The organism is Membranihabitans marinus, assembly GCF_019802045.1.
GTDB classification, from domain to species: Bacteria; Bacteroidota; Bacteroidia; order Chitinophagales; family Saprospiraceae; genus Membranihabitans; species Membranihabitans marinus_A.
Window position 1 is genome coordinate 57,672 of the sequence record NZ_JAHVHU010000001.1, and the last position, 57,671, is coordinate 115,342.

At 45.1% G+C, this 57,671-nt stretch carries 44 protein-coding genes and 1 pseudogene (2 of these 45 cut by a window edge); 21 read left to right on the plus strand and 24 right to left on the minus strand.

The features are described 5' to 3' along the window. Positions 1 to 1,338, minus strand: the 5' portion of a protein-coding gene (gene asnS, locus KUV50_RS00215; RefSeq protein WP_222578060.1) for an asparagine--tRNA ligase. Its footprint begins 99 nt before the window's first position; only the first 1,338 of its 1,437 coding nucleotides appear in the window; the start codon lies at positions 1,336 to 1,338; its stop codon lies beyond the left edge, outside the window. A 255-nt stretch (positions 1,339 to 1,593) separates the two neighbouring features. On the opposite strand from asnS, the gene KUV50_RS00220 reads away from it, so the two are divergent. Together KUV50_RS00220 and KUV50_RS19630 are read left to right on the plus strand one after the other, a co-directional pair. Continuing rightward, entirely contained in the window at positions 1,594 to 2,322 is a 729-nt protein-coding gene (locus tag KUV50_RS00220) for a DUF4197 domain-containing protein (protein WP_222578061.1), read from the plus strand. A gap of 86 nt (positions 2,323 to 2,408) precedes the next feature. Next, positions 2,409 to 2,594 (plus strand): annotated as a pseudogene (locus KUV50_RS19630) (DUF433 domain-containing protein); the annotation flags it as partial. 133 nt (positions 2,595 to 2,727) lie between these two features. Here the strand turns inward: KUV50_RS19630 and queG are convergent. Both queG and KUV50_RS00235 read right to left on the minus strand, forming a co-directional pair. Then, positions 2,728 to 3,675, minus strand: coding sequence for a tRNA epoxyqueuosine(34) reductase QueG (queG, locus tag KUV50_RS00230; RefSeq protein WP_222578063.1), 948 nt, complete (start codon positions 3,673 to 3,675; stop codon positions 2,728 to 2,730). Between the two features lie 174 nt (positions 3,676 to 3,849). Beyond that, entirely contained in the window at positions 3,850 to 4,611 is a 762-nt protein-coding gene (locus KUV50_RS00235; protein ID WP_261394941.1) for an enoyl-CoA hydratase/isomerase family protein, read from the minus strand. A 104-nt stretch (positions 4,612 to 4,715) separates the two neighbouring features. On the opposite strand from KUV50_RS00235, the gene KUV50_RS00240 reads away from it, so the two are divergent. Then, entirely contained in the window at positions 4,716 to 5,594 is an 879-nt protein-coding gene (locus tag KUV50_RS00240; protein ID WP_222578064.1) for a cation diffusion facilitator family transporter, read from the plus strand. A 261-nt stretch (positions 5,595 to 5,855) separates the two neighbouring features. Here KUV50_RS00240 and KUV50_RS00245 read toward each other — a convergent pair whose 3' ends face one another. Further along, positions 5,856 to 7,679, minus strand: a complete 1,824-nt coding sequence (locus tag KUV50_RS00245; RefSeq protein ID WP_222578065.1) for a M2 family metallopeptidase — start codon at positions 7,677 to 7,679, stop codon at positions 5,856 to 5,858. A gap of 66 nt (positions 7,680 to 7,745) precedes the next feature. Between KUV50_RS00245 and KUV50_RS00250 the strand changes: the two genes are divergently transcribed. Next, the gene (locus KUV50_RS00250; RefSeq protein ID WP_222578066.1) at positions 7,746 to 8,591 is read left to right on the plus strand and encodes an SDR family oxidoreductase; all 846 of its coding nucleotides are present in this window, start codon (positions 7,746 to 7,748) and stop codon (positions 8,589 to 8,591) included. Positions 8,592 to 8,750: 159 nt separating this feature from the next. On the opposite strand, the gene KUV50_RS00255 is transcribed toward KUV50_RS00250, so the two are convergent. Then, positions 8,751 to 9,395, minus strand: coding sequence for a hypothetical protein (locus KUV50_RS00255; protein WP_222578067.1), 645 nt, complete (start codon positions 9,393 to 9,395; stop codon positions 8,751 to 8,753). A gap of 177 nt (positions 9,396 to 9,572) precedes the next feature. Here KUV50_RS00255 and KUV50_RS00260 point away from each other — a divergent pair, with 177 nt between their 5' ends. From KUV50_RS00260 to priA, 8 genes are all read left to right on the plus strand, one after another. Further along, positions 9,573 to 10,532 carry an NAD(P)-dependent oxidoreductase gene (locus KUV50_RS00260; protein WP_222578068.1) on the plus strand — a complete coding sequence of 320 codons (960 nt, stop codon included), beginning with the start codon at positions 9,573 to 9,575 and terminating at the stop codon, positions 10,530 to 10,532. A 123-nt stretch (positions 10,533 to 10,655) separates the two neighbouring features. Then, entirely contained in the window at positions 10,656 to 14,258 is a 3,603-nt protein-coding gene (locus KUV50_RS00265; protein WP_222578069.1) for a TonB-dependent receptor, read from the plus strand. Positions 14,259 to 14,260: 2 nt separating this feature from the next. After that, positions 14,261 to 18,208 (plus strand): hypothetical protein, encoded by a 3,948-nt coding sequence (locus KUV50_RS00270; protein WP_222578070.1) that lies wholly within the window; start codon positions 14,261 to 14,263, stop codon positions 18,206 to 18,208. Positions 18,209 to 18,307: 99 nt separating this feature from the next. Further along, positions 18,308 to 19,522, plus strand: a complete 1,215-nt coding sequence (locus KUV50_RS00275) for a PorV/PorQ family protein (protein WP_261394942.1) — start codon at positions 18,308 to 18,310, stop codon at positions 19,520 to 19,522. A gap of 121 nt (positions 19,523 to 19,643) precedes the next feature. Beyond that, positions 19,644 to 20,117: a transcription elongation factor GreA gene (gene greA, locus KUV50_RS00280; RefSeq protein ID WP_222578071.1), complete on the plus strand. Its 474-nt coding sequence runs from the start codon at positions 19,644 to 19,646 to the stop codon at positions 20,115 to 20,117. A 77-nt stretch (positions 20,118 to 20,194) separates the two neighbouring features. Continuing rightward, the gene (locus KUV50_RS00285) at positions 20,195 to 20,587 is read left to right on the plus strand and encodes an HIT family protein (RefSeq protein ID WP_222578072.1); all 393 of its coding nucleotides are present in this window, start codon (positions 20,195 to 20,197) and stop codon (positions 20,585 to 20,587) included. 202 nt (positions 20,588 to 20,789) lie between these two features. Next, the gene (locus KUV50_RS00290) at positions 20,790 to 21,695 is read left to right on the plus strand and encodes a histone deacetylase (RefSeq protein WP_222578073.1); all 906 of its coding nucleotides are present in this window, start codon (positions 20,790 to 20,792) and stop codon (positions 21,693 to 21,695) included. A 353-nt stretch (positions 21,696 to 22,048) separates the two neighbouring features. Continuing rightward, complete coding sequence (gene priA, locus KUV50_RS00295; RefSeq protein ID WP_222578074.1) at positions 22,049 to 24,481, plus strand: primosomal protein N'; 2,433 nt, start codon at positions 22,049 to 22,051, stop codon at positions 24,479 to 24,481. Positions 24,482 to 24,601: 120 nt separating this feature from the next. Here priA and fbp read toward each other — a convergent pair whose 3' ends face one another. Beyond that, the gene (gene fbp / locus KUV50_RS00300) at positions 24,602 to 25,600 is read right to left on the minus strand and encodes a class 1 fructose-bisphosphatase (protein WP_222578075.1); all 999 of its coding nucleotides are present in this window, start codon (positions 25,598 to 25,600) and stop codon (positions 24,602 to 24,604) included. 187 nt (positions 25,601 to 25,787) lie between these two features. Between fbp and KUV50_RS00305 the strand changes: the two genes are divergently transcribed. Next, the gene (locus tag KUV50_RS00305; RefSeq protein WP_222578076.1) at positions 25,788 to 26,690 is read left to right on the plus strand and encodes an SMP-30/gluconolactonase/LRE family protein; all 903 of its coding nucleotides are present in this window, start codon (positions 25,788 to 25,790) and stop codon (positions 26,688 to 26,690) included. A 393-nt stretch (positions 26,691 to 27,083) separates the two neighbouring features. Here KUV50_RS00305 and KUV50_RS00310 read toward each other — a convergent pair whose 3' ends face one another. Then, positions 27,084 to 27,572, minus strand: coding sequence for a hypothetical protein (locus KUV50_RS00310; RefSeq protein ID WP_222578077.1), 489 nt, complete (start codon positions 27,570 to 27,572; stop codon positions 27,084 to 27,086). A gap of 438 nt (positions 27,573 to 28,010) precedes the next feature. Continuing rightward, a complete protein-coding gene (locus KUV50_RS00315) occupies positions 28,011 to 29,420 on the minus strand; it encodes a tetratricopeptide repeat protein (RefSeq protein ID WP_222578078.1) in 1,410 nt (469 codons plus the stop codon). Positions 29,421 to 31,014: 1,594 nt separating this feature from the next. Between KUV50_RS00315 and ltrA the strand changes: the two genes are divergently transcribed. Next, complete coding sequence (gene ltrA / locus KUV50_RS00320; RefSeq protein WP_222578079.1) at positions 31,015 to 32,304, plus strand: group II intron reverse transcriptase/maturase; 1,290 nt, start codon at positions 31,015 to 31,017, stop codon at positions 32,302 to 32,304. Positions 32,305 to 32,662: 358 nt separating this feature from the next. On the opposite strand, the gene KUV50_RS00325 is transcribed toward ltrA, so the two are convergent. The 3 genes from KUV50_RS00325 to KUV50_RS00335 are packed head-to-tail and all read right to left on the minus strand — an operon-like array spanning position 32,663 to position 34,086. Then, positions 32,663 to 33,064, minus strand: coding sequence for a hypothetical protein (locus tag KUV50_RS00325; protein WP_222578080.1), 402 nt, complete (start codon positions 33,062 to 33,064; stop codon positions 32,663 to 32,665). A gap of 30 nt (positions 33,065 to 33,094) precedes the next feature. Further along, on the minus strand, positions 33,095 to 33,538 hold the full coding sequence (locus KUV50_RS00330; protein WP_222578081.1) for a hypothetical protein: 444 nt from the start codon (positions 33,536 to 33,538) through the stop codon (positions 33,095 to 33,097). Beyond that, positions 33,535 to 34,086: an RNA polymerase sigma factor gene (locus KUV50_RS00335; protein ID WP_222578082.1), complete on the minus strand. Its 552-nt coding sequence runs from the start codon at positions 34,084 to 34,086 to the stop codon at positions 33,535 to 33,537. Before KUV50_RS00335 ends, KUV50_RS00330 begins: the two co-directional genes overlap by 4 nt. A gap of 167 nt (positions 34,087 to 34,253) precedes the next feature. Here KUV50_RS00335 and KUV50_RS00340 point away from each other — a divergent pair, with 167 nt between their 5' ends. The 7 genes from KUV50_RS00340 (at position 34,254) to KUV50_RS00370 (ending at position 42,604) form a co-directional block, all read left to right on the plus strand. Beyond that, positions 34,254 to 34,820, plus strand: coding sequence for a 1-acyl-sn-glycerol-3-phosphate acyltransferase (locus KUV50_RS00340; protein ID WP_222578083.1), 567 nt, complete (start codon positions 34,254 to 34,256; stop codon positions 34,818 to 34,820). 2 nt (positions 34,821 to 34,822) lie between these two features. Continuing rightward, positions 34,823 to 36,919 (plus strand): NAD-dependent DNA ligase LigA, encoded by a 2,097-nt coding sequence (gene ligA / locus KUV50_RS00345; RefSeq protein ID WP_261394943.1) that lies wholly within the window; start codon positions 34,823 to 34,825, stop codon positions 36,917 to 36,919. A gap of 121 nt (positions 36,920 to 37,040) precedes the next feature. After that, positions 37,041 to 37,694: a M15 family metallopeptidase gene (locus KUV50_RS00350; RefSeq protein WP_261394944.1), complete on the plus strand. Its 654-nt coding sequence runs from the start codon at positions 37,041 to 37,043 to the stop codon at positions 37,692 to 37,694. A gap of 53 nt (positions 37,695 to 37,747) precedes the next feature. Next, positions 37,748 to 38,719, plus strand: coding sequence for an AAA family ATPase (locus KUV50_RS00355; RefSeq protein ID WP_222578085.1), 972 nt, complete (start codon positions 37,748 to 37,750; stop codon positions 38,717 to 38,719). Positions 38,720 to 38,799: 80 nt separating this feature from the next. Then, positions 38,800 to 39,873, plus strand: a complete 1,074-nt coding sequence (locus tag KUV50_RS00360) for a DUF4837 family protein (protein WP_222578086.1) — start codon at positions 38,800 to 38,802, stop codon at positions 39,871 to 39,873. A 292-nt stretch (positions 39,874 to 40,165) separates the two neighbouring features. Then, positions 40,166 to 42,031, plus strand: coding sequence for a gliding motility-associated C-terminal domain-containing protein (locus KUV50_RS00365; protein WP_222578087.1), 1,866 nt, complete (start codon positions 40,166 to 40,168; stop codon positions 42,029 to 42,031). A 189-nt stretch (positions 42,032 to 42,220) separates the two neighbouring features. Beyond that, entirely contained in the window at positions 42,221 to 42,604 is a 384-nt protein-coding gene (locus KUV50_RS00370) for a GxxExxY protein (protein WP_222578088.1), read from the plus strand. Between the two features lie 373 nt (positions 42,605 to 42,977). Here KUV50_RS00370 and KUV50_RS00375 read toward each other — a convergent pair whose 3' ends face one another. The 13 genes from KUV50_RS00375 to KUV50_RS00435 form a co-directional block, all read right to left on the minus strand. Beyond that, entirely contained in the window at positions 42,978 to 43,541 is a 564-nt protein-coding gene (locus tag KUV50_RS00375) for a D-glycero-alpha-D-manno-heptose-1,7-bisphosphate 7-phosphatase (protein WP_222578089.1), read from the minus strand. After that, positions 43,534 to 44,127: an SIS domain-containing protein gene (locus KUV50_RS00380; RefSeq protein WP_222578090.1), complete on the minus strand. Its 594-nt coding sequence runs from the start codon at positions 44,125 to 44,127 to the stop codon at positions 43,534 to 43,536. Before KUV50_RS00380 ends, KUV50_RS00375 begins: the two co-directional genes overlap by 8 nt. 33 nt (positions 44,128 to 44,160) lie before the next feature. Further along, positions 44,161 to 45,222 (minus strand): glycosyltransferase family 2 protein, encoded by a 1,062-nt coding sequence (locus KUV50_RS00385; RefSeq protein WP_222578091.1) that lies wholly within the window; start codon positions 45,220 to 45,222, stop codon positions 44,161 to 44,163. Next, positions 45,212 to 45,757: a DUF4199 domain-containing protein gene (locus KUV50_RS00390; protein WP_222578092.1), complete on the minus strand. Its 546-nt coding sequence runs from the start codon at positions 45,755 to 45,757 to the stop codon at positions 45,212 to 45,214. The genes KUV50_RS00385 and KUV50_RS00390 overlap by 11 nt, the downstream gene beginning before the upstream one ends. 564 nt (positions 45,758 to 46,321) lie before the next feature. Next, the gene (locus tag KUV50_RS00395) at positions 46,322 to 47,578 is read right to left on the minus strand and encodes a dihydroorotase (protein ID WP_222578093.1); all 1,257 of its coding nucleotides are present in this window, start codon (positions 47,576 to 47,578) and stop codon (positions 46,322 to 46,324) included. Positions 47,579 to 47,586: 8 nt separating this feature from the next. After that, positions 47,587 to 49,611 (minus strand): BatA domain-containing protein, encoded by a 2,025-nt coding sequence (locus tag KUV50_RS00400; protein ID WP_222578094.1) that lies wholly within the window; start codon positions 49,609 to 49,611, stop codon positions 47,587 to 47,589. Between the two features lie 12 nt (positions 49,612 to 49,623). Further along, the gene (gene hemJ, locus KUV50_RS00405) at positions 49,624 to 50,175 is read right to left on the minus strand and encodes a protoporphyrinogen oxidase HemJ (RefSeq protein ID WP_222578095.1); all 552 of its coding nucleotides are present in this window, start codon (positions 50,173 to 50,175) and stop codon (positions 49,624 to 49,626) included. A gap of 13 nt (positions 50,176 to 50,188) precedes the next feature. Continuing rightward, complete coding sequence (locus KUV50_RS00410; protein ID WP_222578096.1) at positions 50,189 to 50,839, minus strand: DUF4159 domain-containing protein; 651 nt, start codon at positions 50,837 to 50,839, stop codon at positions 50,189 to 50,191. Then, positions 50,836 to 51,561: an RsmE family RNA methyltransferase gene (locus KUV50_RS00415; RefSeq protein WP_222578097.1), complete on the minus strand. Its 726-nt coding sequence runs from the start codon at positions 51,559 to 51,561 to the stop codon at positions 50,836 to 50,838. The genes KUV50_RS00410 and KUV50_RS00415 overlap by 4 nt, the downstream gene beginning before the upstream one ends. 343 nt (positions 51,562 to 51,904) lie before the next feature. Continuing rightward, the gene (locus KUV50_RS00420) at positions 51,905 to 52,297 is read right to left on the minus strand and encodes a M28 family peptidase (protein ID WP_222578098.1); all 393 of its coding nucleotides are present in this window, start codon (positions 52,295 to 52,297) and stop codon (positions 51,905 to 51,907) included. A gap of 108 nt (positions 52,298 to 52,405) precedes the next feature. Beyond that, positions 52,406 to 54,283: a monovalent cation:proton antiporter-2 (CPA2) family protein gene (locus KUV50_RS00425; protein WP_222578099.1), complete on the minus strand. Its 1,878-nt coding sequence runs from the start codon at positions 54,281 to 54,283 to the stop codon at positions 52,406 to 52,408. 9 nt (positions 54,284 to 54,292) lie between these two features. After that, positions 54,293 to 55,711 carry a sulfatase-like hydrolase/transferase gene (locus tag KUV50_RS00430; protein WP_222578100.1) on the minus strand — a complete coding sequence of 473 codons (1,419 nt, stop codon included), beginning with the start codon at positions 55,709 to 55,711 and terminating at the stop codon, positions 54,293 to 54,295. A 430-nt stretch (positions 55,712 to 56,141) separates the two neighbouring features. Next, positions 56,142 to 57,671, minus strand: partial view of a fibronectin type III domain-containing protein gene (locus KUV50_RS00435; protein ID WP_222578101.1) — the 3' portion only. The gene runs 192 nt beyond the window's last position; only the last 1,530 of its 1,722 coding nucleotides appear in the window; its start codon lies off the right edge, out of view; it ends in the stop codon at positions 56,142 to 56,144.

Genomic DNA, 57,671 nt, shown 5'->3' on the forward strand with positions numbered 1-57,671 from the left:
GTACCCGCTGTGTGGACACGAACCATACTTTCGGATGTCCAGATACCAGTACAGTTCCTCCATGGGTATATTCATTTCTTTCATCCGACTTTTCAGAACATCCAGGTTTTCCTCCCGCTCCGAGCCTCCGATGATTTCACCAATGCCGGGAAATAAAATGTCCATGGCACGAACTGTTTTATTATCGTCATTGACCTTCATGTAGAAAGATTTGATATCCTTAGGGTAGTTATAGAGTATGACGGGTTTCTTAAAGTGCTTTTCGACGAGGTACCGTTCATGCTCTGATTGAAGATCTGCGCCCCAACCTTCGATCACATAGTTGAATTTTTTCTTTTTGTTGGGCTTGGAATTCATGAGAATATCGATCGCTTCGGTATAGGTTATTCGCGCGAAGTCTTGTTCGAGACAAAATTCCAGTCGATCAATCAAACCCATGTCCGGTCGTTGGTTTTTGGGTTTTTGACTGTCTTCTTTTTCAGCGGCATTATGCAGGAATTGAAGATCCTTCCGGCAATGCTCCAGAACATAGTTGATCAGGTATTTGAGCATGTCTTCCGCAAGATCCATGTTGTCATTAATGTCGTTGAAAGCCACTTCTGGCTCAACCATCCAAAATTCGGCAAGGTGTCTACTGGTGTGACTGTTTTCTGCCCGAAACGTGGGACCAAAGGTATACACCTGTCCCAAAGCCAGTGCGGCAAGCTCTGCTTCCAATTGGCCAGATACCGTGAGATTGGTCTCTCGTCCGAAAAAATCTTTTTTCAGATCGACTTGACCGTCCGTGGTGAGCGGTGGATTGTTGGGGTCCAGAGTAGTCACGCGAAACATTTCTCCGGCTCCTTCAGCATCAGATGCTGTGATGATCGGTGAGTGGAGGTAGTAGAACTTACGTTCATGGAAGAATTTGTGAATGGCATACGATAGTTCGTGCCGGATCCGGAAAATCGCACCAAAGGTATTCGTCCGAAAACGCAGATGTGCGTTTTCTCTTAAAAATTCTTTGGTGTGTTTTTTGGGTTGAATGGGATAAGTCTCGGGGTCCGCTTCGCCATAAACAATCAATTCATCAGCTTTGAGTTCCACGGCCTGCCCCCGACCTTGTGATTCTGTCAGTGTCCCTTTTGCTCCCACTGCTGCGCCGGGGTGTATTTTTTTAAGGGTATCTGAGGATAAACTTTCCCGATTAATAACGATCTGCAGGCTGTCAAAATCACTTCCGTCGTTTACCGCAATAAATTGATTGTTGCGAAACGAACGTACCCACCCTTTTACTGTAATGATTTCACCGATGGGCTTTGTGGCCAAAACCTGATCAATGCGTGTTCTTTTTTCCATGGTTGCTCTGGTTGACTTAATTATTTTGTCAAACAAACCTGACAGATTTTATTCATTTTGCGGAGATACCGAACCTGGTATTCATCTCTAAGTCATGCCCCTAAAATCCAAGTCAGCGTTCTTAAATAGAAGACAAAAATACAGGTTCGTAAGAGAATCGGAACACAGATAGACTTTATTTAAAAAATTTAATGAAAAATTAAGTGCAATTTTCCTACTTCATTCGTATAATAACATGAAATCTAAACGAATACTATGAAAAAGATACTACTATTGCTGCTTGTGTTTCAATTGTCTTCTTGCGATGTACTCCAGGAGGTGATCGGAGATGGAGGATTGTCTAATGCTCAGATCGGAGAAGCGCTGAAACAAGCTCTTTATCAGGGGGCAGAAAAAGCGGTTCGTGAATTTTCTCAGGATCCCTCGTTCCTGACAGATGGAAGTGATGTGAAAATACCACCCGAAGCTTTGGAAGTGATCCGGACATTGAGCAGTGTGCCGGTCGTCAAGGAATATGCCAATCGATTCACCGAAAAGGTGACCACAGCGACCACGGATGCGGTTCAGGCTTCTCTGCCCATTTTTCGGCAGGCCATCAACGAACTGACCTTTGCCGATGCCTATGATATATTGATGCGGGGAGAAAACGATGCGGCCACGCAGTATCTCGAAGGTAAGACCTATCAACCGCTCTATCAGGAGTTTAGTGCGATCACCAAGGATAACCTGCAAAATGTAGGAGCGCTGGAAGAATGGGGTAAGATCGCTGACGTCTATAATAAATTGCCTTTTAAAGAAAAAGTCAATCCTGATTTTAATGGGTTTATCTCTGATTTGGCGCTTAAGTCGATTTTTCAGCGCATCGAACGAGAGGAGGAAGGTATTCGCAATAATGTAGCTATGCGGACGACAGATTTGATGAAAAAAGTCTTTGCCAAGCAGGACAAAGGCGGCCAGGGGGGTGGTTTGTTGGATCAGTTTTAGCAAGGTGAATAAGACGGCTGGATTGATAAGGCGAACTAAAATAGGACTCTGGTTGTTCATTCATTGCATCTGTTAAAATATGAAACATGGATAATTATCAAGACTATATAGAGGTTAATCCCGAAATTATGATGGGCAAACCGGTAATAAAGGGGACAAGGATCACCGTTGAATTAATATTAGAAAAGTTATCAGCAGGTGAAACAATAAAAGAGATATTAGATGCGCATCACCGGTTGTCAAGAGAAGCTGTTTTGGCTGCATTAGGTTTTTTAGGAATTATTTTAATTCGATTGATGGGATTGAAAGCTTCTATTAAAACCGAGATATTGAAAAAGGTAATTTTGAATCATGAAGATAATCTTCTTGGTTCACTTGTTGTGGTTCAGCCCGGAGCAATTCGTATCAGAAAGTTTCAGAGGTAGATTCTCTTTCTGCAATAAACTCAATATTCCTTTTCAACCCCTCATACTTTGTCCGCTTCACGGGCGATTTCCGGAACAGTTCCTGAAACCGTTCTCTACTCAGATTTTGCCATTCCTCCTTCGATAATGAGAGCAGGTCTGGATGGGGATCAAATGCCGGTTCATCATGCGGTGTCGAAAATCGGTTCCAGGGACAGACTTCTTGGCAGATATCACAGCCGAAGATCCAGTCCTCCATTTTTCCTTCGAAGGTTTCAGGAATAGGACCTTTCTTCTCAATGGTCGAAAAGGAAATGCACTTGCTCCCGTCCAGCAGATAACCGTTTTCATCTATGGCATCGGTCGGACAGGCATCGATACATCGCCGGCAAGTCCCGCAATAATCCTGGATGGGCTGATCATAGGCCAATTCAATATCGACAAGGACTTCACCGAGGAAAAAGTAGGAGCCGGCCTTGGGGTGAATGATCAGGGTGTTTTTTCCTTGCCAGCCTACACCGGCCCGTTGTGCCCATTCGCTTTCCATTACCGGTGCTGAATCCACAAATACCCGTCCACTGGTGGGTGCAATCTCCCGGTCGATATCTGCCAGCAAGGTTTTGAGTTTTTCTTTCATCACCCAATGGTAGTCTTTGCCATAAGCATATTGGGAGATCTTGTAGCTATCGGGGTGACGCGGTGCGGGGTTGTGGTAATTGTAGGTCAGCACAATAATTGATTTCGTGCCTTCGACCAGTAGGGTGGGATCGGTCCGCTTCTCAAAATAATTCTCCATATAACTCATCTCGCCGTGATAACCCCGGTTCAACCATTCCCTGAGTTGCTTCTTTTCTTCAGTTAGTTCTTCCGCTTTGGCAATGCCGATGCGGCTAAAGCCGAGTTCCCGGCTTCGCTGTTTGATCCATTTTGATGCGTGGTGTTTGTTCAATTGTTCGGGAATAAGATGCTGTAAATTATATTCTCAAGTTTCTGGAGTTCCTAAAAAAGATTACTCCCCTTCAGCTGGTGCACGAACTCATCAATATTATACACTACGTAAGATTTTGCACACTAGTTTTAAAAATGTTTTTTCCTATTTTTTTTCACCATCAACCATCACTTTTCACGCTTTCTTCTTCACTTTCCGAATAGCCTCCTGTGCCTGGTCCGTCAGTACCAGGTTCCCACTTTGGGCGGCCCGCTGCTCCATGACTGTGGGCCAATCTTCTGTCCCCTCCCAAAACATATTTTTGAATTGGGCTAAGGCCGCCGGGCTGTAGTCCAGAAATCGATCCAGAAATGTTTCCAAGTAAGCATCCAGCTGTTCGACGGTTTCAAAGACCTCTTGAAAGAGTCCTTTGGACCGAGCCCATTCTGCGGTCTGCCATTCGGTGGCATTCAGTGCCAGATGAGAAAATCCGGAAAGCCCGATCTTTCGCTCCACCGCCGGTCCGATAACGAAAGGACCAATGGCCAGACTTAGCTCGCTCAGTCGGATCGATGCCCACTTGCTCGCCATGGCATAATCCACCGCACTGCATAGTCCGACACCACCGCCTACGGCTTTACCGTGAACACGGGCGATGGTTATCTTACCGCAACTTCGAAGTGCGTTGATGACCCGGGCAAAGCCCATGAAAAATTCTTTTCCTTCTTTTTTGTCCTGGATTGATGCCAATCCGTCAAAGCTGGCGCCGGCACAAAACACCCGGTCGCCGGCACTTTGCAGCAGAATGACGCGGATGGCATCGTTGTCACCCATATCCAGGATGCTGGTTTCCAGATCAGCCAATAGATGAGCCGGGAGCGCATTGTGTGGCTGATTATCGATGGTTATAATACCGAGGTGATTTTTGTCGATCCGGTGGTGTATTTTTCCGCGCATAGGTGTTTTGTTGAATATTAGGGGGCTTCATGAAACCATACCTCAAGGTAAAACATTCTTGTTAATACACCAAGAAATGAAATTTATCGATTACATTACCGGTTATGATCCAGTCACGCATCAAAACCGCTATTCGGGCGGCCCAATATAGTATTGTAGGCAATCTGTTTTTGGCAGGGATCAAGATTGTAGTTGGTGTACTGGGCCATTCTTTTGCAATGATTGCTGACGGAATCGAATCGGTGTCTGATATATTATCTTCCATTCTGGTCTGGGTGGGGCTCCGCTATGCCGCACGACCACCGGACCGGAACCATCCGTACGGGCATGGGAAAGCCGAACCATTGGTCACTTTTGCAGTAGTCGGATTATTGATTGCTTCTTCTATTTTTATTATTATTCAGAGTATATATTACATCCGTCATCCCCATAGTGACCCGGAGCCTTACGTTTTGATCATACTGGGCCTTATTATTCTCATCAAAGAAGGGTTTTATCAATGGATGCGGCGAAAAGGGGAACAGACCAAAAGTCGGATGCTTGAAGCGGATGCATGGCACCATCGAAGTGATGCCATCACCTCCTTAGCTGCTTTTATCGGGATTAGTGTGGCGGTGGTGATGGGGGAGGGATATGAGGCGGCTGACGATTGGGCCGCCTTGGTGGCAGCGGGAATCATTCTGTACAATGCCTACCGCATATTCAGACCCGCCCTGAGTGAAGTCATGGACGAAAATACGCACCACGATCTGATTGAGAGCATTCGAATTCTGGCGATTGAAGTAGACGGAATCTTGGATACTGAAAAATGCTATATTCGCAAGAACGGAATGCTGTATCATGTGGATTTGCACGCCATTGTGAATGGCCGGATTACCGTTTATGAGGGGCATGAGCTGGCCCACCGGCTGAAAGATCACCTGAAAGACAGCCTGCCCGAAATAGCCGACGTTCATATCCATGTGGAACCGGCAAGCAAGTAAGCTCACAGATGCAAGCTGAAAGCAAAAATAGCTGAAAGTTCAAAGGGCCAAGCTGAAAGCAAAATAAGCTCAAAGGGCCAAGCTGAAAGCAAAATAAGCTCAAAGGGCCAAGCTGAAAGCAAAATAAGCTGAAAGACGCAAGCTCAAAGGGCCAAGCAGAAAGCTCAAAGTAAAAAGTGAAAGCGTGTAACACAGTAACTGAATAACTAATAACCCAATAACTAACCTAACTCCTAACAGCGCAGCGTCCTAACTCCTTTTTTAAAGAATCCGCACTGGCAAGGTATATGTTCTCCCCTCATTTTCCTTTTTCAGGTATTCCATCAGGGGTTGGAAATAATTCACTAAAGCTTTGGCGGACAATTCACTTCCCAGTTTTTCCTTGAGGAGTTGACGCCAGTCGTTATTCGCTCCACTATGCATGAGGCTTCGGATAAACTCCCCGGTTTTTTTACTTCCATAATAATTGGTAGCATGTGCATCCTGTTGAAGAATTTCCTGTGCAATGTGCTCATGCAACTGGAAAAGCAGGACATACGATAACGCATAATCATAGTATTGCGCTGCATCATCATTAATGTGTGTTTTGGTTGCTGCGTCATTGTATGGGCGTCCCCGTTCATACGGTGGTACGATTCCCTGGTACTGTTTCTTGAGGTTCCACCATTCACTGTTAAAGGTCGATGTGTCAATTGATGTATTGTATAAAGTGTGTTCAAAGTGAGACATAACGCCTGCTGAAAAAGGGATGAAAACCACATAATTTAAAGCTTCCTTCAGTAGTATTTTTTGTCGAAGGGAATCAGGATAGTCTTGTTGATCTATCAAGCCACGTCCGGCTAAGAAAGGGGGTTGCATGGCAGCCAGGCCCATTAGGCTTCCCACTGCTTCATGGAATGCCCTGTTTGCTCCCTTACGTAGTAAAAGCGGAACCCGCGGATTGGAATACGATAAATAGTAATATATATGGCCGAGTTCATGGTGAACCGTTTCATAATACGTGGGAGTAGATGTCACACTCATCAGGCATCGGACATCTTCTTGAAGATCCATATGCCAGGCAGAAGCATGGTTGTTTTTTTTGTGATCGGAGTCTGTAGGTAGGGGATACAGGTTTGAATTTTCATAGAAACTTTTTGGCAGGGCCGTAAATCCGAGGCTTTTATAAAATGCCTCTCCTTGTTCGATAATCCAGGAAGGGGGGTGCTTTTTGAGTTGTTCATCCAGATTAATGCCTTCTACCTCAACTAAAGCGCTCCAATCTTGTCCCCAGCGGTTGGGAAGCCAATGCGCAGGGATCATTTCTGGGACTTCGGGGGCATTGTATTTTTCTGCCAGTTCATAGCGGACCCAGGTATGAAGTTCCCGGTAAAGTGGCCAAACTTCTGAAATGAGCTGTTCCAGCAAAGTCATCATTTCATCGGAAGACATGCCGTAATCGGAGACCTGGTACTGAAAATAATTGGTATAATCGAGGCCCTGTACAGCGCTGTTTCGGAGATTGCGGAGCCGGAGCAAACCCGTATCCAGTTCTTTGCCGACCGCCTTGGATGCCTCCCACCACTTCAGGCGCATAGCGGGATCGGTTAATTCGCGGAGCGCTTGATCAATCTCCCCAGTGGTTACCAGGGCACTATCGACCCTATAGTCAAATCCGTAAAGCGTTTCCATTTGGTTGTTCTCAGCTGTAATGCGTTGTGCGACAACCTCTCCCATTGTGGCCGGATTGTTTCCCGCTTTGAAGAGAATCGTTTTTAGGATTCGCTCCTGTGTTTGCGTTATTTCAGTCGGATTTTGAAGGAGTTCTTTGGTTTTTTTGATATTATATGCATCGCCCGTGAATGCCGCCAAAGCGTTGTTTGCCCGTTCCAATTGACTTGAAATGGTGGTGTCACCCGGGATGATTCGAGTATTTGCTAACCATTCTGCTTCTGTACTGGCTGTATACAAATCGATGAAACTGTCCGTATATGTCTGAATAAACTCCACCGCATCGGGGCTGGTAACGGGCCGATCAGCGTTTTGACAACTTAGAATAACCAGAGTCAACATGGCCGATAAGCATTTAATGAATACTGCGCGCATAATGAAGTTTTGTATCGAAATTTAATAATTTTATTGGTACAGTTTACTTTAATAACGGTAAAGAATATGAAACAGATTGTAATTACGGGAGGAAATAGTGGAATAGGTCTGGAAACAGCTCGCATCCTGGCACGTAAGGGACATCGTGTTACCTTGACTGTCCGCAGTGAGGAAAAAGGCCAGAAAGCGTTGAAAGAAATTCACGATACCGAAACGGATCCCAAAGTAGATTATGTGCTGCTTGATCTATCGGACTTCAGGTCCATGAAAAATGCGGCGGCTGAACTACAGGCTGCGTGTCCATATCTGGATGTTCTGATTCACAATGCCGGTTACTTTCAAAGTGCTCCGCGAAAAAATGAAGCCGGTATTGAATTAACACTTATGGTGAACCACATTGCGCCCTTTTATCTTACACATCTGTTACTTCCAATCTTGGTGAAAAGTACGGAAAGCCGGGTTATTTGTGTTAATTCTGATTCCCATTTTCAGGCTTCTTTTGACGCTGACAATCTTAACCTTGATCGCAGATTCCACGGATTGCGCGCGTATGCCCGCTCCAAACTGGCCAATGTTCTGTTTACCTATGAATTTGAACGGCGGAATGTGTATGATCATCTGTCTGTTTATGCACTGCATCCAGGCCTGGTCAATACTGATATCGGAGCAAAACATACCAATTTTTTTCAGCGGCTGATTTGGAATCTTCGCAGCCGGAGTGGATTGACGCCCCGGGAAGGTGCGGATACCTCTGTATACCTGGCGACGGAAGACAAGGAGAACCTGACATCTGGTGCCTATTGGCACAACCGGCAGCGGAAACCTTCCTCGAAAGCATCATACCATACTGAATATGCCCGAATACTGTGGGAAAAGTCAAAGGAATGGTGCGATATTGATTCTTATTTTTAAAATCCAAGAGTCCGGATTGTAGTTTAAATTCCCATTTTATCCGTTCATTGATTCATTATTTCTGTTGTGAATTCACACGGCATGATTGGTACCACTGTTGTTGTGGTCCTTACAGCACGATCTTCCATTGGCCATTGGCGAACTTCCGCATCTTTTGGATCAATTATCCCATGACATAATTTTCACCGGTACATCATCTGAGTACACTTCAATCTCGTATTCAAAATCAACGCCATTGGTCTTTTTTCTTCGAATGGATTTGGAGATCAAGTAGTAAAATCCTGAACCTGGGGTCAAGTAACGGGTTTGAGTATAGGGAATAGTGATCTGTCCGGCTTGTCCAGAGGCATTGGTAAGAACTGTCTTTTTGGTAGAATCAGACAGAACTAGCCGGATCGAATCTCCCACATTGTAGGACAGGCTGTCCCAGGTAAAGGTCCAGTCCAGACCAACTTGAAGTAGCTCGGATTCGATGACAGGAATGTAGGGCATAGCAATAGATATTACCTGATTGGAAGGCTGAATTTGTACATTGAGATTGTGACTGATCAGGGTATCATTCATCAAATACATGTGGTAATTATTTTTGACCTTTTCAGATTTGACTTTTTGACCATTGATGATAAACTCATGAAGCCTGGCGTCGGGAACCAGACTGTCTACCTGGTTGCGTTGGTAAAAGCTCCATGTGCCACTAAGTTCTCCGCTCGACTCCAGATACCTGATATTGGCCGTAATTCGTGGATCACTGAATTTTGGGTTTTTACCTGAGGGCTGGCAGGAAGATAGCAGCCAACAAGACATTACGATGTATTTTGTAATGCTAAATATTTGATGAATATTCACTCAGCCAGATTTTGTTTTCTTGTTTTTAACGATGAATAGGGTAATTTACAAAGCTCCGGTTATATTTATGATGAATTGTGAAGAAATATTATAATTCAAGAGAAGAAATTTTAATATCGAAGATAAAAACGCACCATGAAAAGGATTTTGATCACAGATGGCGTTCATAAGATTCTGCCAGAGGAATTGAGAGCGCATGGGTATGAAGTAGATTATTACCCTAAAATTTCACTTGAAAAAGTCATCCAGATGGTTCGCCCTTATTCTGGCCTGGTGATAAACAGTAAGATCAGAGTGGATGCCCGGTTGCTTGATGAGGCGCCTCAGCTCGAGTTCGTGGCCCGGCTGGGTAGTGGCATGGAGATCATCGATCAGGAAGAAATGGCAAAGAGAGGGGTGGCTGTCTTCAATTCACCCGACGGGAATTGCAACGCGGTAGCCGAACATGCCATGGGGATGATTCTGGCATGGAACAATCATTTACTCCGTGCGAATGAGGAAGTCAAAAACTTCCAATGGAACCGGGAAAAGAACAGGGGCATCGAATTGGAAGGAAAGACCATTGGGATCATCGGATTTGGACATACAGGCAGTGCTCTGGCGCGTAAATTACAGGGTTTTTCGGTTCGGATTAAAGCCTATGACAAATACAAACCCTCGGGGTATGCAAAGGATTATCCGTGGGTGGAAGAATGTTCAGACCGGGAATCGGCCATCCGGCAGAGTGAGGTGGTCAGTCTACATTTGCCGCTTAACTACGAAACATTGAAACTGGCAAATCGGTCTTTTTTGAATCAATGCAAACCCGGAGCTTTGTTGGTCAACACAAGTCGGGGGCCGGTGGTCGATACGATCGCATTGATCGAAGCGTTGGAAAATAAACAAATTAGAGGCGCTTGTCTGGATGTGTTGGCGAACGAAAAACCAGCTACCTATACCCCGGAAGAGCAGGAAATGTACCGCCAGTTGTATGCCTTCCCTCAGGTTCTGGTGAGCCCGCATGTGGCCGGGTGGACCAAAGAAAGTAAATATAAGCTGGCAAAAATTCTTCTCGACAAGATTTTAACACATTGCGGCAGTTCAATGTCCGGTTAAATTCGTTTACATTTGTGAAGTATAGTGCGGTCAAGATTCGCCGGTTGCCATAGAATTAATATATTTAGCATGCCGATAGGAATGAATGTCCACTCATTGTTTATGAAATACGTCAAAATATAGATGCGATATTTACTGGTCTTTTTATTCATCTTCATAGGTTTTATAGTGGATGCACAGACATCCATCGAAGGAAAAGTTGTGGATCAGAGCGACGGAACACCGATCATATATGGGACAGTGGCTATCTTCAAGAATGGAGTACTTGTAACAGGGACAGAAACCGACGATAACGGGAATTATTCGATATCCAATTTAGATCCGGGGACCTACGATGTCAATGCGAGTTATGTCGGGTATCAACCCAAAACCATCGAAGGTGTTGTATTGCTGGCCGGTAAAAATACCCGGGTGGATATCGAAATTTCCAGTGGGACGGTCCTTGATCAAGTGGTTATCGTAGAGTACAAAGTACCGTTGGTGGAACAGGATAATACGACAACGGGGGGTATTGTGACAGGAGAGCAAATACGGAATCTTCCCATGAAAAACATTAATTCATTGGCTGCTACCGCCTCCGGAGTCTCTTCTTTCAGTGGAGAATCTGTGGCCATCCGTGGTTCCCGCTCCAATGCAACTGACTACTATGTAGATGGTATCCGCGTAAGCGCCAATCTGGTTCCTCAGTCTGAGATCGATCAGCTGCAAGTGATTACCGGTGGGGTGGAAGCGCGGTATGGGGATGTGACCGGGGGGATCATCTCAATCACCACAAAGGGACCTTCCCAGGAATTCCAACTGGGTGCAGAGGCAGAAACATCACAGTATCTGGACGCTTTCGGAACGAATGAACTGAATCTAAATGCCAGTGGTCCGATCTGGAAGAATAAGGAAACAGGGCGTTCTGTTTTGGGATTCCGACTGGCTGGAAGATATATTGATGTACAAGACGGCAATCCAGGTATTCTCCCCAATGTAGAGGTCAAACCCTCTATCCTCCAGGAAATAGAAGCAGACCCTCTGCGACAATTCAGACAGACACTGTTTTCCAGAGCAGAGTTTTTACATGATGAGGATGTTCATTTTGTTTCTGCCAATTCCAATGAAAATCGACAAAACTTTAGTTTTACGGGTAAATTGGATGCCCGGTTGACCAGTCAGATTGATATGACGCTGTCCGGGAATTATGGAGATTCCTACAGTCGAACTGCTCCAAGTCGGTCATTTGCAGTGATGAATTATATGAATAATCCAGTGGGTACAGGAAATAATTACCGGGTGAACGCCAGGTACAGACACCGTTTTCTACAGAATACCCAGAAAAACGGCTTCATACGAAATGCCACGCTTATCGTAAATGGGTCCGTAGAGCATGATCAAAGCCTAAGCCAGGACTATCGGCACCAGGATCGGTTTTTCGACTACGGCCATGTGGGGAATTTTGATTTTAGCTGGATTCCAGTGGAAGGCGAATCTGAATATTCCCAAGGCAATGACGGCGTGGCCCACGCCGGGTATCTTCGGGTGCTGGAGCGTCCTTTTACACCGTCTGCCCGCAATCCAGTTTTGGGTAATTACAACAATCATGTGGATCAAACCGATTTTGATAACTACGTAGCTTATAATGGCTTTTTATCCTCCAATTATACCACACCCTGGGGGTTTATTAATAATGTGGGTAGTGTGTACAACCGATATTCTAAAAGTAAGCTGGACAAGCAAAATGTAAATGCAAGCCTCCGGTTTGATCTATTCCCCGGGGGCTCAGACAAAGGACGACATGCCATCGAGATCGGATTTAACTATGAAAAAAGAACATCCCGATCGTGGACGGTGGCGCCCAGAAACTTGTGGTTGTTAGCCCGACAACAAGCGAATCGACACATCATTGGTGTAGACACTACGCAGATTATCGGACAGTTTCAGGGGCGGCTGGAACCTGGATTGTACGATGAGTTTGCCCGGTTGACGGTGGATTTGCCCGGCGCAAAGTTCTATAAAGCGATCCGGGAACGGACGGGTACTCCACTGGATGACTACATCAATGTAGATGCCATGAATCCGGATGATCTTGATTTGTCTTTGTTTTCGCCCCTGGAGCTTAATGACAATGGTTTGGTGGGGTACAACGGGTATGATTACCTGGGGAATGAAACTTCGGGTGTTCATTTCAACGATTTCTTTACCGGACGAGATGCAGCCGGGAACCGTACTTTTCTGAACCCGGCTTTCGAACCCATCTATGGCGCAGCCTACATTCAAGACAAATTTTCCTATAAAGACATTATTTTTCGACTGGGACTGCGGGTAGATTATTACGATGCTAATACCATGGTATTGCGGGATCCACTGTCACTGTATCCGATCATGACTGCGAGTGACTTTTATGCAAGAAATGAAGGGGAACGACCCGGAACGATCGGTGATGATTTCAAGGTATATGTCGAGCGACCGAATTCCACCAAGGTTAAAGCGTACCGGGATGGTGATCAGTGGTATTTTCCCAATGGAACGCCGGCTAATGACGGGAATGTTATTTTTGGCGGGGAAATCGTATACCCTCAGTACTACGAAGAAAATGTAAATGATATCAAATCCGATCAGTTTGATCCGGATAAAAGTTTCAAAGAATATGAACCCACTCTAAGCTGGATGCCCCGGTTTGCGGTGTCGTTTCCGATCTCCGAAAAATCCAACTTCTTTGCCAACTATGATGTGTTGGTGCAGCGCCCACCGAGCAACAGCTTTACCTCGCCATTGAGTTGGTATTATTTTGAAGACCGTAATTACGGTGCGGGAAATCCGATCAACAATGCGAATCTAAAGCCGGAAAAGACCATCAATTATGAAGTCGGGTTTCAACAATTGCTCACACCACTCTCCGCGGTCAAAATCAATGCTTTTTATAAAGAACTGCGCGATATGATCCAGCAGCAGACTTATCTGTATTTACCTTCGCCGATCGGGACCTATACCACGTACGGGAACCTTGACTTCGCCACCATCAAAGGATTGTCGCTGGAATATCATTTAAGACAAAGCCAAAATTTGTCCATGCAGGCTAATTATACCTTACAGATAGCCAATGGAACAGGATCGGATGCCAATTCGCAGGGTGGATTGACGACCCGTGGTAACATTAGAACTCTATCACCCATTGACCGGGATGAACGTCATGCGCTCAAAATGACCCTGGATTACCGCTACGGGGGTGGCCGGGCATACAATGGCCCGCGTCTTTTTGATTTGGATATACTAGCAAATACAGGTGTAAACCTTCAGGGGTTTGTGGTATCTGGTCGTCCTTATACCCAGCGGATACGAGCTACGCCTTTTGGAGGAACAGGGTTTGCCGGCTCTTTTAACGGTGCGCGGAAGCCATGGACCTATACGCTGGATATGCGTGTGGATAAGACCTTTGCGATTCCAACCAGTTTAAAAGAAAATCCATTGTTTGTTAATTTGTCACTTCGGGTACTTAATTTACTGAATACGGCGAATCCACGAGGTGTCTATCCTGTAACGGGATCGCCCTATGACAGTGGTTATTTGCAGTCCCAGGACGGCGAAGCGAGTTTGGCCAATATTGCGAATGCCGGTGAATTGGTGACGGAGGCTGGCCGAAACGTGGATGCGTACACAGACGCCTATCACTGGATGGTTCGTAATCCGGACATCTTTTATGCGCCGCGTCGTATTTTCTTGAGTTGTCGCATAAATTTTTGATGATGAAGCAACAATTTTTTGTCATAGTATCATTTTTGTTTTTTTTCCTTTACCTGGTTCCGGAAGGCCACACGCATCGTCCCGATTGGTTAAAAGAAAAACCTTCAAAATCGAATAAGAAAAGAAACATTGAGTTTAGCTACCGGGCGGATTGTGCTCCTGCGCGGTCTGAGATTGATATGAGCATCAATAATGTACGGGCACGCCTCCTCGGTGGTGGGGATGTATGGTGGGATCTGACCGACGGAAAATACATCGTGCCCAATGTAGAACCGGGGTCCGGATTGCCGGAGGTCTCTTCGATATTTGCTGGAGCGGTCTGGCTGGGCGGGTATGATCCGGTTGGTAATTTGAAATTAGCCGCGCAACAATACCGTGATGCCAATAAAAACGATTTTTGGCCGGGACCGCTGGAACCCAGAACCGGAACTGTCGACCGGGAAACCTGTGCAGATTGGGACCGGCATTTCCGGGTCCTGGGTGACAATATCCGGTTGTTTATCCGGGATTTTGAAATAGCTCAAGAAAAAGGAGAAAAACTAAAAACCAAAGACATTCCGGAAGATGTATTGGGGTGGCCGGCCCGGGGGAATCCCCACTTCAAACGAATACACGGGTTCGATCTGCCCAACACGACACAAGGGCTGGCGGCCTTTTTTGACCGAAACAATGATTTTGCTTATGATCCGCTGGACGGCGATTATCCCATCATCGAAATCCGGGGCTGTCCCGTTCCACAGTATCCCGATGAAATGATATTCTGGATCTATAATGATGCGGGATCCATCCACACCCAAACCCAGGGGAACCCCATTCAAATGGAAGTCCAGGTGCAGGCTTTTGCCTATGCGACCAACGATGAAATCAACAATATGACGTTTCAGCGGTATAAGTTGATCAACCGCGCTACTCAGAGCATTGACAGTACCTACTTTGCGATGTGGGTGGATCCAGACCTAGGCTGTCCTCAGGATGATTACATCGGGTCCGATACGGCCCGGAGTCTGGCGTATGTGTACAATGAGGATGCCATCGATGGAATCACCGGGTGTGAATGCAATGATATCAATACGTATTGTGAGCATGTTCCCATGTTGGGCATTGATTATTTTAGAGGTCCGTTGGATGAGAATTTTGAAGAGATCGGAATGTCTTCGTTTACCTATTACAATAATGGTGGGGTCGGTGAATGGCCGGATGCGCAGACAGATCCTGAGGTAGCTGTGGAATACTACCGGTATATGAGTGGATCCTGGAAGGATGGAACCCCTTTTACCTTTGGTGGAAGCGGATATGATATTGGTGGTGATCCGATCAAATATGCTTTTACCGAACCACCCAACGATCCTTCCGGCTGGTCGATGTGTTCTGCAAACCTGAACTTTGGTGATCGTCGGACTATCCAGGCCTCGGGGCCATTTCGTCTCGATCCGGGTGCCGTAAATGAATTGATTATCGGTGTCGTATGGGTGCCGGATATCGCCGATTATCCTTGTCCGAGTATTGAACCGCTTTTGCTTGCTGATGAAACGGCACAGGCATTGTTTGACAATTGTTTTGACATTACGGATGGTCCGGATGCACCAGATATGGATATCGTAGAGCTGGACCGGGAGTTGATTTTGATCCTGTCCAATGATCTTCATTCCAACAATTATAAAGAGCAGTATACAGAAATCGATTTACGTGCGCCAACCGATTTGCCGGAAGAGGACAAAAGTTATACCTTTGAAGGCTATAAAATTTACCAGTTGGCTGCAGAAGATGTATCACCTGCCGAACTAGATAATCCAGCCAAAGCACGGTTAATTTTTCAGACTGATATCAAAAATGACATTAGTCAGATCGTCAATTGGAATCCGATCCCGCACCCGACAGCCAGTGGTGAATTGATATATGAACCCAAAGTGGAAGTCATCGGGACCAATAAAGGCATCCGCCATACCTTCCAGGTGACCGAAGACCAATTTGCCCGGAATGACCGCGAATTGGTCAATCATAAAAAGTATTATTTTATGACGGTCGCCTATGCATACAATAATTTTGAAGAATTCGATTATAAAAGTGTGACCGGTCAGCGCAAACCTTATTTGGAAGGACGTCGGAATGTGAAAGTTTATACAGGCCTGCCACGGCCCATCACCTATTCCGAAACCTATACCGATTATGGTCAGGGCGTCCAGGTCACCCGGCTCGACGGGAAAGGTACCGGATCAAATTATCTGGTAATGACCCCCGAAACACGTCAGGCCATCATGAATGAATCATTTTCCGGAGAGATCGTGTATGAACCTGGCGCAGCACCGATCGAAGTGGTGATCTACAATCCGCTTGAAGTGGTTGATGGTTCGTTTATGCTTCGGTTCATAGATAGTGATCTGTCGGATGATGAACTCGACACGGATGCACGATGGGAATTAATTAATCTGGATGACCCCGATGAAGTGGTTCTGTCCGATCAAACTATTGCATCACTGAACGAACAAATCATCGGTCAATATGGGTTTTCCATCCTGATCGGAGATGTGGATGAACCGGGAACCATTGGTCTGGAAGATCGTGGATCCTTGGGGTCTAGTCTGAAATATGAGAACGGAAACAATCCTTGGTTGCGGTTTGTGCAAACCGGCGTGGCCCCCTTTTTGACCTTTGTCCAGAATGAACTCAACGAGGTCGACTTTGAGTTGGATCCCACTCAGATATTTAGTAAAGATTTTCAGGGTATTATTCCATTTTATCTGGCTGATTATCGCTTTGGTGATGATCCATTTATCTCACCAGCCTGGCGAAACAAGACCGGATCGATGAATATCGCCCGTCGAGCGATGTCTATGGGTGATCTGAACAATGTCGATATCATCCTTACCCCGGATAAGTCAAAATGGTCTCGTTGCGTGGTAGTGGAAACTGCGAATCCATTGCATTATTCACCCGATTTTGGTGGCGTATATAACACACTGGGAGATTCCAAAAACTTTGAGTTGAGAGGTTCGCCCTCGGTGGGTAAAGAGGATATGGATGGGGATGGCCGTCCGGATCCGGATGGAGATGGCATTGGCATGGGGTGGTTCCCGGGATATGCTATTGATGTGGAAACCGGTGAACGGCTCAATATCTTCTTTGGTGAAAACTCGGTATACAGCTCAGCAAACGAAAATATTCTTGAAAGCACGGGTGAAATTGGTGGGGATATGATGTGGAATCCGGATGAAGAACTGCTGTATTCCGGTAGCCCCGGAGATATTTCTTTGTTCAAGACCTTCGGTCAGCACTTTGTGTATGTAACGAAAACCCCCTACGATAGCTGCAAAGTATTCCGGAAGCGCTTTGTCCCGGGCGGGAGCTTTACCACAAAATTTTCATCGATCACCGAAGTGACCTGGACCGGTATCCCATTCACCAATGGTACGCTGTTGTCTTACGCTGATGGATTGATCCCGGATCCGGTGACCATAGAACTTCGGGTAACCAATCCATACGGGGTGGCCGAAGGAACCGGAACGAATCAGGGACATCCGGCATACCGCTTTGATCTAAACAATCTGGCAGCCAAGGATCTGGTGGAGGCTCAAGCAGATTCTACTTTGCGAGATATTCAGGCCGTGCCCAATCCATACCTGGCTTATTCTGGGTATGAGACCTCCCAGTTTACCAATACGGTGAAGATTACGAATCTTCCGCCCCGGTGTATCGTTACGATTTACAGTCTGGACGGGAAGTTTATTCGCCAATACAAGCGGGATGAAACCCCGCTAAGTAATAGTGGCCGAATCAATCCGGGAACCCGGTACAAACAGGTTTCACCGGATTTGGAGTGGGATCTGAAGAACAGCAAAGGCATTCCCATTGCCAGTGGGCTGTATATCATCCATGTAAATGCGTATGAATTGGGTGAACGTACTATTAAATGGTTTGGTGTGAATCGAAAATTTGACCCCAGTGGGTTGTAGTAAGAACAATAGAAGTGATACTTCGGATGATAATATTAAGCAGTATAGTAACCTGACAGCGTTTGATAGAATATGGATTTAGTAAAAAAAATATGGCTTTTGATACACTCTTCTTTAAAGGCACAGAAGGAACCTGTCAGCGTTTTTGAAACCAGCCGTCATACATTGACAAATTCCAAGTATATCTATATGTCCATGATGTTGGGTATAATCAACCCTCTTTATTCCATACGGTCATGTACAAACCGGTCTGGTTTTTTATGGATAAAAAAAGGAGTGGCTGCGCTGATATTGGTTTTTACACTCTCCACCCATGGATCCGCTGGTAATCCGGACCGGCAGGGTGAAGCAGGTGCCGGTGAACTGTTGCTGATTCCCTGGGCCAAGAGTGCAGGGATGAACAATATAGCGACTTCCATGATCAGGGGAATTGAGTCGATGCGTCTTAATGTGGCAGGATTATCAGGTATACAGGGCACGGATGTGGCATTGGGACATACCCGGTATCTTCAGGGCACGGATATTAATATTAATGCCCTGGGTGTAGGACAGCGAGTTGGAAAAAACAGTGTATTGGCTTTGTCTTTGGTGGCAATGGATTTTGGAGAAATTGATATTACAACCGTAGATCAGCCAGAGGGGATCGGGGCGACCTATTCACCTAATTTTTTCAATCTGGGTGTGGGGTATGCATACACGTATGAAAATAAGATTTCGGTGGGTTTTGCTTTGCGGTTGATCTCCCAATCCATTTCAGATTTGTCTGCAATGGGCGTAGCGTTGGATGCCGGGGTGCAATATGTGAACGGACCACAGGACAATTTTAAGTTTGGTGTGTCCATCCGGAACATCGGAACCCCGATGCGATTTGGCGGTGAAGGACTGGCAACTCGCAGTGACAATCCGACGGGTAGTCCTACCTATGAACTAACTTATGACCAGCGGGCAGCCAGCTTTGAACTGCCATCGCTTCTTAACATCGGCTTGTCATACGATTTTTATATGCAAACCATTCACCGGCTATCGTTGGTGGGAAATTTTACCTCGCATTCATTTTCGCGGGATGAAGTAGGAGCTGGTATGGAATACAGCTATCGGGACTTACTGTATGTCCGAGGTGGATATAAAGTCCAGGTAGGCAATACCGCGACCGGAAGTTCCGCTCAGAGTGTATATGAAGGGTTGAGTGTCGGGATGGGGATTTATATGCCCCTGGGTCGGGAAGTGGAGAAAAAACTTGGTATAGACTACGCCTACCGCACTACGCATCCCTGGAACGGAACACACAATCTAACTTTGACATTGCGGTTATAATAAAAATCGCTATTTTTGCATTGACATATTAAATTAATAATATCAGACCTCTATTTGTTTGCCGATAAGAGATGCGGCAAACGAGTAAGAGGTTTATCTGTTTATAAAAAAATATAATGAAATGAGTACGATTTATTTGACACAGGAAGGATATGATAAAATCAAAGCTGAGCTTCAGGATCTCAAATCCCGAGGCCGACGTGAAGCTGCGGAAGCCATTGCAGAAGCCCGTGATAAAGGAGATTTGTCAGAAAACGCAGAATATGATGCGGCCAAAGATGCGCAAGGTATGCTCGAAATGAAAATAAGTGAGATGGAGAGCCGTATAGCGTCTGCACGAATCGTAGATGCTTCACAGATATCGACGGACAAAGTCAATATCCTGACGACCGTCAAACTCACAAATATGAAAATCAACAAGAGTATAGAGTATACCCTGGTTGGCGAATCAGAAGCGGATTTAAAATCTAGAAAAATATCTGTGACTTCACCGATTGGTAAAGGGCTGTTGGGTAAAAAAGAAGGGGATATCGCAGAGATCAAAACGCCTGGTGGGGACATTAAGTTTAAGATTGAAAAGATATATATCAAGTAGGTGTGCGATGGTCGAATGGTCGAATGAGTGGAATGATCAACGACGAAAAAGATATATGATAATTAAATGAGACAGCTATGAGTACCCTATTCACGAAGATAGTTCAAGGTGAGATTCCATCCTATAAAATCGCTGAAGATGATCGGTTTTATGCTTTTTTGGATATTAATCCGGTTGCGATCGGCCACACGTTGGTCATTCCCAAAGAAGAAATTGACTATCTATTTGACCTTCCGGATGATTTACTGGGCGACTTGATGGCATTTTCAAAAAAAGTGGCCACAGCTATTGAGAAGGAGGTGGATTGCAAACGGATTGGAATAACCGTAGTTGGGTTGGAAGTTCCCCATGCGCATGTTCACTTAATTCCGATCGACAGCATTTATGATATGGAATTCAGTAAACCCCGGATAAATCTGACCGAGGAAGAATTCAGTGATTTAGCGACTCGTATTGCCGGACATGTCTGAACCCGTAATTTTTTTAGCTGATGCTCCTGCATACAATGCTGAAGAAAGTCAAAGATCTTCTGGGCGGAGAGCAGTGGTATTGTCTGCGCTATACCGGGAAATCTGACGAAGAAAATCGATGAATTTGCAATAGTATTTGCAGTGAACCCACAAATTAGGTTGGACTTGATTGACTTTTAACTATTTTGTATTTTGCGCGCTTATGCTAAAAATCGCTTTTTCACCTATTTACAAGTATGACCTTCCCGCCCGCCATCGATTCCCGATGGAGAAGTATGAGTTGATTCCGGAGCAGTTAGTTTATGAAGGAACGATTACCCCGGATCAATTATTTGAACCGGGGGAAATGAGTTACAAAGACCTGCTGACCACACATACATCAGAATATGTCGATAAAGTATTGAACCAGAAATTAACAGCCAAAGAAATCCGAAAAATTGGTTTTCCCATGAGTACGGAATTGGTAGAACGGGAGGTACACATCGTACAAGGGACCTGGGAATGCGTTGGTTGGGCCCGCGAATATGGAATAGCGATGAATGTGGCCGGGGGAACCCATCACGCCTATGCTGACAAGGGGGAAGGATTTTGCATTTTCAATGATGTGGCCCTGGCTTCCAATCTATTATTGCAAAAAGAACCGAACAGCAAAATTTTGATCATAGATTTGGATGTTCATCAAGGGAATGGGACAGCTAAGTTGTTGGAAAAGGAAGACCGGGTGTTTACATTATCGATTCATGGAGAACGGAATTACCCGATGCACAAAGAGACTTCAGATTGGGATGTAGAGCTGGAAGATGGTACACAAGATACTGCTTACCTGGAGGAGCTCCAAAAGGTTTTGGATCATCTGAAGCACCGGATTGATCCCGACCTCATCTTCTATATCAGCGGCGTGGATGTTCTAGATTCAGATAAACTTGGACGGCTCAGCTTGACCAGACGAGGATGTTACCGACGGGATGAAATGGTCATCAATTATGCATATGACCGTCAAATACCGATTGTCATTGCCATGGGAGGTGGCTATTCACATCGCCTGCCCGATATTGTGGAAGCACATGCCAATACATTTCGGATAGCAGCTGATAGATTGGATGGGTAGTCATGCAGAGTTTTTACAAAAAGAGTTTCACGAAGATCCACAGAGGAGTTTCATGGAGATTCACAGAGGAGTTTCACGGAGACTCACTGGGGGGGGTCACGGAGAATCAGTAAGATTTTTACAGCTTGCAAACTACAGTGTGGGAGAACCACTAAGTAATATCATAGTTTGTATCATTAACGAGAGAGACTTGCGTAGAGACTATACATTCAATTTTACTCTCTTTGTGTCCCTCCGTGACTTGTTGGTGCGTCTGTGTGAAAATATCTTTTAAGCTCCATTAGTTCAGGCAGTACTCTGTTCTTTTGGGACCAATTATTTTCAATAACTTAGCGGAATAGACAGAGATCACTATGAAAGCTGAAATTCTTTTGCCGTTGCCCGTTCCAGGGACCTACACTTACTTGATCCCACCGGATATGGAGGAAGAGGCGGTATTTGGTAAAAGAGTGGAAGTTCAGTTTGGTCGGAAAAAGCTTTACACCGGATTAATCGTGGGGATAGAATCTGGCACAGGCGACCAACTAAAAATGATCCGTGATATTCTCGATGATGAACCCGTCATTCGAGAGATTCATTACCGGTTTTGGAAATGGATGGCCGAATATTATTGTTCTTTTCTGGGGGACGTAATGAATGCGGCGCTTCCGGCTCCGCTAAAAATAGACAGTGAGACTGTATTGCAGCTTAATGTGGATCATGATTATGATGAGATGGACCTGGAGGATGATGCATTTCTCATCTCCGATGCCTTGTCCATCCAAAATGAATTGACCTGGGGAGATATTCAGGAAATCCTTCAAAAGAAAAGCATTAATAAAAATGTCAATGAGCTGATCGATGCGGGAATGGTTGATGTCAAGGAAAAAGCCCTTCGTAAAAACACGCATGAAACTGTAAAAACGTTGATGTGGGCAGCGGAATACCGGGATAATCAGAAAGCAGTGATGGAGCAAGTCAGCCGGTCCAAGAAGCAAACCAGAGCAGTCCTGGCTTTTACTACGCTTCGACGGGAAAAGAAACCGCCTATTTCTCGGTATGAAGTGATGACCAAATCGGATACCGACCATGCCACGATCCGCGCCTTGATAAAAAAAGGCATTCTACTGGAAACAAAAATCAAAAAAAATTTTCTTGGTGAGTTGATTTTTCGGAAAGGAATGCTGCCCCCGCTGGTAGATTTTCAAAAGAAAGCCCTGGCAGAGATGGAGCAAGCGTTTGAGTCCACACCCGTGGTTCTCTTGGAGGGAGTGACAGGAAGTGGGAAGACCAGGCTCTACCTGGAATGGATACGCCGGGTCAAAGAAGCAGGACAGCAAATCTTGTTTATGATTCCGGAGATCGCATTGACTACGCACATCATTCATAGATTGGAAGCTATTTTTGAATCGGATGTGATCGTTTATCACAGCCGGGTGTCTGAGAAAAGCCGGATGGAAGCTTATCACAGTGTACGATTCGGTGCGCCGTTGGTCATTGGTACCCGATCTGCCTTGTTGCTTCCTTTTCAAAATCTGGGATTGATAATAGTCGATGAAGAACATGACCGTTCCTATAAACAACTGAATCCTGCACCCCGCTATCATGGCCGGGACAGTGCCGTATACCTGGCACTTCTGTCTGACGCCCGGGTTATTCTCGGATCTGCAACGCCTTCCCTGGAATCGCTGGTAAATGTTCAGGAAGGAAAGTACGGTCATGTAATGATGAAGGAACGTTTTGGCTTAATGGAAATGCCCGAAATCCAGATTGTGGATATGCGACAGGTGCAGATGAGTGAAGAACAGGCAGAAATCGGTTTTTCTCCCCAATTATTACAAGCCATCCATCAGATGCTGGATGCGGGCCGGCAAGTCATGGTTTTTCAGAACAGACGGGGCTTTGCTCCGGTTTTTTTGTGTGATCATTGTGGACATGTGGTTCAGTGTGATTCGTGTGATGTAAGCATGACCTATCATAAATTTTCAGAAAAACTACAATGTCATTATTGCCGCAAGGAAAAACCAGTACCGAAGGAATGTCCTTCCTGTCATTTTTGGAGTATGAAAATGTATGGTATGGGAACTGAAAAGCTCGAGGAGCATCTTCAGTCTCTTTTGCCTGATGCCACCATCGACCGAATGGATTATGATACCGCTTCCGGCCGGAAACGGTTGGAACGGATCCTGACCCGGTTTTCTAATAATGAAACACAGATTCTGGTTGGCACTCAAATGATTGCGAAAGGCCTGGATTTTGAAAATGTGGGTCTCGTCGTGGTACCCCGGGCTGACCAATTGTTTTCTTTTCCTGATTTTCGTTCCGCTGAAAATGCGCTACAGATGCTTCGTCAGGTCAGTGGCCGGTCGGGTCGGAAAAAAGAAAAAGGTCAGGTCTTGATACAGACCTACAATCCGGATCATCCTGTCATACAGAGTTTGATGAGTGGAGATGACCGGGGGTTTTATCAGCAGGAATTAGAAGAGCGAAAGGTTTTTCGGTTTGCGCCTTATTACCGGATGGTGAAAGTGACTTTCCGAAATAAAAATCGCAAAAAGAACACGCAGGTTGCTTATGAACTGTATCATTATTTACAAGCCAGTTTTGGAGACCGGGTCAGCGTTCCTGTGGAACCCCTGGTGAGCTATATTAATCATTACTATCTGCTGGATGTGTTTGTCAAGCTTCACCGAAACCGGAAGGAAGGTACTTTTTTCAGAAAGCGGTTGAACCATTTCATCCGAGAGGTGAAAAGTCGGCCCGGATTTAGCAATTTTCGAATGATCGTGAATGTGGATCCAATTTAGTTTATAGTTCTTTGTACTTAGGATTTAGTCGAGTGATGCAAAAAAGCGTTCATAGGATGTTTAAATCTTGGTTTGGGAGTCAATGATAAATCTATCATTATTACAACTAAGCACTAAAAACTAAGTTCTTCCTAAAAATTCCTCCACCTTCTCCACCATGCGGGGACTTCCGCAAATAAATGGAATACGCTGGTGAAGTTCATCAGGCTGAATATCGAGGATTCGGCGTGATCCGTCGGTTGCTTTACCCTTCGCTTGTTCAGTGAGAAAAGCAATGGGGTTGGCTTCGTATTGGAGCCGGAGTTTACCCTGTTTGTATTTTGTGCTTTCCGGGTAGAGATAGATGCCACCCTGGATCAGATTACGGTGAAAATCAGAGACCAAAGAGCCGATATATCGGCTGGTATAAGGGCGATCACCTTCTTCTCTTTGGCAATACTTTATATAGTCCTTGATTCCGCGAGGAAAATCCCGGTAATATCCTTCGTTAACCGAATAGGTCGTTCCGGTCTCGGGAAAGGTCATGCCTGGATTGGATAAATAGAAAGTTCCAATAGCAGGATTCAAAGTAAATCCGTTCACTCCGTTTCCCATTGTGAGAACCATCATGGTAGAGGTCCCGTAAATAATATATCCGGCAGCTACTTGTTGGTTCCCGGGCTGCAAAAAGTCAGTTTTGTTGACGGGTGATCCGATCGGTGAAATACGCCGGTGGATGGAAAATATGGTCCCCACAGAAACACTGACATCGATATTGGAGGATCCGTCCAGCGGATCCATGGAGAGGATATAATTATTCTTGTTGCCACCATCCAGTCCGGTAACCGGAATGAAGTCTTCATCTTCTTCTGAAAGAATACCGCAAACAATGTCTCTGGAAACAAGGGCTTGTTTAAACGTTTCATTGGCAAACACATCCAGTTTCTTCTGATCTTCCCCCTGTACATTGGTGTCTCCGGCTTTGCCTAAAATGTCCACCAGTCCGGCGCGGTTGATTTCGTGATTGACAATTTTTGCCGCCAGTTTTATGGAGTTCAGTAATTGAGAGAATTCGCCCGTGGAGTAAGGGAATTGCTTTTCCCGTTCGATAATGAATTCGTCTAAAGTTAAAGTTTTCATGGTCTGAATTTATAATCGCTTGTTGTTCAAAGATAGTAAAAAATGCCTCGCGGTAATGGGACAATTCCGGACTTTGGTAGTAGGTCCCCTATTCTGGAAGTCTCATTTTTACACTTTTTAAGTCAATTAACTACGGAAGATTGGGAATGTAACGGGATCTTCTTATTTTGATCAAAAATGTAAGACTATGACAAATGCCAAATCCTTTTCATCTTTGACTGCTCAGAGCAAAGTCTCTTCACAGTGTGCACTGGGCGAAGGCCCGATATGGGATGATCAAAGGGAACAGATCTTTTGGGTGGATATTCTAGGCAATGCGGTTCATTGGTCAAACGAAGACGGAATGGATCATCAATCATTCCAGACACCGGATTATGTATCCAATATCTTTTTGACAAAAGAAGGAGATGATTTGATTTTATGCCTGCCGGACGCTTTCTACCTTTGGAATCCCGAATCAAAGAATCTCAAAAAATGGATAGAAATGCCCGATTATGATCCACATGTACGGACCAACGATGGATTTTGTGATATCCATGGCAACCTGTGGATCGGCACCATGGCCCTTAGTGAAAAACCCAAACTGGGAAAACTTTATCTATTGGATGCCGATCAAAACTGGCACACCATGCTGGATGAAACGTCCATATCCAACGGAATTCGGTGCAGTTCTGATGGAACGACGTACTACTATATTGATACTCCCACGCAGTTGATCAGGGAATTTCGGTTTGATTCAGATACCATCACCTGGGAATTTGTTCGGAATGTCATAGAAATTCCCGTGGAAGAAGGACACCCCGATGGTATGTCGATGGATGCAGAGGGCCGACTTTGGGTGTCGCTCTGGAATGGATATGGTGTGGTCTGTGTCGATCCCGAAAAAGGGGAAGTCGTCGATCGGGTCGAGGTGGCCGCACCGCAGGTATCCGCTAATATTTTTGGTGGGAAAAATCAAGATCGATTGTTTATCACCACAGCCCGGAAGGAACTTTCTGAAAGTAAATTGGATGTCTATCCCTTGACCGGTGATTTATTTTACGTTCCGATGAATGTGACCGGAAGCGAAACCTACCGGCGGGACGTGTAGAAGGTTTAGAAGTTGAGAAGAATTATATCTCTTGATTGTACCATAATAATACCGGAGGGAATAAAGGTCATAGTACCACCGGGAAAGCGGGGAACCGCCGGGGTTGAAAGACCCTGGATAGGTGTATGGCATCATTTGAGTCTCTTGGGTACGGCACTCTGATCACAAAGAATTGGCAAAACTACGGTATCTGTTGAATCTGTTTTCTCTTGGTTTGTGGACTTAGATGGTTGAGTTGTTGCGAAAGTGTCTGGTTTTTTTAATACCTCGGTAGTGACATGCTCACATCATTTGGGCATATCCAGTGTAAAAGATGCCCAAACCTCAAACGGAGTACCCCACCGTGGCATAAAGTAACCGATAAGAGAGTACCATGGTACGATGATAAGATTATCAATGATGAAATGCCTGAAATGAATAACCGATCTTGGTCAGGGTGTCGATCAATGGCCCTAAATGATCGTAAAACTTGTCTTTACGTCGGGGGTCGGTGCCCAGATGTACAAGAATAATTGCTCCGTTTAATGTATGTTTTTTTTCATAGTTCATCAGGTCTTCGAAGACCGTTTTTGAAGAAGTGTAACGATTTCCCATTTCGGGCCAGGTATAATCCCGGGCTGTGCCGATACCCGGTGTAAGATTGATCAAAGTCAGGTCCATATCCGCTGTCCAGCGAACAATGTCGTGGTTGTACCATTCGTAAGGTGGGAGAAATACGGTGGCTTCCGACTGCTGGATGCCTTGCGCTTGCATGGAGTGGTAATTCGCCCGAAGATCATGGGTGAACGCATCCCGGTCTACCAATGTGGAATCCCGTTGAGACCAGTCTGCATACAATAAATGCTTATCAGAATGGGCTCCCAAATAATGATCTCCGTTCATTAATGACTCAATAAAAGACTTATTTTCTGGGTTTCGGTAGAAGTCTCCCGTGAAAAAAAAAAGAAGCCGGGACATTTTTATCGGACAGGGTATGCAGCACTTTTAACCGACCCTCATTGTGATCATGCCCGGAAAATATCAGGTAGATATTTGGCTTAGTAGTGTCCATCCGCACCACCGCGCCATAAGAGTCCGTGATTACAGAGGACCGGTTTGTTCGAGAAGGTTGATTGAAGGAAGAATGGCAACCAGCTAATAATAGAAGGACTGTCAGGATAAGAGCCGATACTATAAAGTTAAGATCTTTGATTTATAAGAAGGTTTATGAAGTTTAGACGGTTGAGATGGTTTAGAATAGCTTTGGGCTACCAATGTACATCATGAATAAATTCCTTCATTAACCATTAACCATTAACCATTAACCATTAACCATTATTCTCATCCGCTTTGGGGCGCAAAAAACCTGAGCAACGATTGGATGTTGTGGTCCAAGTCTATACCATGCAGGATCTGATGAAAAGTTTCCTGGCCATCATACCGTTCTACCAGAGCCTCCTCCAGTGTATACATGGCTTCTTCGATGCGATCGGACTTGACCAGTAAAGCTGCTTTGCAATACATGAGTTCCGTATCCATGGTATTGTCAATGCCTTCATTCAGTACATTGAATGCTTCTTCATGCTCTCCAATGGAGTATAAGAAAAGACCATGTTTTTTCCAAATGTAGGTTTGTTCCGGACCGACTTCTTCAGCCTTTTGATAGTAATAATGAGATTTGGTGAATTCACCCAGTCGGCAATAAGCTGACCCCATGGCCGCATAATATTCTTCGCGGAGATTTTCAAGTCGAAGAGCCTTTTGATATTGGTGGATGGCACTGAGGTATTCCTCTTTTTCGTAATGGCACCGACCGATCAAATAATAAACTTCGTCGTTGTACGGGTCGAGTCGTTTAGCTTTTTTGAAAATGCGCCGGGCTTTGTCAAAATTGTTCAATTTTAGATGGCAATGCGCAATAAGTATCATAAGCTCTGCGTCCGGCCCTGTGAGTTCGTACCATTCTTTGTAGCATTCCAGTGCTTCTGCGTACCGTCCCAGTTCAAACAGTAAATCACCCCGATCCTGATACCCCAACTCAAAATCTGGCTCAATGAGATATGCGTATTCATAAGCATTCAGAGCCTTTTCGTAATCTCCGACGCAGGAATAAGCCTGACCAAGATTGTACCACGCCAGGTAAGAATAAGGTTCTTCATTGATGATTTTATTGTGTAGCACAATGGATTCATCAAATGCGTTGATCATTTCAGCAGCGACCCATATCTTGCGAAGAGATTTTTCATTAACGGGATAACACAGCAAAGAGAATCGCAGTGACTCAAACATCTCTTCGTAGTCCTCCAGCGCCTCATGAACGAGTCCTTCCAGAAAATAAATTTGGCTGAATTCTTCATTGTCGGCTCCGTTCTTGAGCGTCTCGAGGATGGTCATGGCTTCATTGATTTCTTTCTGCGCGATCAGTATGCGTACTTTAAGCAACTGAACCTCAAAATCAAAAGGTGCAATCAACAACGCACCTTCCACACCATTTAGTGCATGATCCAATTCACGCAACTGATAATAAAGCTCGATTTGCTGAACTCGGAAATTGAGATTGTAAGGGTATTGTCTGACGGCTTCACGAGCTACTTTACCTGCATTCGCATATTCATGCTCATCCACATAATAATCCATCAATTTCTGAAGTTGATGTTCTTCCAGGTAGATATCGATCCCGGATTGAATCATTTCTTCGAATTGACGGACAAGCTGGAAGATGTCAAAATTGTTATTAGGTTCACATTCCATGTCAATAGGGGGATTATTAAACTTGTCGATTGTAAATATACAGAAATTACATCCACAATAAATAATATTCACGGATACTTTTTCAGTCTTCCGTTGGTATTACTTTTAATTCTAATAACATTATAAAGTATTGATAATCAAAAATATACATGATGGCTTGTTTAGTTATTAAATTTAAGTGTATTATATAATGGTTTATAAATAATTCATGAATGAATGTGCAAGAAGGTCATATCAAAACTGTTAAATTTTCTGGAAGTTGCAGAAAAATGAGTTGCTATCCCTGATTTTTAAAAACCACTGGTTTTCAGACGGTTTTAAAATATAAATATATAGCGACGCGTAGCGGTTAAAAACGGATTGAGTTTTGTTGTTCAGACATGGATGTTTGGAAAATACAGAGGACGATGGGCTATCTTGATTAAGCATCCACGCATTTCGAATGACACCATTTTACCCCGGAAAATTCATGGCTTTTGATTTACCTACCTGGCGTTGATTATTCTTTTTATAGCAGTTAGACAGGTGCAGATATGAGTGAATGCAGTCTCGGCTCACCCGAGACCTAAGGAAGTCAATCTAGCTCTGATGAAGGAACCGAAACATCCCTGTTTCGGGCGAGCAAGCATGAATTGCATTTAAAAAACTATAGACATATAGCTTCAGGAATAGTATTCTATTTCAAGGAATTATTAACATGACCGAATTCACGGCTGAGCCGAGACAGAAAGTTCAGTATGACTGAGCAAAATCTCGCCAAGGGCGAGATCGAATGTTGGTATATACAACATTCCCCGCCTTGGCTGTGGGAGGGCTCTGTCCCGAGGATAATGTATGAATCAAAAGTCAAACGTCGTCCAAATTTGGGCGATGGAATATGCCCAATTTTGGAAATTATGCAATTAATGCGCTGCATATGATGCATCATACTAGATTGACGTGGGGAATAAAGCGGGCTATTGCGCCGTGCAAGTCCATGAGGTGAGGACTTTCACTCAGCGTATTAAAATGAGTGAGAACGAAACACCTCTTCGTATCTCTGCAGGTAACCAATCCTGTCTGATAAGGGTTAGCCCCCCATCAGAAGCGAGTCTTGCATAGTAAGTAGAGATGCTTGCATGAAGCGTAGACAGCGACTGCAAAAGGTGAGGAATTAGTCTCGCAAGATTATATAAAACCGGAGCTTTAGGCATTAGCCCACCTGGAGCTATATGGTGCAATCGAAATGGCGAGATTGTTACTGTCCGGTCGGGATCTTGGACCTGATCAAATGCAGAATAGGGATACATGGGAACACGGGAGAGCCTCCCGTCTCCACACGAGTAAGGAATGGGCATCCTAACGGAATGGTCCAGGAGCTGACGGTATTCAATGTCACCGTCAGTTACGTTAAGGAAGAAGACATTGACGTAGTGGTATCTGAGCCGAGGGAAACCGAAGGCAAGGAAATGGACGAAGGCAGTCTTAGCTACCTCATAGTACTGCATAAAGCCGGGAAATCAGTCCCATGAAAGCCGGTGAATAGGGAAGGAGTGTAGCCTTGAATCGGGACTGTGTAAAGGAAACATTAACTAAACCAGATTTGGTAAAAAGAATGTCAACAGAATTAACACAGATAGCAGAAAGAGCAAGGAAGCATCAGGGGCAGGCCCTGACGAACCTACATCAGTTCATTGATGCCAGGACGCTCGAAGATAGTTTACTCAGACTCAACCGGGTCAGTAGTCCTGGAGTTGATCAACAAGATTGGGCAAGCTATAACGAGGAGCGTTCGATGCGGATACCTGAGCTGCTGAGTAGATTCAAAAGTGGTACATATAAGGCACCCCCGATACGCAGGGTGTACATTCCGAAGGGGAAAGGAGGCCAGCGTCCGCTGGGTATACCTACCATTGAGGACAAGGTACTACAAGAGAGTGTGCGACGGATACTTGAGCCTATATATGAGGTGGACTTCAAGCCATTTTCATTTGGTTTCAGGAAAGGGTATTCTGCACATCAGGCAGTGGAATACATGTTTAACAAAGTAAGTTTTGAAGGGATGCACTATATAATAGATGCGGATATTAAGAACTATTTTGGGAGCATTAACCATGGCCAGCTTCGGGAATTTCTTGATCTACGGGTGAAAGATGGAGTGGTACGTAAGATGATAGATAAATGGCTGAAGGCAGGAATACTGGAAGAAGGACAGCTTAGCTATCCGAAAGAAGGTACGCCCCAAGGAGGAGTAATATCTCCATTGCTGAGCAATATCTACCTTCATTACGTACTGGATGCGTGGTTTTCAGAAGAGATACAGCCACGACTGAAAGGGAGAAGCTTTATCGTACGATATGCCGATGATTTTGTGCTGGGATTTGAAGAAGCGGGAGATGTATCCCGAGTGATGCGGGTTCTACCGAAGCGATTCAAGAAATTCAATCTTGAATTGCACCCTACCAAAACTCAGATAATTAATCTAGACAACAACCGAGGTGAAGGACAGAGATCATTTGACTTTCTTGGATTCACGCATTATCTTGGTAAGAGCCGTAAAGGCTACCTGGTATTGAAGCGTAAGACGAGTAAGACTAAGTTCACCCTGTCCCTTTCAAAGATTAGAGACTGGATTAGGCAAAATCGACACAGGCCGCTAAAAGAATTGATCGTACTACTGAACTCTAAGCTACGAGGTCACTATAGCTATTATGGGATCACGTTCAATAGTCGATGTATCGGCAAGTTCCACAAGGAAGTTGAGCGCACCCTGTTTAAGTGGCTCAACCGGCGAGGCGGGAAACGATCATGGCCTTGGGAAAGGTACGAGAAGCTGGTCAATGAATGGATACCATTACTACGACCTAGAATCTACCACTCTTTTCTTCCAGCGAATCCGAGTTAAGAGGAACCGTATGCGGGAAAGCTGCTCGTACGGATCTGTGAGGGAGCGGGGAGGTAACGAACCGCTCTACTCGGAAATGTAGATAAGCAGACCTACAGCGCAGGTCGAAGAATATAAGCACCGGTTATTGTCAAAATACCGACCTCAGAGCGGTCGTAATGTATACGTAGACATGACGACTCCTCCGAAATCCAAGAATATGCAAATCATGTGCTAACATAGTTATGAACCGCTCTGCGGTCTAGTGAATCATGCTCCAATAGAGCTTTTATTTGCACTTATTAGGTGCATGTCGGGAGGGAAGGCCTAGATACTACCTAAACATTCCAGTGGTGCACTAGTGGACCGATCACACGCGTTACCGCTTGCGCATGTTCTTATACCGCTCAAGTATGGTTAGTCTAAATTCACGCTCACCCTGTTCCATGAGATACAGCTTTTTATACGATAGAATCTGAGCTGCCTCCTTGTAAAACTCTCGTTTTAAGTCAATCTCTTTGGCATTGCTCTCGAGTGCATTAAACAGGATCTCTTTTGCTTGGTCATCGGAGGGGTTCTTAACCTGAGATCTTTTTTGACTTCGAATTTCCTGCTGTGCTTTCTCATATTCATTGTAGAGGGGCCAAAACTTCTCTGCTTCGGACACGCTGAGTTCCATTTTTTCGGTGAGATAGGCTACTTTGTGCGCCTTGATTTTTTCAAACCTTTGATTTTGTGCCGATGTTGTCAGCCATCCCGTCAGAAGGAGAAGAATAGTCATAGTGAGTGGTTTTAACATGATATTTATATTTTATTGAAGGTATAAGAGGTCATCGAAATCATCCAGGTTTTCCTGAATGTAGGATTGGTAATTCCCCGTTTCGATCGGTACGTCGGGGGAGGATAATTCCCTAACAAAGGACTGAGTCAGCATTTCGAGGTCAAAGTCCATAATATTCGATTGAATATAGTGTTCCAGGTCTGTCTCGCTGATCGTTGTCTGAGTAGAACCGGAGTGATCTGTCGAATACCACCATGCCACCGAAACCACGAGGGCTATGGTTGCTGCGATGCTCCAGATATAATGTGAACGGAAGGATCGTTTTTTCTGTGCAGAATGAATATATTTTCCGTTGGAATCAAAAAATTGTCCTTCCAGTTGATTGAAGTAATTCGGAGGGATGTCAAATATCCGTTCTGATTTGATGTCGGTCATTTTATTTGGTATTGGATCCATGGGTTTTTCCTGGTTCATTCGGAAATAGAATTTTGTTTTACGAAATCTTTGATTTTAGCAACCGCATGATGATACGAGGCTTTTAATGCACCTTCGGTCAACTGCAACATGGAGGCTATTTCTCCATATTTAAACTCTTCAAAATACTTTAGCTCAAACACTTGTTTTTGACGCTCCGGCAGACTCGCTACTGCGCGGAGCAGCAGTTGGTGAATTTTTTCCCCTTTAAAATAGGGGTCAGCAAAAAGGGTGTGGGGTATGATTTCCTCGGCGCGGACAGCAGCTTGTCGCTTATTTTTCTTGATCAACTGGAGGGATTCATTGTGTGCGATCCGGTACATCCAGCTTCTCAAACTGGATTCACCACGAAATTTGGATATGCTTTTATAGACTTTCATAAAAGTGTTTTGTAGAACATCATCAGTATTTTCATGCGTAATAACAATTTTTCGAATATAACCATAGAGCTCCCGATGGTATCGGTCAAAAATGATTTTGAAGCCGGTGTCCCTGGAATCAGGATGACGTATTAATCGTAAAAGCTCCTGGTCGTTGATTTCTTCCACATGTGTTGTATTAGATGAAAATAAATGATTACTTCATTATTTCCCCGGTAACTATAGCGTAGATGTCCGGAATCGGAAAAGGTTTAATCGGCAGTTCCACTATTTTGGTGCTATGCTTTGCCTTAAGTTTTATAAATTTGGACATAAAATATATATAAATCACCGCTATGCATATAAAACAGGTCATCGCAAAAAAAATCTTGGCACTATTTGGCTGGGAAGTGACCGGTGATGCACCCTGTACTGAAAAAGGGCTGTTTGTCGTGGCTCCTCATACCCACTGGCAAGATTTTCCGCTGGGGCTGCTGGTTCGTCAATACCTGGGACTGAATGTACGATTTATCGCTAAAAAATCACTTTTTTCCGGGGTAAAAGGCCGTGTTTTCCGTTTACTGGGTGGGTATCCGGTGGATCGCAGCCGCAGCCAGGGATATGTACAGTCTGTGGCCGCTATCTTTGATCAACACGAACGGTTTTATATAGCCATTGCACCGGAAGGTACACGAAGAAAAGTAGAGCGACTGAAAACTGGTTTTTATTATATAGCGCTGGAAGCACAAGTACCCATGTATCTGACAGCTTTTGATTACAGTAAGAAAAAGGTGCACATCACCGGACCAGTATGGCCTGATCCTTCGAATGAGAATCAGTTTGATGATATCAGTGCACATTTTAGTGGGGTTCAGGGACGTGTTCCTGCCTATAGTTTTACCAAAATAAACGAAAAAGAATGACCATGCCCGAAAAACATCCTTACCGAGAGAAGACTCGGTACTTTCTGGATCTGGAGAATGCTTCCGGTTTAACTCATAAGGAGTATGATGACTTGTTGGATGTGCTCCGATATCATGAACGAAAGTATTATGTCGATAATGACCCCCAATTGGCTGATTCGGAATATGATCAGTTGTTTAAAAAAGCAGAGGAGGCGGAGGCCTTGCATCCCGAATGGCTGACGGCGATGAGTCCCACACAACGGGTCGGTTCTGATCGGCCGGATGGTCAGAATACAATTCAGCACCTTAGTCCGATGTTATCCTTGGCCAATTCTTATAATGAAGCAGATCTAATGGATTTTGATAAGTCGGTGCGAAAACTCCTCGGAGACAAGGAGAATATAGAATATACGGTCGAGCCAAAGTTTGATGGTGGAAGCATTGTTGTGGTTTATGAGAATAACAAGTTGATTACTGCAGCAACACGGGGTGACGGGTACATTGGGGAGGATATCACGGGGAATATCCGGACGTTGCGCACGGTTCCTTTATCGGCAGACTTTGGTGCATCAGGTCTGGATCGCGTCGAACTGCGCGGAGAAGCATTGATTCCAAAAGATCGGTTTGAGGAAATTAATGCCCGTCGTGAAGAGGCTGGAGAAGATCTTTTCGCAAATCCACGAAATGCAGCCACGGGTGGCCTCCGCATGAAAGATCCCGCCGATACAGCAAAACGGGGAATCGAGGCTTTTTTTTATCAAATCGCACACATGGAAGGTAGTCCGGTGGACGAGGAGGTGACTAATAGTCATTTTGCCCGCATTCGATTGTTGAAGGAATTGGGGTTTAAAGTTCCCGTGGATGGCATTAAAAAGTGTCAAACCATAGAAGAAGTAGCACGTTTTTGTGAAGAATGGGAAGCACAGCGGGAGGCGTACGGTTATGAAATCGATGGGATGGTTGTCAAAGTGGATCGTCTGGATTATCAGGAGCAGCTCGGTAGTACCAGTCACCATCCGCGGTGGGCGATGGCTTACAAATTCAAAGCAAAACAAGCGACCAGTACGCTTGAGGAAGTCCAGTATCAAGTGGGTAAGATCGGAACGATCACACCTGTCGCAAAAATTACGCCGACCCAACTTGCCGGAGTGACAATATCTTCGGTTTCCCTGCACAACGAAGATTTTATAAAGAGTAAAGATATTCGTCTGGGTGATCAGGTTCTTCTGGAGCGTGCCGGTGATGTGATTCCGTATATTGTGAAATCATTTTCTGAGTTGAGGAATGGATCGGAAAAGGTGATTCAGTTTCCGGAAAATTGCCCGATCTGTGATACCGCATTAGTGCGGGAAGAAGAGGAGGCTGCCTGGCGATGTCCCAACATCAACTGCAAAGCACAGGTGCTTCAGCGCATCATTTATCATGTGTCCAAAGGGGCGATGGATATTGACGGGTTTGGCAAAGCACTGGTGGAGACATTCTACGAAAAGGGATGGCTGCGTAATATTAGTGACGTGTACAATCTGGATTATGATCAAATCCGGAATTTGGAAGGGTTTGGAGAGAAATCGGTTCAGAATCTTAGGAAAAGCATCGAAGCGGCCAAGAACAATTCATTGACCCGCATCATCACCAGTCTGAGTATACATCACGTGGGAAAGAAGGTGTCATCCATTATTGCTGCTGAAATAAGTTCATTATTTGAACTGCAAGAATGGACACAAGAGGATTTCATAGCCATCAAAGACATCGGCCCCGTAGTGGCAAAAAATATCCATGAATTCTTTTCTGTGCCTGAAAATGTCAAGATTCTTCGACGAATGGAAGAATTGGGCGTTGATATGAGTCAGAAAGATTCGGATAAACCACTGGATATCGCTGAAGACGCTCCCTTGACTGGAAAAACTATTCTTTTTACGGGTAGTTTACAATCTATGACCCGGGCGGAGGCCAAGAAAATGGCCGAGAAAAATGGCGGTAAAACGATTTCTGCGGTGAGCGGTAACCTGGATATTTTGGTGGTGGGGGCAAATGCAGGTTCCAAATTGAAAAAAGCAAAGGAAATGGGGACGGTCGATATATTGACGGAGGATGCATTCAGGGAATTGGTGGGGTAAACAAGTGGATCACTGACGACGGACGGTGATTGTAGTATATGATTGGGTAGAAGTCTGCGATAGCCCGTGGGTACCACCATAACGCTTAGTGTTTCAATGACAGGATGATAAAACGTGATTTATGAATTTTTCAAAGTGTGGGTTTGTATTGGTGTTTAGCTTTCTATATGCATGGGGAGCCGGCACCGCACTATTTGCCCAGCAATACCTGGAAGAAGCGGGTGATGGAGGGGTCCGACTGGTAGATGTGATGACGCTGGATTCCACTTTTTTACTCGATATCCGATATGCGACCACCAATAATTTCACGGGCGAACAGATGTATGACTGCGGGAAGTGTTACTTGCGGGAGCCGGTCGCTGAATTGCTGATTGAGGCTCACAAAGAGTTTAAAAAAGCAGGATACCGGATTAAACTGTTTGATTGTTACCGGCCCCGGCCCATTCAGTATAAGCTGTGGGAATCTGTTCCGGATCCGCGGTATGTAGCCCGTCCGTGGAAGGGTTCGGTGCACAATCGGGGTGGGGCGGTGGATCTTACTTTGGTGGATTCGACAGGCAAAGAACTGGAAATGGGTACCCCTTATGACTTTTTTGGTGAGCGAGCGCATCAGGATTTTAAGGATCTGCCGGCAGATATTCTTCAGCATAGATCACTGCTCACGGAAACCCTGCGCAAGTATCATTTCTCGCCCATTCGCACGGAATGGTGGCATTTTGATTACAACAAAAATAAATTGTATCCATTATCTGATTTGGTCTGGGATTGCAATTGAATCCTTGTATATTCGTTCTTTCCACCAGGGCTATTAAAAAACAACATAAATTTATGCAAGAAGTAAAACAATCATCTGGAAAAGAAGCGGTCGATGAACTATCCAGAAAATACACTTTACTCCGAAAAGAAATAGGAAAAATCATTGTCGGACAGGATAAAGTGGTCGAGACTGTGATTATTTCGTTATTTAGCAATGGGCACAGTTTGCTCGTAGGCGTGCCCGGACTAGCTAAAACCTTGTTGGTGAGTACCATTTCCGATGTGCTGGATCTGGATTTTAAACGGATTCAGTTTACACCGGACTTAATGCCTTCGGATATTACTGGGTCAGAAATATTAGGTGACAATCGCCAGTTCCAGTTTAACCAGGGGCCAATATTTTCCAATATTGTGTTGGCTGATGAGATTAACCGGACTCCGCCCAAGACGCAGGCTGCATTGCTGGAGGCCATGCAGGAGCGATCGGTCACGGTAGCTGGTGAAAACTTTCCATTGCCACAGCCCTTTTTTGTACTGGCCACCCAAAACCCTATTGAGCAGGAAGGAACCTATCCCTTGCCTGAAGCTCAGCTGGATCGATTTATGTTTAATATACCTTTGCAATATCCCAGCTATGAGGAGGAACTGCAGGTAGTGAAAGCGACCACCGGAACCCATGCCATGGACTTGGATCAGATTTTAAATGGCAAAGAAATTCAATTTTTTCAAAAATTGATCCGTCAAATACCTCTGGCAGATAATGTGCTGGAATATGCCGTTCGATTGGTTCATAAGACACGGCCGGAAGGCGAGCAAAGTCCGGATGTCGTCAAGGAGTATATCCAATGGGGGGCAGGTCCCCGGGCGTCGCAGTATTTGGTGTTGGGTGCAAAATGTCATGCGGCTATCCATGGAAAATACTCTCCCGATATCGAGGACGTACAGGCCATTGCGGATTACGTGTTGCGACATCGGATCGTAAAGAATTACAAGGCCGAAGCAGAAGGTCTGTCCGAAGAAGATATTATTCGGCAATTGTTGTAAATGCTCAGAGCAAGTAGATTTTCTGGGACATACACCAAAATGCTTCATTTGGGCATCTTAGAGGATGAAAGTTGAATTTTATGTGTATACCTAATGCTCCGTATTTATTTCCACTTTACTTTGTGATTTTCGTCTCTTCTATCCTGGTGGGATGTGGTGACAGTAGTGAGTATCGAGGAGATATCAAGCCATCCTCGATGGGTAAAATATATCAGGTGAACACGTTAGTCTCCCCCGAAGTGTTTAATTCTGATGTGATCGATACCTTTGATTACCGCTATGGCCGGGCCTATCCCATACTTCCTCAGCCAGAACCCTATTTTGAATTGCGTTATTATGAAGCCAGGGATCTGGATGAGCAACCGCTTCTAAGAAACTTGAAATGTTTTCTTGTATTGGCCGATATGAGTATCGATGATGAGCTCACCCGTATGGTTCGCAGAGATTTCCGGGAATCCATTGATTTTAAAGATCCCGGGGTCAAGATCGGTCAGGATAAATGGGCCAGAGACCAATTGATTATATACATTTATGCCCCGGATCAGGCATCTCTGATCAAAGAAATCAACCGGAGTTATCTGACTATTTCAAATCGGATTGAGCAGTTTTATCAGGGTATGATTCAATCGACGGTCTATGTTCAGGGCCAAAATAAGATGATTCAGGACACCTTGAAGCAAAAGTTTCAAATTGACATGAAAATTCCGGCAGATTACACGACAGCCCTTGTGGCGGATTCACTAATCTGGTTGCGGCAGGAAGTACCGGAAATCAGCCGCTCTATCATGGTTGCCCGGTTTCCATACAAGAGTCAGGATCAGTTCTCTAAGGAAGGAATCATACAGATGCGGAACAGGATGGGTGAATATATTTCTTCCACGGTATCGGGTACTTATATGCGGGTTAATGCGACCGATTTGCCCATGTTTACAGAATCCACAGAGATCAACGGACAATATGCGGTAAAAGCAGATGGGATCTGGGAAATCGTCGGGGATTTCCTGGGAGGTTCTTTTGTATCCTATCTTCTGCTGGATGAAGAACAACAGGAAGTTGTTTTTATAGACGGGTTTGTCTATTCACCGGAGAAAAAGAAAAAGCTGTCCATGGTTTATTTGGATTATATTCTCAGGCAGACGAAGCTAAGTGAGTAGATGCTGAGGGGTAGATCGCTCCGCTTTTAGGAACCATAGGCGTCAAACTCCTACCAGTTTTTAGTGCGGGTGGGAAACGGTGGAAGCGATCTGGTGATGGGAAGCTTAGAGGGGCTTGCAGCTGACCTTCCTAAGACTGTGCACGCACCCGCCTGAGGAAGGATTTTTCAGTTTTTCTTCCTGCAGGTTCATTGATACTTTTTTAACGGGATTTACACACATCCCCACCTGGCACCGTATCATCTTTTTGGACATGACGGAAATAATGCCAAATTTTGAATTACCTTGAAATATGAGCTGGAAGTGGTATTATTACATTAGTTGGTTTCCATTCATCTTGTTCACTTTTGCAATGGATGCACAAGTCACCTGCACCGGGACTTTCGGCGAGAATATATTCAGTGCGGGAGATTTTGGCAGTGGATATGAAAACATCGTCCCCAATGCCACAGGCATTGCGCCGGGATACATCTATACCACCCAGACTCCACCCAGCGATGGTTATTATACCATCACGAACAACATGGCCCGGTGGGAAAGAAACTACGGATCGTGGATTAATATCGGAGATAACAGCGATGATCCACAGGGGTATATGATGGTGGTCAATGCATCGTATCAACCCGGTATATTTTATGAACAGACTATTGATAGTTTATGCCCCAATACGACTTTTGAATTTTCCGCAGATATTATTAATGTGGTACGACGGGAGGTGGGAGGACATTCCTTGCCGGATCTTGACTTCATGATTGACGATTCGGTCAGATATTCTACCGGGAAAATACCCCAGGATGAACAATGGCACAAACATGGGTTTGTCTTTGCCTTGGAACCCGGTCAGATAAGCATTAAGTTAAGTCTGGTCAATAAAGCACCCGGCGGTACAGGAAATGATCTGGCCCTGGATAACATTACTTTTCGACCTTGTGGCCCTGATCCGGATCCTGATTTGGCGGCAGAAGTGTATTTTTGTGAAGACAATAGCGCACAAGCGACTGCTATCTCAACCAATATAGACACCAGTCAGTTCTACATTCAGTGGCAGACAACCCAGACCCCGGGTGAGGATTGGCAAAACACCGGAGGGCAAAATCAGACCACAATTGAGCAGGACGTGTCCATCCCTGGAACGTATTATTATCGGTATCAGGTCACGAACTCTGCTGAGAACCTAAATAATCCGCACTGCATTTCTCATTCGGAGGTGGTTCGGGCGGAGGTTCTTCCATTGCAATACGAAATTTGGGATACCATCTGTGTTGGAAATGAACGGTCATTTGATGGGGATCAGCTGACAGATCCAGGCAGTTACACGGCTTCATTCTTTTCTTCACACGGATGTGACTCCATCGTCACACTGCATCTCGAGGTGGTCGAAAAGGTGCCGGTGGCTTTTGATCTTCTGGTGGGTCATCCGTTGTGTCATAATTCTGAAGATGGGCAATTAGAAATTTTGAATACATCAGGCGGGTACGGCCCTTACGAGTATATCGTTGAATCAGATACCAACCGAACGGGTCGATTTTCGAATCTGTCCTCCGGAATCAAGCAGATCGGAATTCGGGATCATTTTGGTTGTGTATTCAACACGGAGGAACGACTAATCAACCCACCACTTTTTGATTTACATCCTTTTCGCGATACCCAGCTGGTACTTGGTCAACCACTCACGATCGATATCTCAGCGACGGAAGAAATTCATTCTGTGATTGCAATTCCCGATATCCTGGAAGATTGTACGGACTGCAGCAGGGTTACATTTATTCCGATCAGATCTGCAGAGGTGGTCATTGAAGCACTGAATCGGAATGGATGCCGCAGTAGCGAAACTTTTTTTATAGAGGTGGAAGATGACAATCTGCCCATCGCTTTTCCCAATGCTTTTTCACCCAATGGTGATGGTGTGAATGATGACTTTCGGATTATCGCACCGCCTCATCTTGTCCATCGGATCAGATCCGCCCGGATTCTGGATCGATGGGGAAACGTGGTGCACACTCCAGCTGATGCATTGGAGCCTGGTAGCCTGGTTTTATGGAAGGGGAACAGTGGTTCTGTATTTGCTGAACCGGGAATTTATGCTTTTGTCTGTGAATTGGAGCTGATCAATGGGGAAGTCAGGCTGTTCTCGGGGGAGGTGACGGTGGTAAGATAATTTTTCAGAACAGGATTTGTAAGATTTTAGGATGTGTCAGGATGGTTCTTCGAACAGGATTTTTAAGATTTTAAGATACTCAGGATTGTAGTTCGGTGTGTGGATAATGAATCGTGTGCATCGTGTAAATCCAGTCATCGTGTTCAAGACAAATGGAGTCGTTTTCAGAAAATTAATATAAAATAAAAGATGAAAAATGAAAAAATCGACGAATTAACCCACAAGATTATTGGATGTGCGATGGAGGTTCACAATCACTTAGGTAATGGTTTTCAAGAAGTTGTTTACCAAAGAGCTTTGGCTATCGAATTCAGATTACAGGGGCTGTCATTTGCCAGGGAATTGGAAATGGACCTAACTTACAAAGGAGAAAATGTTGGAACCAGACGAGTTGACTTTCTGGTAGAAGAAAAAGCAATGGTCGAAATTAAAGCTATTGAGAAATTAGAAGGGGTGCATAAAGCGCAGGCTATTAATTATTGTGAAGCCTACGAGATAGCCGATGGATTGTTAATTAATTTTGGGGGAAGTAGCCTTCAATTTAATCGAGTTTACAATAAGAAGCTAAAGTAGGATAAGGATTGATGTCAGAACAGGATTGGTAAGATTTCGGGATATGTCAGGATGGTAGTTTTGGGTGCGAATACGGAATCGTGAGTATCTTGTACATCCAGTCATCGTGTTCCAGGCGAGTCAGAAGAGGATTTATATGATTTTAGGATGTGACAGGATGGTGGTTTTGTATGGGAATCCTGAATCGTGAGTATCTTGTACATCCGGTCATCGTGTTCCAGGCACGAGTCAGAACAGGATTTGTAAGATTTTAGGATATGTCAGGATGGTTCTTCGAACAGGATTGTTAAGATTTTAAGATACTCAGGATTGTGGTTCTGTGTGTGGATAATGTATCGTGTGCATCTTGTAAATCCAGTCATCGTGTTCAAGATTACCTCCGTTCAGAAAGTAGTTCCTCCAACTCCACCAGATCTTTCAACACATAGTCCGGCTGCCATCTTCCTTCCGGATCGGGGTATCCCAGTTGCTCACCCACCAGAATCGTTTTCATGCCCAGGTTCTGGCCAAAACCTACATCTGCTATGGTATCACCCACCATGATGGACTTTTCAAAAATGATATCGTGAAAATCCTCCCGGGCCTGGTAGCCCATCACGGGCGACGGTTTGCGACAATTTCCGGACTGCAAGGCCAGGTCGCCGCAATAATAGATTCCGTCGATGCAACCGCCTTTCTTGATGATTTTATCCATCATGTGATTATGAACATCGTCGAGTTGTTGGGAAGTCATTAATCCCCGTCCGATGCCTTGTTGGTTGGTCACTATAATCAGGTGTAGAAATATTTTGGACAAGCTGGACAAGCTGTCAAGCACGCCAGGTAAAAATTCAAAATCGTCCGGCGTGCTGACATAAGCATCTGGTATGCGCCGGTTGATCACACCATCGCGGTCGAGGAACAAGGTCCATTCGGGTGTAATGGTTAGCTTATTCATCGGGAAACATCTCGGCTTCAACCAGTTCACAAATGAGGTGCCCGGCCAGGATATGTCCTTCCTGGATACGCGCCGTGTCATAGGACGGGATCCTTATTTCAATGTCACAGTATTCGGCCAGTGCTCCTCCGTCACCGCCAGTCAGTCCGACCACATTGATGTTCATTTCCCGGGCCTTTTTAGCCGCTTCAATAATGTTTTCTGATTGGCCGGAGGTTGAAATGGCAATGAGGACATCTCCTTCGGATCCCATGGCACCCAGCATGCGGGCATACACGTGAGCATAACTGTAATCATTGGCGACAGCAGTCATAAATGAGGTGTTCACGTGAAGCGCTTCTGCGAAAAGGGGTGGTCGGTCCTTGCGGAATCGTCCGGATAATTCAGCGGATAGATGTTGTGCGTCAGCTGCACTTCCGCCATTCCCACAAAACAAAACCTTCCCGCCCTTTTTATAATCTAAAATGATCAGGGATACGGTCTGGCCGATGGCCTCCAATAGTTCATCCGACTGGAGCATCTGTTCTTTGACGAGGATCGAAGCACGGATATTATCCGAAATAAAGCGAAAATGATCAATGGCCATACTGTACGATTTAATAAAATGATTCAGTGCAATTTAATTGCCTGAGAATCGCGAGTTTTTTATTTTGGTGGATTGACTTTTATTTTGGTCTAAAATCCGCGTGTCGCTTTTTTCGAATCCGGCTATCTCATCCAGTTGGTAGGCATTTCGTTCGGTGGCATTGCGGGTAATGAGTTCACCCAGAAATCCGGCAAGAAAAAGCTGAGAACCGATAATAATACTGACCAGGGAAATATAGAAATATGGATTGGAGGTCACCAATGGAGCTGAAATACCTTTATTCAGAAGGATGAGTTTGTTAATACCCAAATATAAGGCGGCCAGGAGTCCGATAAAAAATATAATGGAACCCAGTAGTCCGAAAAAGTGCATCGGTCGTTTGCCAAATTTGCCCATAAAAAATATGGAGACCAGATCCAAAAATCCATTCACAAACCGGGATACGCCAAATTTACTGGTGCCGTACTTTCGCGGCTGATGCTGTACGACCTTTTCACCGATTTTCATGAATCCAGCCCACTTGACAATGATGGGAATGTATCGATGCATCTCTCCATAGACTTCGATGGAATGGACGACCTTATGACGGTATGCTTTCAGCCCACAATTGAAGTCATGAAGTGGAATTTTAGACATCTTCCGGGCGACCCAATTAAATAGCTTGGAAGGCAGGTTTTTAGTCCACTTGTTGTCGTATCGTTTCTTTTTCCAACCCGAGACGACGTCGTAGCCCTCCCGTACGATCATATCATACATCTCCGGAATTTCTTCGGGACTGTCTTGTAAGTCTGCATCCATGGTGACGATCACTTCGCCTTTGGTGATATTGAAACCGGTATTCAGAGCTGCTGACTTGCCGTAGTTCCGACGGAATTTGATTCCACGGATTTTCGGACTTTCGTGGGTCAGCCGGGTAATGATGTCCCAGGAGTCATCTGTGCTGCCATCATCGATAAACACGATTTCATACCGAAGATTGTGTTGATTCATCGTTCTTCGAATCCAGGCTTCCAGTTCGGGCAGTGATTCGGCTTCGTTCAGCAGCGGCACCACGATCGATACATCGTAAGGGAATTCTGTTGGATTACTGTTCATCGGAGTCAGCTTCTGTGAAAGATGGCTTGGATCGCGTCCGGTAGATGGCAGCCAGTATCAGTGCCACCAATCCACCTGGAAGAATAAGCGAGAATAAATAGCCGGTAAAACTTTGTCCCAGCGTCGGGCGAAAAGTGTTCTCCCGGGTGGTTTCGATCATTAGTTCCCGTTGATCTGCCGTAAGGATGTTATCAAAAACGCCGTTATCAAATATTTCGAGTGCCTTTTCCCGGGCGATATCACCCAATTCCGGGTCAATAAAATTGTATAGAAAATAATTGAATATCATATAGATGCCATTCCCGACCATAAATGGAATAAATGCTTCCTTGAACGCATCCGAAAAAGCGAGATGATTGTAGTCTTTTTTGGCTTCTCTGGCTGAAAGAAACATGGCCACGATCAGTAACAACGTTGGAAAGTAGCTCATGGCAAAATGCACCATCATGTGATTGTCGATGATGTCCACGACAAACATAATGACCACGATAGCACCCCCAGCTATCAAACCCAGATTTACCGATTTTTTTTCCATGCCATATGGTCTTTCATTGTTTAATAAATACGGGCTGGAATCCTTTCAGCCAAACGTACGGTGCGAAGTTAAATTCAGACTCCAAAAATAGGACTTCGGATTCATTTATTTCAATATTCACTCCAAAATACCAAAAATCAAACAGGATCGTGTGTGGATGGCCATCCCCGGGGTTCCAATCGGGGCCATCTGTTTGGATTTGTCAGATAACCCCAAAACACTCAGCCAAGATTCTCAACAACTCAACTATACCCATAAACAATGGCACATCCCCGTCCGATTAAGTCACCCAACCGCTCAACCAAGGGTAATTGTAAATGGTGGATTGAATTCTGCTTTAAAACCACAGCTTGTTTTTCTCAACGCTCTATCAAGCCAACCGTAGAAATGTTCTAGACCGTACCTGACACGGAAGGGTGGTGGGGGAACCATTTATTCTACCCATGGATCGTCCCTACCGGGACGAAATTGATCATTCGGCTAAACCATCCAAGCCCACAAGCTTCCTGATCCCAGGATAAGACGGATTGAAAACCCCAATTAAAAATTAAAAATTCTATGATTTCAATACAATTCATAATTCTCCCGATAAAACACCCCTTTCACTGCCCCTTCCCACGGCTGGTCCAGCAAGGAACTGTTTTTTCCTTTTGATGGGAAGTCTCTGGTGGTGAACGTAGTTGTTTTGTCTGGATCAATCCAGACAAAATCAATATCAGAATCTTCTTCGGGAACCACCTGGTCTAATCCCATGACTGATCGAGGATTTATAGAGAGCCAGGTAATTAACTGGTCAATGCCAGCTTGCTTTTTTAAAAGATCATGCAATACCGGAAAAACGAGTGGCAGAGTGGATGCTCCAAAATGAGCCTGCGCAAATTCTATTTTTTTGTATTCCTCCTCGATGGGAAGGTGTCCTGAAACAATACAATCTACCACTCCGTTGATGAGTGATCGAATAAGAGCTTGACGGTCCTTTTCTTCCCGAAGTGGCGGAAGCACGAGGTAATTGGTGTCAAAATTGCCAACATGTTTCACCGTACGGATCAGGTTCAAAAAAGACACTGAGGCATGCAAATCAGACCGCTTTTTTCGTGCGTTTTTTAGAATGTCGGTGCTTTCTTCCGTTGATATCTGATGCACCAACAAGCGGGATTCTGTGTAGTCCAACAGGTCAATATCCCGTTTAAGCATGACCGTTTCCGCTATTTCAGGAATTCCCTTGAGACCCATTTCGGTGCTGATCCGACCTTCGTGGATCAACCCATCTGGTTCGATGGTGTGCTCATAGGGTGTATTAATCACCAGTCCGTTAAAGGTTTTTACATATTGGAGACTTCGCTTCATGAGACCTACATCGTGGATAGGGTGGAGACCATCAGTAAAGGATCGAACACCTGCCCGGTTCATGTCATAGATTTCTGCCAGGTCTACCCCTTTGATTCCTTTGGAAATAGCTCCCAGAGGGTGGATGTCGATGAGGCCCGATTCTTCTTTGAGGTATTGAACTGTCGAACGATTGTCCGTGACAGGATTAAGATTGGGAAGAACATACACGTGGGTGTATCCTCCGCGTGCTGCGGCACGACTCAGCGTTCGCAAGGTTTCTTGCTGTTCATAGCCCGGTTCTCCCGAAAATGCTCCGATGTCCACCAGTCCGGGAGCGAGGACCCCGCCTTCCAGAACTTTGGTCCTTGCTGGTTGCTCCAGATTGGTGCCGATGGCACCGATTTTATTGTAGTCAAGAAAAAGGTCGCGTTTCTGATCATGAAGTGGATGTCCCGGAAAACACAATTGGACATTTTTGAATAAAATACGCATGGGATTGATCAATTTTTGAAAAACCGCAACAACAGGCTTTCCAGGATTAAGAATACCAATGCAAATATAAGACAGTACTTCCAAAATACTTTGCCTCGATCAAATTCTTGAATAAATTGCCCCAATGATGCCATTTGCTCGGCATTCATAAAAATGGTGTGGCCGGTGATTTTTTCTCTTAACTCCTCCGGACTCCATAGATTGACATCACTTTCATACCGCGAAAAGTTCATAGCAAACCGCGCGATGGTCTTATTGGCTTCGACGACCTCGTAAAAACCGGCTTTGCCGATTTGGTCATGCAAAAATATTTCCACCTGATCACCGGTCCGCCGGTAGGACGGAATGAATTGTTGAGTTTCGTTTCGGATCTCGATGGTTTCTGCTTGAAGTTCTTGATCGGGGTTGATAAATATGGATTGATCGTCTCCGATAAAATAAGCCAGTTGATTGGTTTGAGACCTGGAAAGAGCCATCCGGTAAAGCATTGGAATGAAGATATCGGCATGATTTCCCAAAGTATTCCATTGGGCATCCAGAGGTGCTGTAGAGAGGTACATTAAACCATTCCTCGCATGAATTTTGGAAATAAATGGATCCCCGTTTCGGAGGCGAATGAGGTTCGTCTGTGGCGTCCGGCTCCCAGCATTTAAGGTATAATAGGCCTTTACCGAGGGCAGGGCAACTTGCGACTCTTGCTTTTCAAAGACATCCGAAAAAACAAAGTCTTCATAGTTGAGTCCCAGTGCTTCCTGTTCCGCTTGCATCCACGCACCCAGACTGATCTGTGCTGCGTTTTTCAGAAAATTATTGATTCCGGCAGATGCGATTCCAGGACCTGGAAACAGTAACACATTGCCTCCCTCATCCAGATAGCGCAGTAGATTGGACGACAGGCCGGTATTCATGGTCTCGAGGTCATCCAGAATAATGAGGTCTTGTTGGTCAAACTCCGAATACACGATTCTGTCCGGGGTGACAAACTTTTTCTCCACCATGGCCTGGTTTTGAAATGCGGATTGCAAATACCGATTGGGAATGCCCTCATTGATGATAAGCAGCCGCAGCTTGCGCTTTGCATTCAACTGCAGATAATACCGATTATCAAAGGTGACCGGATGATCAGTCACTTCCAGGGTCAATGCCCGTGACTCTGTACCCGACAACTGGATACCGATGGTGTCGATGATAGATTGGCCAGCATCGATCGCCACGGTACTCACGGGTTTTACTTCTTCATTTTCGCGCCATACAATCCGGCTTTCGGCGGCTGCTGTCCCATAATTGGTCAATTTGATGTACATCTGGTTTTCCTGGTTGGCTTCCGGAACCGGAGATTCAAACCAGCAGGAATCAATGCTGATGTTCCGGATCTCCAGCGGTTGAATGGGAACCGGAAAAACGGTTAATGAACTATCGACCTCTATGGGCTGTGTCAAGGCGTTCTGCTGAAAGTCGGAAAGCCAGTAGGCGTGACCGTTGCTTTTCTGTCGGACCGCCGTTTTTCGGATAAATTCATAGACCTGGTTAAAATTCGTGCTTTCGGAACTCAATTCTATTTCGTCGATAAATCCCAGAGCCAGATCCCGATCGACAACCCGATGGGCCGCAGGATTAAGTTGATTGGTCAAAATCTGAAACGAAGTTCCCTCCGGGTAGGACCGGATAATTTCTTTTGCTCTGTTCGCTGCCACCTGGAAGACTGGTGTTTCACTGCTCAGGCCTTCCATGCTAAAAGAATTATCGATAAAAATCGAGACAAAATCGGGCCGTCCCTGTTCGGATTTGGAACTGTCTTGTAGAAAAGGCTGAGCAAAGGCCAACACCAGAAAGACCAGAAAAAATATGCGTGCCAGGAGAACAAGGATGTTTTGTAGACGGGATCGGGTTTGCTTCTGCTCGACCACCTCCTTGAGAAAGCTGACGTTGGAAAAATACTCCGTTCGGTAGCGCTGAAAATAAAACAGGTGTATGATCAACGGAATGAGTATACTAGCCAGGGCAATCAGAAAAAGTGGAAAAGCAAATTGCATGTATATCGTTCTTTATTTTTTAAATGATTTTTGAGATTTTCGTCTGGTTTTATACCAGGAAGCTGCGGCGAAAAGTACGATCGCAAATACCATGAACCCGATCAATCCATACAACGCATTGAACGTATTTTTTAATACGACCAAAAAAACAATTGCAACCAACAAAATTGTGGCGACCTCATTAAAAAGCCGCAACCGAAATGGAGCCCACTTTATTTGTTGGTCGCTAAGTTGGCGAATAATTCGACCACAATACCAATGATACACCAACAAACCAGCTACCAGTAATAACTTAGCGAGCATCCAGGGCGTTTGCAATAATTCCGGTCGAAGCCCTAGCATCCCTATACCCGCAATCAACGTGATGACCATAGCGGGTGTGGTAATGATCTGATACAACCGACGGATCATGACCTTGTATTGGGCTTGTAAAATTTGTTGTTTTTGCGTGGTTTCATCTGCAGCCTCCCGGTAGTAGACGAACAGTCGAACCAGGTAGAACAAACCGGCGAACCAGCTGACAACACCGATTATATGAATGGATTTTGTGATCAGGTAGAACATACAGCCCCGGCTTTTAATGGATGAATACGTATTGGATCAGGTTCGCCCCCATTTGCAGGGCCTGCAACCGCTTTTCAGGCGGATCGTTATGGACCGATTCATCTTCCCATCCATTCCCCAGGTCGGTTTCATAACTATAGAAACAAACCAGCCGGCCTTCATAGATCAATCCAAATCCCTGCGGTGGCTTTCCATCGTGCTCATGTATTTTGGGCAGACCTTGTGGGAATTTATATTTTTGGTGATAGATGGGATGATCAAATGGCAGCTCGACAAAGTCTAGTTCAGGAAATACCTTCTTCATGGCTACTCGAACATACGGATCCATACCATAATTATCATCGATGTGTAAAAATCCACCAGCGAGCAGATACATTCTAAGATTGTTGGCTTCCTGATCATCAAACACGACGTTGCCATGACCGGTCATATGAACGAACGGAAGGTTAAATAACTCCGGACTGCCTACATCGACAGTGATATAATCATCATCGATATTGGTTCTCAGCGTTCGGTTAGAAAACTGAATCAGGTTGGGTAAAGAAGTGGGATTGGCGTACCAGTCACCTCCTCCCCGATACTTTAACAAGCCTATGGGTGTTTTTTGTGCGGCCACCGATAGGTGTAAAAAAGCCAGGAAAATCAGTGAAAAGAGATATTTCATTGGGTTGCTTGGGTTTTTATCTGATAACAACTTTTAATAATCTGCACAGCAGCTATCGCTGCCGTTTCTGTTCGTAGCCGGTTCATTCCCAGAGAAACGGGATTCCACCCCGCTTTTAGCGCAATTTCCGATTCTTCCGGAGTGAAATCACCTTCGGGTCCGATCAGTATGTGAACGGGATTTTTCCCACTGTATTGCTGCTCCAGGGTTCGGGTCTCTTCCCGTTCAACAGCCGTAGCTATATAGCGTTCGTGTGCCTTGTAGCCGGACTGACCAATGTATGTGCTGAACTCCATGGGTGAATCAAGAATAGGAACATGCGGATTAAAGGATTGTTGAACCGCTGATTGAATGATTTTCCGGGCGCGATCTACCCGAAGCTTAGGTTTTACAGTTCGTTCACATTGCAATGGTGTAATTCGGTGTACCCCGATCTCTGTGGCTTTTTCGAGGAATACTTCAAAACGACTTTCTTTCTTGATCAGTGAGCAGGCCACATGCACTTCCCAGTTTTTCTGAATGAATTCTTCGTCCAGGATGACTGCTTCGACATTTTGATTGGTTGCACTTTCAATAATTGCTGTGAAGATCAATCCCTTCCCGTCACTGGCATGAATCGAGTCTCCCGGTTTTTTGCGTAAACTGCGTACCATGTGGTGGGATACTTCGGTGCTGAAAAATATCCGGTTGTCTTTCTGATGATCGATGAGAAATAGTGCCATGATGCAATGATAATGATTTTTGCACTTCTCCGGTATCGAAATGATATTTTGACAGCTCTGTATTTTGATAACTGCTGCGCCAGCTCTAAAATGCATAAGGTATTCCGCCCCTGACAGCTCATCCGTTATCTTGTTATTTTCAAATCATACATAACATCCCCCTTTGATTTCAAATGAGATGTCTCGCCAGCCCATGCGTTCAATTCCAAAGCCTGGCCTCTTTTTTATTCCCCTTCGCGTACCCTATAGATGCAGTGGTGGCCGATGGCTCTGGATCACCGATGTTCATTTCATAAAATTAAATAATGCGTGGGCAAGACTGTTTACCGCATCGGTCATAATTTCAAAAGGGGGGTTCTTCCAGACAAAAGGAAATAAAATCAATGCCATAGGTCAACTTATCTCCATGCTCAGTCAGCATTCGCGCCAGTTCTAACAGACCGGCAACACTACTGGCATTATCATCTGCACCGGGCTGCTCTTTATACACATCATAATGGGCGCCAATAATAAAACGATTTGTTTTTTCGGGTTGGTAAGAAGCGATAATGTTTGCGTAGATATTTTCTTTAGCTTCCCACTGTTGCCGGGATGTGGGTAAACCGGTTTTCTTGAATTCATTTTCGATATAACAAGCTGCTTTGTTGAGACTTTCGATGTTTTTATAGTTTCTATACGGGTAAATGGATGTCAGAAATTTCACATGCTGAAACAAGCTTTCTTTGTTTGCCTTCATTTTATTTCGTTACATACTTCGTTTGCTTGGGTACAAAAATAAAGGCTGATTGTTTATGTGCCTATGCGTCCGCATAGGTGCAGTACCCAAACCGGATTATAATTCTATTCATGATTTGGCCTGCGATTCAGCGGTCTTTCTGTGGGCATCGATCTTGCTTTTACCAATATTGAGGTCTTCGGCCATCAGTTTTTCTTGCAACGCAATTTCCTCTCTGACCTGGAATAAATACTCTTTTTTATTGGTGACCGTATCAGCTAATCTTGCCATACTCTCCTGATCGTATTTTATAAATTTATCCACCTGGGTTTGGGTAGCTTCCTGATCAAATCCCAGATCGCTCAATACGTCGCCAGCCATTTTGATGGATGTGCCAAAATATTCCCGATAAATGTGCCGGACACCCAGCTTGCGGAGTTCGTAGGCGTCAAAGGTGTTCTTAGCCCGGACCATGTATTTTAGATTGGGGTATTTGGTTTTTAATTTACGGACAAGCTCCAGTTTCGCGTCTGTGTCGTCGATGGCCAGGATGATGATATCGGCAGCGGCGATCCCCGCAGATTCCAGTAAGTCCATCCGGGTTCCGTCCCCGTAATACACCTCAAATCCCATTTTTCTCAAAAAGTCGACACGATTGGAATCATGGTCCAATACGGTTGCTTCCACCCCGTGTGCTCGTAGAAAACGACCAATGGTACTACCAAAATGACCAAATCCCAGTAAAATAATTTTGTGTTTCTTTTCAATCTGGTCCATGGGGCGAACTTCCGATTCCCTGGTGCCCACACGAGGAAGAATTAGCCGCTCGTTAATCATCCCCAGGATCGGTGTGATGGTCATGGTCAGTGCAGTGACGGCTAGCATGATATCCAGCTGCTCTCTGGTAAGGATGTAAAGCTCAAATGAGAAAGAGAGTAATACAAAGGCGAATTCACCGATTTGAGCCAAACCCACGGCCAGGAGGAGACGTTGGTCGATTTTTAACCGAAAGATAAATCCCACCACATACAAGATGACCGCTTTGATAACGATGACCCCCACAACCAGGCCGCTGACCACAAGGGGATTGTCGCCGATAACCAGGAAGTTTATCGAGGTTCCTACAGCCATAAAGAACAGCCCCAGCAATAAAGCTTTGAAAGGGTCCAGGGTGGATTCCAGTTCGTGTTTGAATTCACTGGTGGCGAGAACCACTCCACCCAGAAATGCACCCAGAGCGGGACTCAGTCCGACCAATTCCATCAGCCAGGAAATACCAAAAACAATAAGCAGGGCCATGGCGACCAATAATTCACGTACACCACTCTTGGCCACTCGTCGGAGCATCGGTACGATGAGGTATCGGCCTGCGATCACGATCGAAATAATCGAAAGCAGGATGGCTATCGTTTGGATCCAGAGCGGTAGATTTTCCAGCAGGTAGTGACGCTCTGTACCATTCTGACTACCTTGTGTCTGCATGGGATCAATGTTGGACAACAGAGGCAGTACCCCCAGCATAAGAATCACGATGATATCCTGAAAAAGTAAAATGGAAAAAGACGATTTTCCTCCTGTGGTATGGAACAATCCGTTTTCTTTGATGGACTGCAGCGATATGGCCGTCGATGAAAGCGCCACTGCCATTGATATGGTCAATGCAATCCGCCATTCGACGCCGAGCCAAATTAAGATAAAATAACTGAGTAATATGGAGCCGATAACCTGAGCGCCGCCCATGCCGAAGATAGCTTTTCTCATTCGCCAAAAACTTCTGAGATCAATATCGAGACCGACCAGGAAAAGCATCATGACCACGCCAAACTCTGCAAAATGCAAAATATCCTGACCTTCCTGACCGACAAAGCCCAATAAAAAAGGCCCGATTATGATGCCTGCAAACAGATAACCGAGTACAGAACTCAAACCCAATCTCCGGGCGATCGGCACGCAAATGATGGCTCCGGTAAGAAAGACTATGGCTTCAAAGAGAATACTACCGCTCATAAATTACATTCATTTCTGCTCCGGAAAAAATTGTGCTTTGTGTTGTTCTGCCCATTGTACCATCATCTGACTTTCGTCCGGATACTTGGAGTGTACATTCCCTTTCTCATAGGGATCATGAATCAGATCAAAAAGACTGGTGTCGATCATCGTATTTTCATAGTGACCGGGTAACCCATCTGTACCGGCTACATCCAGTGACCGGTATGAATGGGGAAGATGGAGTTTCCAGGTCCCGTCCGCTGCGATGACACCTTCGAAGTTTTTTCCGGTCGAGAAGGGGTAGTAATCATGTGGATTTTTAGCACCCGGTTTGTCCAGAATTAGATCCCATACATCCAGCCCGTCAATTTCATTGGCCGGGAGTTGCGTTTCGGTGACCGCACAGAGCGTGGGTAAAATATCCACGGAATTTATCATGTGGAGTGATTTCGTGCCGGGTTCGATGACGCCGGGGTACTTGATGATACAGGGATTTCGCAGTCCACCATCAAATCCGGTGGCTTTCCCTTCCCGGTAGCCGGTCACACCTGCATGGTTCCCATAGGCCAACCAGGGACCGTTGTCGGATGCAATGAATATAAACAACGTATGGTCTTCGAGACCCTGATCTTTCAAGGTCTGATTGACCTGTCCGACCGACCAATCGAGTTCCATCATAACATCACCATACAAACCGGTTCCTGATTTACCTTCAAATTTATCACTACAAAAAATGGGGACATGTGGCATGGAATGCGGCAGATAAAGAAAAAAAGGTTCGTCCTTATGCCGTTTGATAAAATCCACAGCGCGTTCTGTGTACCAGGTCGTTAGCATCTTTTGATCTTCCTCATCGACGGTGTCAATGGTGATGTTACCGTTCTCCCAATACTGCAACGGCCACTGACCCCAGTACGCCGGATTGCCTGGATGATGCTTCCACATATCATTGGAATACATCAGACCACAGGACTCGTCAAAACCCCGGTCCTGCGGCCGCTGGCCATCCACATCGCCTAAATGCCACTTCCCAAAACTGGCCGTGGCATACCCGTTTTTCTTCAGAGCTTCGGCCAATGTAGCAAATTGTGGATCAAGGCCGGGTTGGTGCGGTCCATGAGCTCCAAACACCCGGGTACGACCCGGATAGCAACCTGATAGGAGCACGGCGCGGGAAGCCGAACAAATCGCCTGAGGTACATGAAAATTGTAAAAACTACGGCCTTCGCTCGCCAAAGTCTCTACATGCGGGGTGGGATAGTGGGGGGTGCCAAAGGGTGCAAAATCATCAAAGGCACCGTCATCGAGCATGATCAATACAATGTTGGGCTTCTGGTCCTGATCTTTTTTAGCCATGGCGGATTGACAGGATTGGCTGACCAGCGTGGTCAGGACATATACAAGAGCAAGGCAATGTGAAAAAAGGTGTATTCTAAATCCCATCATTTATTATTTTTATGATTGCAACACTTTGGTGACCATGCCGGTCCTGAAAGTGTTTGTGTAGATGTTTTAATGTCTTTTTTTTTAGATAACTTACTGACCAGGGATTTTCTTGATTGTTCACATTGAAATTTAAGAAAAGGCAAGGTTTTGCCCGGATTCAACTCTAATGAGCGTCTGGCTTTAGCTCGTTAATTATTTTCTTTTTCAATGCAGGAGCAATCCTTTGAAATTACCCCAACCCGTCATGCGTCCGCCATATGCTATCACAGTTTAGAATTCGTTCACCACATACTTATTCGTGTGGTGTTTGATGTGCATGACCTTTGCATTGATCGTTCTCCTTTCTAAATAATGAACTGCCAATATTTTAAAATAAGCTTATTTACTTCCGGTTCTTCTATTGTACAAATTACGAAAATTACTACAAATATCAATGGACCGCAGGAAAGACTTCCAGCCGGTCAATTCTCGGTGCTTTCTTTCCGTCGACAGAGCGGAGTTCAATGCGGTTCGTACCTTTCTTAAAGAAAGTATTGATCAATACACTTTTCTTCCATCGGTTTTCTTTTTCTGTTGCTAAAAAAGTGAGCGGCTCTTTTAATTTTTGATCATTTATCCACAGTTCCAGATGCCCGGTATCGGGACCGGGGTGAGAATATCGGAACCGCAGGGTATAGTCGTCCGAATGGTGGGCAGGCACGGTCCAGGTCAGGGTGGCTTTATCGCCAAAGGTGTGATCAAACCAGGCAAATCCTTGTTGACTGTATCCTGTAAAGTCCGAATCAATATATACCGGGCCATTCCGGGTGGCCAGTTCTGCACTGAGGGTAATTCCACCTTTGGTCATCAAGGTACTGATGGGGTGGGTCAGTGAGGGCGAGCTGAATAACGGTGGATATTCGTCGATGACCTGCCCGAATTCGTTGATTGCGCGGATGTAGCTCTTTTCCTGAAAGAGAGAGACCAGTACAGCGTTTCTTTCGCGGACAATTTTATCGATGTACCAAAGAGTGTCAGTAGATTTTGGCGCTTTTAGCTGTGTACCCCATCCGCCGTCACCTATATAAAGGGTCCCGTCCGGATCGACTTTATTCGCCTTGATTCGGGGTGTTCGTTTGTACACGTGATCATGAAACTCAAAAGCCATCGGGACATGGTACCGGTCGAATAAGGGTGTCCAGTATTTTCGAACCCGCATGGACGTTTTCTGATCAAAAGGTTTCACTGAAGGATAACCCGGGACATGATACGCGGGAAATACATGGGGCCTGTTTTTTCGTTGACGAAGTGTCTTTTTGAGCCACTTGGTTTGTTCCCCGTCAATGCGATTGGAATGGTCAGAATCCAGCGCGATAATGGTCAGGTAATCTCCAAAATCCAATGCGCGGTATCCCGGTTGCCCAGGGAAGGCCAGGAGTTGATAAAAGAATGGGGCTATCGCCTGCCGGGTGGAATCATTGTCCCAGTATTTTTCATCGAGATTTCCGATGCTTTGATTCGTTTCATGATTGCCTATGGTTACCACAATAGGAATAACATTCCCATCGTCATCGATTAAAGTGTTTTTGATGGCATCAAACCACTCATACCATCGCCAAACCTCATCAGGCTTACCATCTGCATAGGCCAGGTCGCCACCCCAGAAAATGAAATGGGGATGATACTGTAAGATCAATTTGTTCGTGCGTTCCATCCATATTTTTCGGGCTTCGTGGCCGCGGTCGAACGTATCGCCTCCGACTACGAATAACAGGGGCTCTCGGTCAATGGCGGTCGGCATGGTCCGGAAGTAATAGGTTCGATTGTATTCCCCGATCCGGAATGCATACCGGGTGTCGGGTTGCAAGCCGGTAAGTTCTTTTCTCAGGATAGTGCGGTCCGAATGTGGAAAATCAAGTGCTACGGCGGTTGTGGTTTGCCACTCTTTATCTTCATTTGCTTTCTTGTAGTGGACTATCGG

What these genes read in the sequence shown, in the direction of transcription:
- KUV50_RS00285 (WP_222578072.1), top strand. Translation starts at nt 20,195, where the DNA reads ATGAGTACCCTATTCACGAAGATAGTTCAAGGTGAGATTCCATCCTAT.
- KUV50_RS00305 (WP_222578076.1), top strand. Translation starts at nt 25,788, where the DNA reads ATGACAAATGCCAAATCCTTTTCATCTTTGACTGCTCAGAGCAAAGTC.
- KUV50_RS00415 (WP_222578097.1), bottom strand. Translation starts at nt 51,561, where the DNA reads ATGGCACTATTTCTCATCGATCATCAGAAAGACAACCGGATATTTTTC.
- KUV50_RS00350 (WP_261394944.1), top strand. Translation starts at nt 37,041, where the DNA reads ATGAATTTTTCAAAGTGTGGGTTTGTATTGGTGTTTAGCTTTCTATAT.
- KUV50_RS00270 (WP_222578070.1), top strand. Translation starts at nt 14,261, where the DNA reads ATGAAGCAACAATTTTTTGTCATAGTATCATTTTTGTTTTTTTTCCTT.
- KUV50_RS00255 (WP_222578067.1), bottom strand. Translation starts at nt 9,395, where the DNA reads ATGTCTTGTTGGCTGCTATCTTCCTGCCAGCCCTCAGGTAAAAACCCA.
- KUV50_RS00370 (WP_222578088.1), top strand. Translation starts at nt 42,221, where the DNA reads ATGAAAAATGAAAAAATCGACGAATTAACCCACAAGATTATTGGATGT.
- KUV50_RS00355 (WP_222578085.1), top strand. Translation starts at nt 37,748, where the DNA reads ATGCAAGAAGTAAAACAATCATCTGGAAAAGAAGCGGTCGATGAACTA.
- KUV50_RS00240 (WP_222578064.1), top strand. Translation starts at nt 4,716, where the DNA reads ATGATCCAGTCACGCATCAAAACCGCTATTCGGGCGGCCCAATATAGT.
- KUV50_RS00420 (WP_222578098.1), bottom strand. Translation starts at nt 52,297, where the DNA reads ATGAAGGCAAACAAAGAAAGCTTGTTTCAGCATGTGAAATTTCTGACA.
- hemJ (WP_222578095.1), bottom strand. Translation starts at nt 50,175, where the DNA reads ATGTTCTACCTGATCACAAAATCCATTCATATAATCGGTGTTGTCAGC.
- KUV50_RS00380 (WP_222578090.1), bottom strand. Translation starts at nt 44,127, where the DNA reads ATGGCCATTGATCATTTTCGCTTTATTTCGGATAATATCCGTGCTTCG.
- greA (WP_222578071.1), top strand. Translation starts at nt 19,644, where the DNA reads ATGAGTACGATTTATTTGACACAGGAAGGATATGATAAAATCAAAGCT.
- KUV50_RS00410 (WP_222578096.1), bottom strand. Translation starts at nt 50,839, where the DNA reads ATGAAATATCTCTTTTCACTGATTTTCCTGGCTTTTTTACACCTATCG.
- KUV50_RS00425 (WP_222578099.1), bottom strand. Translation starts at nt 54,283, where the DNA reads ATGAGCGGTAGTATTCTCTTTGAAGCCATAGTCTTTCTTACCGGAGCC.
- KUV50_RS00290 (WP_222578073.1), top strand. Translation starts at nt 20,790, where the DNA reads ATGCTAAAAATCGCTTTTTCACCTATTTACAAGTATGACCTTCCCGCC.
- KUV50_RS00235 (WP_261394941.1), bottom strand. Translation starts at nt 4,611, where the DNA reads ATGCGCGGAAAAATACACCACCGGATCGACAAAAATCACCTCGGTATT.
- fbp (WP_222578075.1), bottom strand. Translation starts at nt 25,600, where the DNA reads ATGAAAACTTTAACTTTAGACGAATTCATTATCGAACGGGAAAAGCAA.
- KUV50_RS00260 (WP_222578068.1), top strand. Translation starts at nt 9,573, where the DNA reads ATGAAAAGGATTTTGATCACAGATGGCGTTCATAAGATTCTGCCAGAG.
- KUV50_RS00245 (WP_222578065.1), bottom strand. Translation starts at nt 7,679, where the DNA reads ATGCGCGCAGTATTCATTAAATGCTTATCGGCCATGTTGACTCTGGTT.
- KUV50_RS00375 (WP_222578089.1), bottom strand. Translation starts at nt 43,541, where the DNA reads ATGAATAAGCTAACCATTACACCCGAATGGACCTTGTTCCTCGACCGC.
- KUV50_RS00365 (WP_222578087.1), top strand. Translation starts at nt 40,166, where the DNA reads ATGAGCTGGAAGTGGTATTATTACATTAGTTGGTTTCCATTCATCTTG.
- KUV50_RS00325 (WP_222578080.1), bottom strand. Translation starts at nt 33,064, where the DNA reads ATGACTATTCTTCTCCTTCTGACGGGATGGCTGACAACATCGGCACAA.
- KUV50_RS00390 (WP_222578092.1), bottom strand. Translation starts at nt 45,757, where the DNA reads ATGGAAAAAAAATCGGTAAATCTGGGTTTGATAGCTGGGGGTGCTATC.
- KUV50_RS00220 (WP_222578061.1), top strand. Translation starts at nt 1,594, where the DNA reads ATGAAAAAGATACTACTATTGCTGCTTGTGTTTCAATTGTCTTCTTGC.
- KUV50_RS00385 (WP_222578091.1), bottom strand. Translation starts at nt 45,222, where the DNA reads ATGAACAGTAATCCAACAGAATTCCCTTACGATGTATCGATCGTGGTG.
- KUV50_RS00330 (WP_222578081.1), bottom strand. Translation starts at nt 33,538, where the DNA reads ATGAACCAGGAAAAACCCATGGATCCAATACCAAATAAAATGACCGAC.
- KUV50_RS00395 (WP_222578093.1), bottom strand. Translation starts at nt 47,578, where the DNA reads ATGCGTATTTTATTCAAAAATGTCCAATTGTGTTTTCCGGGACATCCA.
- KUV50_RS00340 (WP_222578083.1), top strand. Translation starts at nt 34,254, where the DNA reads ATGCATATAAAACAGGTCATCGCAAAAAAAATCTTGGCACTATTTGGC.
- priA (WP_222578074.1), top strand. Translation starts at nt 22,049, where the DNA reads ATGAAAGCTGAAATTCTTTTGCCGTTGCCCGTTCCAGGGACCTACACT.
- ltrA (WP_222578079.1), top strand. Translation starts at nt 31,015, where the DNA reads ATGTCAACAGAATTAACACAGATAGCAGAAAGAGCAAGGAAGCATCAG.
- ligA (WP_261394943.1), top strand. Translation starts at nt 34,823, where the DNA reads ATGCCCGAAAAACATCCTTACCGAGAGAAGACTCGGTACTTTCTGGAT.
- KUV50_RS00400 (WP_222578094.1), bottom strand. Translation starts at nt 49,611, where the DNA reads ATGCAATTTGCTTTTCCACTTTTTCTGATTGCCCTGGCTAGTATACTC.
- KUV50_RS00250 (WP_222578066.1), top strand. Translation starts at nt 7,746, where the DNA reads ATGAAACAGATTGTAATTACGGGAGGAAATAGTGGAATAGGTCTGGAA.
- KUV50_RS00360 (WP_222578086.1), top strand. Translation starts at nt 38,800, where the DNA reads ATGTGTATACCTAATGCTCCGTATTTATTTCCACTTTACTTTGTGATT.
- KUV50_RS00265 (WP_222578069.1), top strand. Translation starts at nt 10,656, where the DNA reads ATGCGATATTTACTGGTCTTTTTATTCATCTTCATAGGTTTTATAGTG.
- KUV50_RS00310 (WP_222578077.1), bottom strand. Translation starts at nt 27,572, where the DNA reads ATGAACGGAGATCATTATTTGGGAGCCCATTCTGATAAGCATTTATTG.
- KUV50_RS00430 (WP_222578100.1), bottom strand. Translation starts at nt 55,711, where the DNA reads ATGATGGGATTTAGAATACACCTTTTTTCACATTGCCTTGCTCTTGTA.
- KUV50_RS00315 (WP_222578078.1), bottom strand. Translation starts at nt 29,420, where the DNA reads ATGGAATGTGAACCTAATAACAATTTTGACATCTTCCAGCTTGTCCGT.